Consider the following 57671-nt stretch of genomic DNA (forward strand, 5'->3'; position numbering starts at 1 on the left):
CATGCCAGCAACGGCCAGTGCTACAACCTTACGCATACTTATTCTCCTAAGCTTAGAATACTTTTGAATCGATCAGCGACATATTATCAAGCCAATCGGGTTTGGCAATACCTTAAACCTGTAATTTAGCAAGTTTTTGGAAGGTATATTCATCTTGTCTTATTCTCCTCCGTTTCACTGTGATTATAAGAATTTAACCATTGTCTTGATCTTTTCTTTGTTTATGGGGGATACAGAGGCCGTTTTTTGCTATGATTGAAAAAAATAAATAAAAATTGCGCCAATTTGGAATGAAACGAGATGTCTAAGCGTCGGCTTATAAATAATTTTATAGGGCTGGTTGCTGTCCTTTTACTCTGTTCAACGCAGGTAAAGGCAGAACAATACAGGCTTGTCACAGGCTACCTGCCGCCCTGGAGCATGTTGGGTAACCAGCAGTATCCCGGTTTTTTTGTTGAGATCGCACGCGAGATGGTCAAACGCGCAGGGGATGATATTTCAGTGGAAGTTCACCCATGGGGGCGTGCCCAGACCATTGCCCAGACCGATGCCAATATCGTGGTTTTTCCAATGGCACGCCTTGAACATCGCGAAAAACAATACCAATGGATCGCCCCGATTAAAGAAATGAAAATGTCTTTTATCACTGTGAATGGCGAGAAGTTGCAGGTTCAGGCCGCCAAAAAACTGAGCCGGGTTTTAGTACATCAGGCCGCACCGCCAGAGATGATGTTGAAAAAACACGGTTTTAAAAACCTTGTTCCCATCCATGATATCAACCCCAACGTAATTAGAATGATGCAATATGGGCGTGTGGATGCATGGTTTACGCCTTTGGATATGGCAAAATGGATGTGGAAATTAACACCAAATGCCCCAAAGGCAACCCATGGTCAACCTTTAACCCAACATATGCTTTATGTGGCCGCTTCTCTTAAAACGCCTAAGTCCGTAGTGGGGAAACTTTCAGCTATTTTGGAAGAAATGCATGGCGATGGGACGATCAAGAAGATAATCAGCCGCTATCGCCCTAATTAAGGAGCTGATCAATGACGGTGATGAGCCTGTGGGGCTCAAATGGTTTGGGAAGAAACTGATCAACCTGAAGGCTGTGTGAGAGTTCTTTTTCACTAAGGCGATCTTTCATCACACCGGAAACAGCAATCACGGGCATTCTATTGTTAATTTTGGCAATGGTCTCAATGCCGCCGCTTCTGGGCATAAACAGGTCGACAACGGCAATGTCGAAACTTTGCTTTTCCATAAGCTCTACGGCCTCAATTCCATCATGAGCGATAGTAACTTGATAATCATTGGCTTCTAAAAAGACTTTTGTGCTGTCCAAGATCATTTGGTCGTCATCTACGATAAGAACGTTAATCATCATGAACTTCTTTTAACTAAAGATTATGGAAGATAGTTTTAATGATATCTTTAGCTGAAGCCGTGGTAATCACCTATATAGGTGAATGATTTTTAATAATCAGCCGTTTCTTGCTTAATAACGCTCATTTCCTGCCAAGTTCTTCTCGTTTTAAGGAAACTTTTTAAATCTTCCCATGTTTCACGAAAAGTCTGGTTGCGTCGGGCTTCTTCTGCCAGAACCTTTTTCCACGATTCGTGTAACGGCTCAATAACGTAAAGTGGTAGCTTTTGCAGTTTAACTTCCTGTTTCACAATTTCACTGAGACCGTCAAATTGTGCTTTAGCAGCCTTTGCATGGCTAAGAGATGTATGTTGGTCACATGAGGCTTTGAGCAGGGATTTGCGTTCTTGATCAAGTTTTTTCCATGCCCGTGCATTCACCAGTAATAACAGGGGCTGGCCTTGGTTTTGCCAACCCGGATAGTAATAGTTTTTGGCAAAACGGCTAAAGCCGGATTTTGCATCCATATCAGGGGAGGAAAAGACAGCCCCGTCAATTTGGTCTTGGTCAAAGGCCGCCATGATTTCTTCAGGTGTAATGGTTGCGACATTAGCCCCAGCTTTTTCCCAGACCTTTGCCCCCAAGCCCGTGATGCGTAGGCGCAAATCGCTAAGCTGTTCTGCATTATTGATTTCATTGGTAAACCAACCGCTGGATTCAGCAGGCAGATACCCACAGACCAAAGCATGGATATTGTGGTTTGCAAACATGTCGCGCAGTTTCTTTGTGCCATTGCCTGCTTGTAGCCACGCCAAAGTATCTTGGGGCTTAGGCCCAAAAGGAATGGCGGAATAAAGCGCAAGGGCTGGTTCTTTATCAATGGCGATATCTGCTGTGGTAAAGAGGGCATCAATGCGCCCTGAAGCAATGGCACCAAATAAGCGATCAGCGGCAATAACGTCTTTGGCAGGCAGAACCGGCAAAATCATCTTTTCACCTGAAAGAATGGTCAATTGCTTGGCAAAATCGCGCGCCTGATTAGCAACGTTGGGACGATCAGATGGAAAAGGAGGGGCTGAGCGCCAATGAATGGCATCGCCTTTTTGCAAAGATGTCAGCGCAATGGGGGCTTGCGATACGTCCTTATCGAGATCACGCTCGCTTAAAACAGCTTTTGAGGCTGCATGTGTTTTGATTTTGGGTGTTAAAATCGTGACCCCTAAAACCACACCGACAACAAGCCCGATGACCAGACCGATGACAACGTTACGCATTTTTCTTATCCATTATAAATTATCCGGTTTTAAACCTGGCAAGAAGGTAACTGAAGCAAAGAAAAACGGCAAGCTCTTGTAAAACAACTTGTCAGTCCCAAGCTTCACTTATGTGGAATAGATACATATTTTGGAGTAAATTATGTCTGGTTTTGGAAAAGTTCTTATTCTAGCAGTTGCGATAAATTGCGCCCTTTGGTCTTTTGCGCAGGCTAAAGTCGTGGGTGAAGAAATTAAATATAGTGTGGATGGGCAAGAGTTTACGGGTTATTTGACCTATGATGATGCCATGGAGGGCCCACGCCCCGGGGTGTTGGTTGTCCATGAATGGTGGGGGCATAACCCTTATGCCAGAAAACGGGCTGAAATGCTGGCAACATTGGGATATACCGCACTTGCACTAGATATGTATGGAACGGGGAAACTGGCAAATCACCCTAAAGATGCCAAAGCCTTCATGATGGCGACGATTTCAAATATAGCGGTTGCCGAAAAAAGATTTGATGCCGCCCATGATTTATTAAAAAGCCAATCAATGGTAAATGAAAAACAAACCGCTGCCATTGGCTATTGCTTTGGCGGGGGCATGGTTTTACATGCTGCCAGAACAGGGCGAGATTTAAAAGGTGTGATCAGTTATCACGGCTCATTAAAAACGCAAACACCTGCCATGATGGGGGCGGTAAAGGCAAAGGTGCGTGTCTATAACGGGGCGGCTGATCCATTTATCAAGCCAGAACATATCAGTGCTTTTAAGGCAGAAATGCAGGCTGCAGGGGTTGATTATAATTTTGTGAATTATGAAGGCGCTTTACATAGTTTTACCAACCCTGATGCAGATGCCTTTGCCAAGAAGTTCAAGATGCCCGTGGGCTATGATGCGATGGCTGATGGTGATAGCTGGATGCGCACACGTGCTTTCTTAAGTGATATCTTTCAAAGGTAACTTGCTCTTATAGCCATAGCGGCCTATCTAAGAAGCCACTTTTATAAAAGGAAAATGCAAAGTGGCTTCTAATTCCCGTATGATTGATCGCCCTAAAAGTAAAAATATCCACGTGCTCGTGCGTCTTTTTGCTTTTTTAAAGCCCTATAAAATGCGTGTTGTTATCGCATTTTTTGCGCTCACAACGGTGGTGGTCGCCACCTTGGGCTTAGGTCAAGGTTTAAAGCACCTTATTGATGGCGGTTTTTCTTCCAAGAACCCTGAAGCCCTTGATACGGCATTGATGATGCTCATTGGCCTCTCTGTGGTGATGGCGGCAGGGACTTTTTTGCGTTTTTACATGGTGTCTTGGATTGGCGAGCGTGTGGTTGCAGATATTCGCCAAGCGGTATTTAGCCGTATCTTATCGCTACACAGTGCCTTTTTTGAAGTCACCAAAACCGGTGAAATCCTCTCGCGCCTGACAACCGATACGACCTTGTTACAATCGGTGATTGGCTCTAGTGCCTCTATTGCCTTGCGCAATTTAATGAATTTGGTTGGTGGCTTGGTGATGCTCTTTATCACCAATGTGAAGCTGACAGGCCTTGTCTTGCTGGTGGTTCCACTGGTGGTGGTGCCTATCATTGTTTATGGGCGACGTGTGCGCAAACTGTCAAAGGAAAGTCAGGACCGTGTGGCAGATGTGGGTGCCTTTGCAGAAGAAAGCATCAATGCCATTTCTACCGTGCAGGCCTTCACCCATGAAAAAGAAGATGCCCGTCGCTTTTTTGGCGAGGTGACTGGCGCGTTTGATGCTGCGGTTCGCCGCATTCAAGCTCGAAGTGTGCTTACCGCAACGGTAATTTTATTAGTGTTTGGTGCCATTGGCGCGGTCATGTGGGTTGGTGGACGCGATGTGATGGAAGGTGCCATTACAGGGGGCGAGTTGGCGGCCTTTTTATTTTATGCCACCATGGTTGCCTTTAGTGTGGGTGTTATCAGTGAGGTGATGGGGGAATTACAACGCGCAGCAGGCGCAACGGAGCGCTTGATTGAATTGCTTGATACGGAAAGTGAGATCAAAGCGCCAGAAAACCCAATAGCCTTGCCCGATAACCATAATGGGCGGGTAAAGTTTGATTATGTGAATTTCCGCTATCCCTCTCGCCCCGATCTTGCAGCGCTTAGCAATGTGTCTTTAGCCATTCAACCGGGGGAAACTGTTGCCCTTGTGGGGCCAAGTGGGGCGGGTAAGACGACCTTGATGCAATTGATGTTGCGTTTTTATGATGTGGAAAGCGGCGTGATTGAAATCGACGAGGTGGATATTTCACAGGCCGACCCCATTGAAGTGCGCAACCGCATGGCCCTTGTGCCGCAAGACCCGGTGATTTTTTCTGCCAATGCGTGGGAGAATATCCGTTATGGTCGTCCTGAGGCCAGTGACGAAGACGTACGCCGTGCCGCAGATGCAGCCCAAGTGACAGAGTTTATTGAAAAGCTGCCCGATGGGTTTGATACGTTTTTGGGTGAAAAAGGCACGCGCCTATCTGGTGGGCAGCGCCAGCGTCTTTCCATTGCACGTGCTTTGTTGCGCGATCCCAGTATTTTATTGCTGGATGAGGCCACAAGTGCGCTGGATGCGGAAAATGAACGTATCGTGCAAGAAGCCCTTGATCGTTTGATGGTCGGGCGCACGACCTTGATCATTGCGCACCGTCTGGCAACTGTTGTGAATGCGGATCGGATTTGTGTGATTGATCAAGGCCGCATCAAGGCTGTGGGCAGCCATCAGGAGCTTTTACAAACAAGTGATCTTTACGCAAAACTTGCAAAGTTGCAGTTTTCTACCGATGTGACACAATAGTGCATCGGTAAAAAAGATGAGAGTGCCCCATGAGACTGTTAGTATTTATATGTCTGTTCTTCAGTCTGGGGACAGCTCAGGCCCAAAGTGAGACCCTCACCCTAAAAAAGCTCATTGATCAATTTAATTCGGTTGTGTTTATCCATGAACATGGCAAGCAAGGGCGTGAACCTAAACCGATTATCAAATGGGAAAAGCCGATTGTCTATTCACCGTCGGGCACCTTAACGCGCGATCAGGTGAAAAAGTTCTTTGACTTAATGAGTCGGATCAAACGCTTGACCAAGCTTGATATGCGCATGGCGCAACGCGGTGAAAAGGCCAATTTAATCATTAATTTCTTACCCAAAAAAGCCTTGGCGAAAAAGACAAAACCGGGGATTAACTGTTTTGGCAATATCAAGGTGGATAAAAAGACATACCGGATTAATGGGGCCAAGGCCTATATCCCTTCTGATCGCCCAGATAAGACCGATCATTGCCTGATTGAAGAAACAGTTCAGCTTTTTGGGCTGACCAATGACAGTACGGTTTTGAAAAACTCCATGTTTTATGAACATTCAAAACGCACAAGCTTGTCTGTTTCAGACCAAATCCTATTAAAAGCCTTATATGACCCCCGCTTTAAATCAGGCATGAAAAAGGATGAAGCCCAAGGGGTTGTGCGAACTGTGATCAGTGAAATCGTTAAAAAAGCCAGTAAAAAGAAAAAGTAAGCTTTCATGAAAACCTTATTACAAAATGCCTTTAATGAAGCTATCCGTGTAGCTGATGCCCATGAAGTGATGAAAGACTATTTGCCTAAAGAACGTTCAGGCAAAGTCACCGTCATTGGCGCTGGCAAAGGCGCTGCAAAAATGGCCCAAGCCTTTGAACAATACTGGTTAGGTGAGATAAATGGCTTGGTGATCACCCGTTATGGTCACAGCGTTCCAACGAAGCATATTGAGGTTGTGGAAGCCGCCCATCCCGTACCTGATGAGGCAGGCCTTAACGGGGCAAAACGTATTATGGAGATGGTTAGCCCCCTTGGCGAAGATGACCTTGTTTTCGCGCTGATTTCTGGTGGTGGCTCCGCCTTGTTATCTTTGCCTATTGAAGGGGTAGAGATGGCTGAAAAGCAGGCGGTAAATAAGGCCTTGCTTCAATGTGGGGCAACGATTGATGAGATCAATTGTGTGCGCAAACATCTCTCTGCCATCAAGGGTGGGCGCTTGGCAAAGGCCTGTTATCCGGCACAGCTTATGACCTTATCCATATCAGATGTACCCGGTGATGATGCCTGCGTCATTGCCTCTGGCCCAACTGTTGGGGACCCAAGCACGACTGAGCAGGCCTTGGATATCCTTAAACGATATAAGATTAAAGGGTATGATGAGAAGTTGGTGGAAAGCATCAAGCTTGATGATGAATGTTTTAAAAATTCGGTTTATGAGCTGATTGCAACGCCGCAGAAATCTTTACAAGCCGCCAGTGATTTTCTGGCCTCTAAAGGAATTGCGAGCCTGATCTTAAGTGACCGCATCGAAGGCGAGGCCTGTGAAATGGCAAAAATGCACGCAGCCATCGTGCGCCAAATTATTGATCACGGCCAACCGATCAATGCGCCTTGCGTGTTGTTAAGTGGTGGGGAGGCAACGGTTAGTCTTAAAAACCTGAAAGGCCGTGGCGGGCCTAATGGTGAGTTTATGCTCAGTTTTCTTGATCAGATCCGCGGGCTTGATAATGTTTATGCGCTGGCGGCGGACACCGATGGCATTGACGGGTCTGAAGATAACGCCGGGGCGTGGGTTGATCCAAGCTCACAGGTGCGCATGGAAAAACTTGGGCTTAATCTGCATGAGTATCTTGAAAATAACCTGTCTTATGACTTTTTTGAAAAGATGGGGGACCTGTTTAAACCGGGCCCGACCCTGACAAATGTCAATGATTTCAGAGTGATCTATATTGCAGGCTCGAAATAGCTTGTGAACTAGGCAAATATTGCCTCTTGAGGGGGCTTGTAACTACATATAGAGTTAAAGAAAAACAAAGCTCAGAATGGGCTTTATGAAGACACTTTTGGTGGGAACCTATTCATCTTAATGTGACAGAATGTCATGGGAGTTGTTCCAATGTTGAATATTTATCAGAATAAAACAGACTCAAAACAAAACCCCGGTGTGATGATCGGGCAGAAAGAGCTTGCCAAATTTCTCAAGTTCTTTGAAGAAGTCTCTCAAGTAAAAGAAAAAGAAGACCTTAAGCTACGGGAAGTTACTTAAGTCAGAGCGATATATTCTTTAGCATATCTTGCTTAGGTGTTTTTGCATCTGTAGTTTTGCTTGCTATGGAACAGATGACACAGATATCAGATAAAGACCTTCGCTTGCTTGCGCTGACACAGGACCCGGGCATGATGATTGGGCGCGTTGAAATGGAAAAATTTCTCGCTTTTGTGGCTGATATATCTGCACGTAAAACTGTGACCAAAGGTGAAATGTAGACAGCCTGTCTCGTTTTAGCCTGCCTCTTTCAAAAATTATTGATTGTGATGCCAATCAACTCGCATCCCCTCTCTTTCCCTGCTAAAAGAAACAATGCCTCTTTTGGGTATGTGTCAGCATGTGAGATAAGAACTGCAGATGCGCGAAAAAGGCGACCTCAAACGTTAAAGAGTTATCGATGAAAGATCTTTGGAACTGGTTTTGGACTTCAAGCAATCGCCTGTTTTTTGCAGGTGTCTTATTTATTGCAGGCGTTGTGGCTTGGGGCTCTTTCAATACATTTATGGAATATACAAACCGTATGGATTTTTGTATTTCCTGCCATGAAATGGAAGAAAACGTCTATGCGGACTATAAACGCACAATCCATTTCCAAAATGGCTCTGGCGTGCGTGCAAGTTGTTCTGATTGCCACGTTCCAAAGGAATGGGGGGCTAAATTGGTGCGAAAGATCAAGGCCTCCAGAGAGTTAGTTTCTACGATGACGGGGAAAATCAGCACGCCTGAAAAATTTGAAGAGCATCGTTTTGAGATGGCGCAAAATGTCTGGAGAGAAATGCGCGCAAATGGCTCGCGTGAGTGTAAAAACTGCCACTCCTATGAGGCGATGCATGCTGATAAGCAAAGTAAACGCGCCCAAAAAGCCATGAATGAAGCGGCAACAACGGATGTGGCTTGTATTGATTGTCACAAAGGGATTGCGCACAGACTGCCAAGATTTGATAAAGTTTATGAAAAATGGGCCGTTGATGTGAAAAAAGCAGTGGCGGCCAATAGCCTGTCTGCTTCAAAAGCCTTTGTCGCAGCTTCGGTGAATATCCATCTTGAGCAAAATGAAGCATCTGCTGTGCTTGCTCAAGTCAATCCACTTTCAGAGCTTGAAGTGCTTGAAAAATCAGGTGCTTGGGCGAAAGTGAAGCTGAACGCATGGGGGCGTGACGATAGCTTTAAGTTATATGCCAAAGCAGGGCCTCAATATGATGTGGCTATGCTGGAAAGCGTTGAATTTGATGTTGTAAAACAGGCTGAACAAAGGGTTGATGAAGAAACCGGGCTTACATGGCATAAGGCAACGCTTGAAGGTTGGGTGAAATATGCTGGTAAGCTAAGCGATGATTCTGTTGTGATTAAGGATTATGCGCGCAAATTGTGGGAGGCTGATTGTGGCCTGTGTCATACAATTTACAAAACAACAGGTTACAGTGCTCGTGATTGGACAAAGCATATGAAATCTATGAGTTTCTATAGCACTCTTGATAATGATCAGCTGATATTGGTCTTAAAATTCCTGCAATCGCAATCTTCTGATGTGATGGCAAAAAAATAAACGTGAAAAACTTTGCATTGTGATAGCGGCGTTGCTTAAATGCGCTGTGATTTAAAATGAAAGAATTTTCCTAAATGAAAGCCTTGTTCGCCCTTGTTGTTGTACTGCTCACCTCTTTTGAGGTTTGGGGTGCAACTGTGCATGTGGCTGTGGCATCAAATTTTGCTGCCCCAATAAAGCAAATTGCCAAAAGCTTTCAGGAAGAAACGGGCCATCTAGCAATTATCAGTCTGGGCTCAACGGGAAAGCTTTATGCACAAATTCTGCATGGTGCGCCCTATGAGGTTTTCTTAGCCGCAGACCAAAAACGCCCCGAAATGGCGATCGAAAATAAGCTTGCGATAGCAGGTTCGCGCTTTACCTACGCCACAGGCAAACTCGCCATGATCCCTCATATTGATCTGGCAAAGGATGAGTTTTCAAAGCTTTCTATCGCTAACCCGAAAACAGCGCCTTATGGCAAAGCGGCCGTACAAACACTCACGGCCATGGGGTTTTATGACAAGGTCAAGGCGAAGTTGATTTTTGGTGAAAATATCGCCCAGACGTTCCAGTTTGCCCAAAGCAGTTCAAAGATCGTTGGGCTGGTTGCTTTATCTCAAGTGATCAATAAAAAAGATATCTGGGTGATCCCCGAGCAGCTTTATGACCCCATAGCCCAAGATGCGGTGCTGATTAAGCAAACGGCTGGCGCGCGGGCTTTCATGAGTTTCTTAAAAAGTGATCAGGCAAAATCCATACTTAAGAACTTCGGTTATGGGATGTAGATATGCTTGAAACCATTCTCCTCACGCTCAAACTGGCAAGTCTGACCACCTTGATTTTATTGATCTTGGGTACACCGCTTGCGTGGTGGTTGGCGCGCACGAATGTCTGGTTTAAAGAGGCCGTGGGCGCGGTTGTGGCCTTGCCTTTGGTTTTACCGCCCACGGTTTTGGGCTTTTACCTTTTGCTCGCCCTTGGTCCCAATAGCCCGCTTGGACAAATGGCGACCTCGATTTTTGGCCATAGTCTCCCTTTTAGCTTTGCAGGCCTTGTGGTTGGTTCGGTTATTTATTCCTTACCCTTTGTGGTCCAGCCCGTGCGCAATGCGTTTGAGGCTATTGGTGATAAACCCCTTGAGGCCGCAGCCACCTTGCGTGCCTCTCCACTTGATACGTTTTTTTCTGTGGCTTTACCGCTGGCACGACCGGGCTTGTTAACAGGCGCGGTGTTGGGGTTTGCTCATACGGTTGGGGAATTTGGCGTGGTTTTGATGATAGGGGGGAATATCCCGGGGGAAACCAAGGTGCTGTCCATTGCTATTTATGATTATGTTGAAAGTATGGAATGGAGCCAAGCGCACATTCTTTCAGCAGGCATGCTGGTCTTTAGTTTCTGCGTTATTTTATGCATGATGGTGCTTGAAAAACGCTTAAGAAGGGGCCGCACATGAATGATATTCAGGTCCGTCTTTGCGGCAAGTTAGAAGAGTTTCACTTGGATGTGGATTTCACCATTCCTTCAAAAGGGGTGACGGCCCTTTTTGGGCAATCAGGCTGTGGTAAAACAACCGTGCTGCGTTGCCTTGCCGGGCTTCATCATATGAAAGACGGTGAGCTTCAGGTCTTTGGGCAGGTCTGGCAGGATCAGACCCAATTCATTCCCGCCCATAAACGCGCCATCGGCTATGTGTTTCAAGATGCCAATCTGTTTGATCATTTATCGGTTAAGGGCAATCTTCTTTTTGGGCGCAAGCGGGTTAAGCAAAGCGATGGGCTTGATTTTGACGAAGTGGTCGAGCTTCTGGGCTTAAAAGATTTATTGAACCGTAATCCCTCCACTTTGTCAGGGGGGGAGCGCCAACGTGTTGCCATTGGGCGTGCCCTTTTAAATGCACCTAAAATGTTGTTGATGGATGAGCCTTTAAGCGCGCTTGATCGTTTCAGCAAGGATGAGATTATTCCTTATCTGGAAAAGCTTAATGACGTGTTGGATATTCCGGTGATCTTTATCTCTCATGATACCGATGAGGTGGAACGCCTTGCAGATCATCTGGTTTTGATGGAAAAAGGCTGCGTGCGTGCCAGTGGGCCTTTATTGGATATGCTGGCTGACCCAACTCTTTTCATTGCCAAATCTGCCAAAACCGCCAGTGTGATTGAAGCCACTATTGAGGGTTTTGACGAAGAAGACCAGCTTAGCCAGCTTGATTTAAACGGTGCGAGCCTTTTGGTGCCGGGCAGGGTCGGGGATGTGGGGGAGAAAAGGCGTGTGCGCATTGCGGCAACTGATGTCAGCCTTGCTCTTGAAGAACCTTCCAAGACGACAATCTTGAATGTTTTGCAGGCAAAAATTTGTGATATTCACGCCATTGATGAGGCACGGATTAATATTGTGTTGTGTTTGGGCGAGGGCTCAAAGGGGCGTTTGATTGCGCGGATTACCAAACGGTCCTTAAATAGTTTTGGCTTTGAAGTCGGGCAATCTGTTTATGCACAGGTTAAAGGCGTCTCCATGGTTGAGCGCAGGAGAGCAGGGTAATGGGCAATCAAATCGGATGTGTCTTGCTTGCAGGTGGCCTTGCCCGACGCATGGGTGGCGGTGATAAGGGGCTTAAAACCGTTCAGGGTAAACCGATTATTGAGCGTGTGCTTGAAACCATCACCCCCCAAGTCGGCCCGTTGGTGATTAATGCCAATGGGGATGGGGCGCGCTTTGCCCATCTCGGCCATGAGGTGGTCGGTGATAGTGTTGAAGGTTTCGTAGGTCCCCTTGCCGGGGTGTTAGCGGGCATGGACCATTTGGTTGGGCAATGTGAGTGGATATTAAGCGTGCCGACCGATACGCCATTTTTACCCGATGATCTGGTGACCCGTTTAAAAGAACCCCTTGATGAGGGCAACAAAATCGTTATGGCGCATTCGGGTGGGTTTGATCATCCTGTTGTGGCGCTGTGGTCGATGGATTTGCGCGAAGAGTTGCGCAAAGCCTTGATTGAGGAAGAAATGCGCAAGCTTAAGCAATGGATTAAACGCTACCCCCATGCCTCAGTTGAATGGGAAACTGATCCGCTTGACCCCTTTTTTAATGCCAATCGACCGGAAGATATCGCCGGGCTTTAAGGCAAACGTTAGATTCTGGCCTCGTGCCAGAATGACAGTAATACAAACGTCATGCTGGACTTGATCCAGCATCCAGAAATCGTAGCCCCTTATTTCTTTGCCTTATTCATATAGCGCTCAAGACGTTGTTGGGAGACTTTCTGGCGCATTTCTTCACGCTCTAAATCGCGCATGACATCTTGTACGTAACTTAAGTGCGCTTTTGCTGCCTTGCGTGCTTCATCCGGGTCCCCTGACATGACCGGATCATAAATCGCGCGGTGTTGTTTAAGCAGAAGGTCGCGCGCACCGCGGCGGGTATAAAGCTGCATACGGTTATAAAAAACACCTTCGCGCAAGACATTGACCATGGCGCGCATGATATGGAGTAACACCACATTGTGAGAGGCTTCTGCAATAGCAAGATGGAAGTCTGCATCAATATCAGCTTCTTCATGAGGGTCATCATCCTCATGGGCGCGCTCCATCGCCTCAAAACAGTTTTTCAAAATTTCACGATCGGCATCAGTTGAACGCAGTGCTGCAAAATAAGCCGCATTTCCTTCAATGATGGATCGAAACTCGACAAAGTCACTGGCCGTATCAGGGTGGGTTTGCAGCATTTCCATTAACGGGTCGGTCAAGGTCTGGGAGAGGAAATTGCGCACATAGGTGCCACCGCCTTGTTTGGTTTCAACCAATCCCTGCTTTTCCAATTGCTGAATCGCGGTGCGCAGACTCGGGCGCGAAACCGACATTTGAGTCGCCAAATCACGCTCAGCCGGTATGCGGTCACCGGGAACCCATAGACCTTGGAGAATATTGTTTTCCAATTTTTTTGCCACCACGTCGGCGACTTTTTCTTGTTTTACTTTTTCATAAGTCATTGAAAATCATCAAATAGTTTTTGGAGTTGGGCTGTAACTTAGTTCAATTCTAATGGTTATAGCAGAAAAAACAACATACCCAAAACTACTTAGCCTCCCTCTACCGATTAATTGGTAAATTAAATTTACCTATTTACAAGATTGGTAAATAAATATAACCAATTTATATGAAATAGCTCAGAGGGCAACTTCCTCAAGGGCCAATAACAAGAAAAATCATCGTTTATTTTGTTTCAACGGTCATATTATTTGACCAATTCATGTAACCTTGGGAGGTTATATTTTATGCGTAAGCTTATTCTTGCAACTGCTGCAGCCGCAGCACTCTCACTTACTGCAACAGCTCCGGCACAAGCAGGTAAAGTTCTTCTTAAAGCACCAATCGCTTTTGGTTCTCACCTACCGGGTCTGGGTACGCCGATCATTCGCGTGGCTGAAGAATTGAAAAATGCCTCTGGTGGCGACATTAAAATGAAAGTGTACGAGCCAAAGAAACTCGTTGCTCCATTTGAAATTCTTGATGCTGTATCAACTGGTAAAGTAAATGCCGGTTACGCAACAGCAGGTTACTGGGCTGGTAAAATGAAAGCCGCTCCTTTGTTCTCTGCTGTTCCTTTTGGTCCAGAAGCTGGTGAATATATGGCGTGGTTGTACTACGGCAACGGTATGAAGCTTTATCAAGGCATGTATGATGAAGCAGGCTACAATGTAAAAGTTCTGCCATGTGCGATCATTGCACCAGAAACATCAGGCTGGTTCTCCAAGCCAATTGAAAAGCCAGAAGACCTTCAAGGCCTGAAAATGCGCTTCTTCGGTCTAGGTGGTAAAGTTATGCAGAAACTCGGCGTTTCTACATCCTTGCTACCCGGTGGCGAAATTTTCCCTGCACTTGAGAAAAAAGCAATTGATGCAACTGAATTCTCTATGCCTGCAATCGATAAGAAACTCGGTTTCCACAAACTGGTTAAATACAACTACTTCCCAGGCTGGCACCAGCAAGCAACAGTTTTCGAACTGCTGATCAATGGCGACACATGGAAGAAAATGGACAAAAGCCAACAAGCAACTGTTGAAAACGTCTGTAAAGCATCTATGGCCCACTCTTTTGCTGAAGGTGAAGCTATCCAGTTTGAAGCTATGAAAGAAAACGTTGAGAAGAACGGCGTTAAAATCATGACTTGGAACGACACAATGCTCGCTACATTCAAAAGCACATGGGAAGATGTTGCTGCTGAAGAATCTAAAGATGCTAGCTTCAAGAAAGTTTATGACGATCTGACAACTTTCCGCGATGGCTATGCACTATGGAAAGCAAACGCTTTCTTGCCTCGTAAGTAAGATACACCTCCCTAGAGTATCTGCTTAATCTTGGGCGCGGTGGATCAACGACGAACACCGCGCCTCTTTTTTTAAAGGCCCCATATGTCATTCCCGCGAAAGCGGGAATCTTGCAAGGATCATATCAGGTCCCCGCTTCCGCGAGGATGACCATAGGGCACATAAAAACTGGAGGATCACCTGATGGGTACACCCACCGATCTCCCCCCACATCCACATGTGGCAGAAAAAGTCGACGAACTAAAAATTCATGAGGACGAAAAACACGTCCCGTTTCCCGACTTCCTTGACAATCTTATCCGCCATATCGGCCATGCTGTTTGCGGTGTAAATGCACTGTTAATCGCGGCCATCATTGGCAACGTGGCACTGCGTTATGGTTTTTCAAATGGTCAGGTCTGGCTGGAAGAATTGCAATGGCACTTTTATGCCATCGGCGTGATGATGGGGCTTTCTTATGCGCAAGTAAATGACAGCCACATCCGTGTTGATATCTTACATGCGCGTTTTTCTGATCGCACCAAGCGCATTGTTGAAATTATCGGCATCTTGTTATTCGTTTTGCCGTTTATCTGGGTGATTTTCTATCACAGCCTTGATTTTGTTTACGATTCATATCGCACTTCTGAGCGCTCAGACGCACCGCTTGGTCTGCCCTATCGCTGGCTCATCAAAGGCTTTATTCCCCTGTCATTTGGCTTGCTTGGGCTTGGTGTACTTTCCCGCCTCATCCGTGACGTTTACCTACTTGTGAAAGGACGTTAAGACCATGGAAAATGAAATCATCGTCGGCGCAATGTTCGCAAGTTTCATCATCTTCTTATTCTTGGGCATTCCTGTTGCTTGGGTCTTGGGTGGTGTTGGTGTTCTCTTTGCTGGTGTTGGCTATTTTGCCGATATCTATCTTGATACAATGACCGGGCTGGACTTTCTAACCCTTGGCCTTGTGGTTAACCGTGTCTTTAAAATTATGGATAACTGGGTCCTTGTGGCCTTACCCATGTTTATCTTTATGGGGCTTATGCTTGATGAGTCCGGTATTGCTGAGCGTTTAATGAAATCCATGCAGGAATTGTTCGGTAAAGTGCGCGGTGGTCTTGCCATCACGGTCACTTGTATCGGGATTATTCTGGCGGCCTCCACAGGCATTATCGGGGCCTCTGTTGTTCTGCTTGGCCTGTTGTCGTTGCAACCCATGTTGCAACAGGGCTATAATAAACAGCTTGCTGTGGGCACCGTTGCGGCATCGGGCTGTCTTGGTATCTTGATCCCGCCGTCTATTATGCTGGTGATCATGGCTGACCAGCTGGCCCTAAGTGTGGGTGACCTGTTTATGGGTGCTGTGTTCCCGGGGCTTTTGTTGGGTGCGCTTTATATCATCTATATTCTGGTCTACGGTTTGGTGAAGCCTGAAAATACCCCGCTTTCCCAAGATCGTCGCGATCTGGAACTTCATGTTCTGTGGGATGTGGCAAAAGCTGTTATGCCTGCGGTTCTTTTGATCTTTGCCGTGCTGGGTTCTATCTTTGCCGGTATGGCAACTCCAACCGAAGCCTCCGGTGTGGGTGCGCTTGGTGCAACGCTTCTTGCAGCCTTTTATCGCAACCTTAACATCAAGGTCTTCTTTGAAGTCTGTAAGGCAACCTTTAACACCACAGCTTACATCTTTGCCATCTTCCTTGGGGCGACCTGTTTTGCCCTTGTGCTTCGTGAACTCGGTGGGGATGAGATTATTGAGGGGATGCTCACAGGCCTGCCGTTTGGTCCATATGGCATTGTCATGGTGATCTTGGGCTTTGTCTTCTTGCTCGGCTTTATTCTGGACTGGATTGAAATCACCTTGATTGTCCTGCCGCTTTTGGCACCTGTGGTTTCTGCGCTGGGCTTGGATGTACCGGGCTATGGCGTGATTGATAATCCTGATCTGGTTTGGTTCGTGATGTTGGTGGCAATGACCTTGCAAACCAGTTTCCTAACCCCACCTGTAGGTTTTGCCCTTTTCTATCTTAAAGGGGTCTGTCCGCCGGAAATTAAGCTGATGGATATCTATAAAGGTGTTGTCCCATTCATCATCTTGCAGCTGATCGGCCTATCAATTGTAGCCTTCTGGCCGACGATCGTAACCTGGTTACCATCCGTGGCCTATAACTAAGGAGGGAAGCTTATGAGCCGTATTTATCCTGATAAACCTCAATCCGTGTATTTTTTCGGCACCTGTCTTGTGGATTTATTTTATCCCAAGGCAGGGGTTGCGGGGATGGAATTGATCAAGCGCGAAGGCGTTGAGGTCATCTTTCCCCAAGGACAAAGCTGTTGCGGTCAACCGGCGTTTAATTCCGGTCACCGCGATGACGCCCGCGAAGTTGCACGCGCACAGCTGGGTTTATTCCCAAAAGATATTCCCGTTGTGCTGCCTTCTGGGTCTTGTGCAGGCATGATGCATAAACATTATCCAGAATTGTTTGAAGGTGATCGTGATTATGACAAGGCTTGTGAGCTTGCTTCGCGTGTTTATGAACTGAGCGACTTCTTGCTCAATGTGTTGAAGGTCGATCTTACTGATCAGGGGGATCCGCTTAAGATTACATGGCATGGTTCCTGTCATTCCCAACGTGAAATGGGTGTGCGCGAACAGCCAAAAGAACTGATCAAGCAATTATCAAATGTGGAGCTGGTTGAGCTTGCCCGCGAAAAAGAATGTTGCGGTTTTGGCGGAACGTTTGCTGTACGCCAGCCTGAAATCTCTGCGGCTATGGTGTCTGATAAAGTTGATGATGCAGAAGCCACGGGTGCTGAGAAACTGATCTCGGGTGATTGCGGTTGCATGATGAATATCACAGGCCATATGGAACATCGCAGCAGCGAGCTCTCAGGCCAGCATTTAGCAGAGTTTTTATGGGAGCGTACCAATGGGAATCGTTAACGGTAAAAACTTTAAAGAACGTGCTTCAAAAGCGCTTCAAGACCAGCAGTTGCGCGGAAATTTCCGCAAAGCCATGGATGGCTTGATGACAAAGCGTGCCGCGCAGTTTGAAAATGGGGATGAATGGACACGTCTGCGCGCCCTTGGTGAAAGCATCAAGAAACGCGCCTTGTCCAAACTGCCAGAACTGCTTGTGCAATTGGAAGAAAACCTGATTAAAAACGGCATTAAGGTCCATTGGGCCGAGGATGTGGATCAGGCCAACGAGATTATTTTAGGGATTTTAAATTCCCATGATGTGAAAACCGTGGTGAAGGGTAAATCCATGGTGTCTGAGGAAATGGAGCTGAACCATTTTCTAGGCGATCACGGTATTAAGGCCCTAGAGGCCGATTTGGGTGAATATATCGTGCAGATGGCAGATGAAATGCCGTCTCACATTATTATGCCTGCCATTCACATGAACAAAGGGCAAATTGCCAAGCTGTTTACAGACAAGCTGCACACAGAATATTCTGAAGATGCAGCTGAGCTGACAGCCATTGCCCGCAAAGAACTCCGTCGTGAATTTGCCAACGCAGGCGCAGGCCTGTCGGGGGTGAATTTCGCGGTAGCCGAGACCGGAACGCTCTGCCTCGTTGAAAATGAGGGTAACGGGCGGATGGTGACGACAGTTCCCCCTGTCCATATCGCCGTCACCGGAATCGAAAAAGTGGTGGAAAACTTAAGTGATGTCCCCGCACTCTTAAGCCTGTTGACCCGATCAGCGACGGGTCAACCCATCACGACTTATTTCAACATGATCAACAGCCCGCGCAAAGAAGGTGAAAAAGATGGTCCCCAAGAGGTTCATCTGGTTTTGCTGGATAATGGGCGCTCTGATGTCTATCGCGATGTTGAGACCCGCGACACCTTACAGTGCATCCGTTGTGGGGCCTGTATGAACCATTGTCCTGTCTATACCCGTGTGGGCGGTCATGCTTATGGTGGGGTTTATCCCGGCCCTGTTGGGAAAATCCTCACCCCGCAACTGGAAGGTCTGGACCAATATCCAGAACATGCCAGTGCCTCAACATTGTGTAATGCCTGTGTTGAAGTGTGCCCGGTGAAAATCCCCATTGCCAAGATGCTGGTGCGTCTGCGCGATGAAAATTCCGGTAATTGTCCCCATGGAGAACATCCTGTGAAGGGCCGTGGTGCCAAATCATCCGCTGTTGAGCATGCCGGCTGGAAGGGATGGAAAGCCATGAATGCCAACCCAACCACCTACAAGGTTGCCACCAAAGCCATGAGCAAAATGGGCAATCTGATGCCGTCAAGTCTACCTATGTTGTCTGAATGGACCTCGGTACGTTCCAAGCCGAAGTTCGCCAAGCAAACACTACATGATCTTGTTAAAAAGATGGATGTGAAAAATGACTAATACAGCCCGAGAAAATATCCTAGCCAAACTGAATGCAGCCCAGCCTTCTAAAACATATGAAGCCTCAGACTTTAATGTGTTGAAAGAAAAACAGCTCAGTCCAGAAGAGCGCATCCGAAAATATAAAGAGGTCACAACAGCGGTAAATACGGTTGTGTTTGACCTTGATCGCGCCAATTGGGTGGAGCAGTTGGAAAAGCTGCTTGAAGAAAAAGGTATCCGTCATTTGATGTATGCCCCCTCTTGTGATTTGGGCCAAAACATCGAAGAAAAATGGTCGCAGAAATCCGCTGCCCTTGTCCCCTACAACAAGGCGATGGAAGAATGCAAAGACGTGCTCTTTGATATTGATGCGGCTATTACCTCAACTCTGGGCGCGGTGGCTGAAACCGGTAGTGTGATCTTATGGCCCACTAAGGAAGAGCCTAGATTGCTCTCGCTCACACCGCCTGTGCATATCGCCGTGGTGCAGGCTGATAAATTCTACAATACATTTTATGAGGCGATTGAGAGCAGCAACTGGGCGTCAAACATGCCGACAAATGCTTTGTTGATTTCCGGTCCCAGTAAAACCGCCGATATCGAACAAGAGCTTTGTTATGGCGTTCATGGCCCTAAAGAGCTGATCGTCCTCATCATTCACGACTAATTCATAAAAAGAGCTTTAAAATGATCAACCGTCCTGAAAAAATCCGTCGTCTATTAGCTGCAAACCGTGGTGAAATTGCCATTCGGATCTGCCGTGCGGCATCCGAGCTGGGGATTGAGACCGTTGCGATTTATTCCAACGAAGACCGTTTTGCCCTTCATCGTTTTAAAGCTGATGAATCATATCTGATTGGTGAAGGTAAAGGTCCGGTTGAAGCTTACCTTGATATTGAAACCATCATCCGTGTGGCAAAAGATGCCAATGTGGATGCGATCCATCCCGGCTATGGCCTGCTTTCTGAAAATCCGACTTTTGCGCGCCGTTGTGAAGAAGAAGGTCTTATCTTTGTTGGGCCAAAAGCGGAAGTCATGGAAGGGCTTGGCAATAAGGTTTCTGCGCGCAATCTTGCCGTGCGCGCTGGTGCGCCAGTGGTGCCTGCAACAAACGCGCTGCCCGATGATGAAGAGGTGATTAAGGCTGAGGCGGCAAAGGTCGGCTATCCCATGATCACCAAAGCCTCATGGGGTGGTGGTGGTCGCGGTATGCGCGAGATTGAAAGCGAGGCTGAGCTTTTACAACAGGTCGATGCGGCAAAACGCGAAGCCAAGGCCGCCTTTGGCAATGATGAGCTCTATTTGGAAAAACTTGTGCGCCGTGCCCGTCACGTTGAAGTGCAGATCATTGGCGATACCCATGGCAATGTGGTTCACCTGTTTGAGCGTGATTGTTCGGTCCAGCGTCGCAACCAAAAAGTCGTAGAGCGTGCCCCTGCACCTTATTTAAATGATGAAAAACGCACAGAGCTTTGTGAAGCCGCCTTGAAAATTGCGCGCACGGCGAATTATTCCTGTGCGGGTACCGTTGAATTCCTCATGGATGTGGATACAGAAGAATTCTACTTTATTGAGGTGAACCCACGTGTACAGGTGGAACATACTGTAACCGAAGTGGTGACAGGCATTGATATCGTTCAGGCCCAAATCCGTATTTGTGAAGGGGCGATGATCGGGCGTGATGATAGTGGGGTCCCTGCCCAAGAAGACATCAAGCTTAATGGTCATTCCATCCAGTGTCGTGTAACGACCGAAGACCCTGAAAATAACTTTATCCCAGATTACGGCAAAATCCTTGCTTATCGCGGGGCGACAGGCTTTGGTATTCGCCTTGATGGTGGGACGGCCTTTAGCGGGGCGTTGGTGACGCGTTATTACGATAGCCTTTTGGAAAAAGTCACCGCATGGGGTGCAAGCCCGAATGAGGCGGTGGCGCGTATGGATCGTGCCTTGCGTGAATTTCGTATTCGCGGGGTTGCAACCAATCTGACTTTCCTTGAAAATGTTCTGTCTCATGAAAAGTTCCTCACCGGGGCTTATACCACCAAGTTTATTGATACCGCGCCTGAGCTATTTGATATGCCAAAGCGTCAGGATCGTGCCTCTAAACTGTTGAATTTCCTTGGCGAAGTGATGGTGAATGGCAATCCAGAAGTGGCTGGTCGTATCCATCCAAACCATATTCATCACCCAAGCGCGCCTAACTACGCCGTGCCCATTGGCGATGGTTTAAAGCAGAAATTGGCAAATGAGGGGCCAAAGGCTGTGGCAGACTGGATGCTTGCCCAAGATCGTCTGCTTCTCACCGATACCACCATGCGCGATGCCCATCAGTCCTTGTTAGCCACCCGTGTGCGCACCGATGATTTGGTTAAAATTGCACCAAGTTATGCAGCGCGTTTGCCTGAGCTGTTCTCCGTTGAATGTTGGGGTGGGGCGACCTTTGATGTGGCTATGCGTTTCTTAAAAGAATGCCCATGGGAGCGTTTGGAACGTTTAAGTGCAGCAATGCCCAACCATTTGACCCAAATGTTGCTACGTGCCAGCAATGGGGTGGGCTATACCAACTATCCTGATAATGCGGTGAAATACCTTGTTGAGCGCGCTGCAAATGCGGGCATGGATGTGTTTCGTGTGTTTGATAGCCTTAACTGGGTTGAAAATATGCGCGTTGCCATGGATGCGGTGCTTGATACGGGCAAGATGTGTGAAGCCACGGTTTGTTACACAGGCGATACCTTAGATGCAAACCGTTCAAAATATGATCTAAAATATTATGTTGATATGGCAAAGGAACTGGAAGGTGCTGGTGCACATATCCTTGCCATTAAAGATATGGCGGGCTTGTTGAAACCAGCTGCTGCCACGCAGCTCTTTAGCGCGCTTAAAAATGAAATTTCCATTCCGGTTCATTTCCATACTCATGACACTTCAGGAATTGCAGCTGCCTCCATTTTGGCAGCCGCAGAGGCCGGTGTTGACGCCGTAGACGCAGCCCTTGACTCAATGAGCGGTCTAACCTCTCAAGCAAACCTCGGCTCTATCGTGGCGGCACTGAAAAACACCCCGCGCGACACCGGCCTCGACCAAACAGCTTTGCGCAAAGTTTCTGATTATTGGGAAGCGGTGCGTGCCAATTATGTTGGTTTTGAAAGCGATATCCGTTGTGGCACAAGTGATGTTTATAACCACGAAATGCCCGGTGGTCAGTATACCAACCTGCGCCAACAAGCGCGCAGCCTTGGCATTGAAGAACATTGGTCTGAAGTTTCAGACGCTTATGCTGATGTGAACCAGATGTTTGGTGACATCGTCAAAGTGACACCGTCTTCCAAGGTTGTGGGCGATATGGCCTTGATGATGGTGACGTCATCTTTAAGCCGTGATGATGTGGAAAACCCCGATAAAGAAATTGCGTTTCCAGACTCGGTTGTTTCTTTCTTCAAAGGCGAGCTAGGCCAGCCAACAGGTGGCTTCCCAAAAGCTTTACAAGATAAAGTCTTAAAAGGGGAAACGCCTATTACCGTGCGCCCGGGCTCTGTCATGGACCCGCTTGACCTAGATGCTGAGCGCAAGGCAGCAGAAGAAATCGCAGGTCGTACGATCAGTGAGAATGAACTTGCCTCTTACATCATGTATCCAGCGGTGTTTCGCGATTATGTGAGCCATCAAAATGAATTTGGGGATGTGACTGTTTTGCCCACAGGTGCGTTCTTTTACGGGATGGAAGCGGGCGAAGAAATGGCGGTGGATATTGCCAAGGGCAAGACCTTGTTTATTCGTTTTCGCGCTATGTCAGATGCGGATGAAGAAGGGCGACGCACCGTCTTTTTCGAGCTAAATGGTCAACCGCGTAACGTTAAAATTACCGATAAGGCAACAGCACCGCAAAAAGAAGCCGCCCCTAAGGCCGAAGATGGCAATGAAAACCATGTGGGTGCGCCCATGCCCGGCCTTGTGGTTTCTGTTGCAGTTAAAGAAGGTGATGAGGTTGAGCGCGGTGATGTGTTGTGTTCCATTGAAGCCATGAAGATGGAAACCTCTGTGCTGGCTGAAAAATCCGGCACCATTGAGCGTGTTGTTTCAAGTGCTGGAACCCAAGTTGATACCAAGGACCTTCTTGTGGTCCTTGGTTAATTCCACAAATAAAAAAACAGACGAAAGCGTCTCAAAAGCAATAATAATTTGTGTGTTAAGCCGTGTTTAATGAGGAGTATTGACCATGAATATATCAGGTCAAGGGGAACAGGGAACGACTGCGCAACCAGCTATTTCGCTGGATGTGAATTATGCACAGGAAGTGTGTGATCTTATTGCGGATCAAACAGAATGCATCATTTCCTTTATGGGGGATAAAGGTGTCATTTTGGCCTCTTCCATTCATGAGCGTATCGGCGATATCCATGATATTGCCGGACGTATCATGCGCCATGATATGGATGTTTATGACGTCACCAAACAAGAAGCCGCCAAATCAGCAGGCATGCGCGAAGGGCGAAATATGGCCCTTGATGTAGAAGGCGCGCGTGTTTGCAGCATTGGAGTGGGCGGACCGTTAGATAAAGCGCGGGCTTATGCTGCCATTGTTCATCTTTCCATTCGCACCATGTTAGAAGCCCAGTCTATGGAAAGCCGCCATAAGGCAGAGCTCGCCGATATGTTGGAAGCGCGCCTTAATAGCAGCCTTGAGGCTATTCGGGGATCAATTCGCACACTTGATGAGACATGCCGTGAAATGGATGAGCGTATGACCTCAACGGTTTCATCAGGCCAAAATGTGTCGGATGCCAGCTTATCAACGCAACAAAATGTGGAAATGGTGTCAGCAGCGACCACAGAGCTCAGCGCCTCGGTTGGTGAAATTACAAGGCAAGTAAGCGATGTGGCAGGTGCGGTTGATGATATGCATGAAATATCAAATGATACCAGCTCCCAGATTGCACAGCTTGAAGCCGCGGCTGATCAAATCGGTCAGTTCATTCAAGTGATTACGGGGATTTCCAGCCAGACAAACCTGCTTGCTTTAAACGCAACCATTGAAGCTGCGCGCGCGGGTGAGGCAGGAAAAGGTTTTGCGGTTGTGGCAAGTGAGGTGAAAAGCCTGGCAAAAGAAACCGATAAAGCCACCCAAGAAATCTCAGCCCAAGTAAAGCGTATTCAATCTCAAACCGGGCATTCGGTCAAAGCGATTAATAATATCGCTCATTCGGTCAATACCATTAACGAGATTGTTGGTTCTGTTTCTGAATCAACCAATCAACAGGCTCAAGCCACCCATGAAATTGCAGAAAATTCAACACAAGCAGCAGGGGCGGCTGCGCAGATATCAACCGAGATTTCTGAAGTGATTGAGCTGGCTCAATCAACCGAAAGACGGGTGCAAACCGTTGCCCAAACCATGCAAAATTTACGACAGGACACACGATCGCTTTCAGAAGACATGAAAGAAGTGATACAGTCACTGCGTGTGCATTAAAAAATAACAGGAAGTTCCACAGTCGAAAGAAGAATAAAATGCTGAAATCTCCCTACAATGACCTCCATAAAGACTTGCAAAAAAACTTTGCTGAGGAACGGCTCATCACTGACCCGTTGCGCACCCTTGCTTATGGAACAGACGCCAGCTTTTATCGCTTGATCCCGCAAATTGTGGTGATTGTGGAAACTGAAGAAGAGGTTCAGGAACTTCTTTCACAATGTCGCAGCCATAACACGCCCGTGACCTTTCGCGCAGCAGGCACCAGCCTTTCAGGCCAAGCAGTAACCGATAGTGTTTTGGGCCTTCTTGGTGATAACTGGAATGGCTTTAGTCTGGCGGAAGATCATGCAACGGTTAGCCTGCAACCCGGTGTAATTGGCGGGCAAGCCAATGCCAAGCTGGCCCCCTTTGGTAAAAAGATCGGGCCGGACCCGGCTTCAATCAATGCGGCGAAAATTGGCGGGATTGCAGCTAATAACGCCTCAGGTATGTGTTGTGGAACTGCGCAAAATAGTTATCGCACGCTTTCTGCCATGCGCCTTATTTTACAAGATGGCACGTTGCTGGATACGGGGGATCAAACCTCTATTGATCTTTTTCGCCAATCCCATTCAGAGCTGCTTAATGCACTGGCGGGTTTGCGCGATGAGATCAAGGCTGACCCGGTTTTAGCCGGGCGTATTGAAAAGAAATTCAAAATCAAAAATACTACGGGCTATAGTCTGAATGCATTGATTGATTATGAAGACCCGATTGATATTTTGCAGCATTTGATGATTGGCTCAGAAGGTACCTTGGGCTTTATTGCAGAAGTTACCTATAAGACCTGTGTGGAACATAGCCATAAGGCTTCTGCCATGGTCTATTTTGAAACCACGCAAATTGCTGCGCGTGCCGTGCAGGCCTTGAAATCCGCACCTGTTTCAGCCGTGGAACTGGTGGACCGCGCAGGCCTTCATAGTGTTGAAGATAAGCCGGGTATGCCGTCTTTCTTAAAAGACTTACCTGAAGACGCTACTGCCTTGTTAATAGAGGTGCGTGGTGAAAACTGTGGGGAGCTCACCGAGCTTATTGAAGCCGCTACACAGTCTTTTGCCCATATTGAAACGGTGCAACCTGTTGAGTTTTCAGATGACCCTGAAGTGTGCGCGCGCTACTGGGGCATTCGCAAAGGGCTCTTCCCGCTTGTGGGGGCTATGCGTGAAACAGGCACCAGTGTGATTATTGAAGATATTGCCTTTCCCATTGAACATTTGGCTGATGGTCTGGAAGACTTGCACCATATTTTCAAAGACTACCATTATGACGAGGCGATCATTTTTGGTCATGCCTTGGAAGGGAACCTGCATTTTGTTTTCACACAGGATTTCAACACCGAAAGTGAAGTTGAACGTTACGGCAAGTTTATGGATGCCGTCTGTGAAATGGTGGTTAAAAAATATGATGGCTCGCTTAAGGCTGAACATGGCACAGGGCGCAATATGGCCCCTTTTGTGGAGATGGAATGGGGCGCAGATGCCTTTGGCCTGATGAAGCGCATCAAGGCATTGTTTGACCCCCAAGAGCTGTTGAACCCAGGGGTGATTATCAATGAAGATAAAGAAATTCATGTCAAAAACCTCAAACCCCTGCCAGCTTCAGAAGCCATTGTGGATAAATGTATCGAATGTGGTTTTTGTGAACCTAAATGCCCGTCTCGTCACCTGACCTTAACACCGCGTCAACGCATCGTCGGCTGGCGTGAGATTTCACGGCGCGAGGATGCGGGTGAAAACAGTAAGGATTTGCGCGATCTTTATGCCTATCAGGGCATGGATACGTGTGCGGCTTGCGGGCTTTGTGCAACGGCTTGCCCGGTGGGGATTGAAACCGGGGCCTTGATCAAGCTTTTGCGTGGTAAAGAAGCTGGGGACAGTGCCGGCAAGATCGGTCAATGGTTTGCTGATCATTACGGCACAGCCATGAGTGCGACCTCTATGGGGCTCAAAGCGGCAAACTTGGCCCATGGTATTTTAGGCTCAAAAGTCATGCAGGGCATGAGCGATGGGATGCGCAAAATCTCAGGGGAACGCACCCCGCGCTGGACAGCTGCCATGCCCACAGGGATTTCCTTTAAGCCAGAACCTTCCCCAGCTACAGAAAAAGATGTGGTGGTTTATATCCCAAGCTGTGCGTCACGCACCATGGGGCCTGCGCGCGGGGATGATAAGAAAACCCCATTGCCCGTGGTGACTGAGCGCCTGCTTAAGCGCGCAGGCTATGCGGTGCGCTATCCTGAAGGTCTTAATAAGCTATGTTGTGGTCAGCCCTTTGATAGTAAAGGCCTAAAAGAAACCGCTGATCATAAGGCAGAAGAGTTGGAAGTTGCCCTGCTTCAGGCCTCAGAAGGGGGGAAGTATCCGGTTGTGTTTGATACCTCACCTTGCGCGTTTCGCATGAATGCCCTGAAAGGGGAAAAGCTGAAAAGTTATGACATGACAGAATTTATGCATGATCATGTGATGAGCCGACTCGAGTTAACCAAAATAGAACGCAAAGTTGCGATCCATCCCACATGCTCCACACAGAAAATGGCCCTTGATGGCAAGATGAAAGCTGTTGTGCAAGCCTGTGTTAGTGAGGTGGTCATCCCTGAAGGGGTCGGCTGTTGTGGCTGGGCAGGTGATAAAGGCTTTACAACGCCTGAGCTAAACGCCCATGCCTTGCGCAAACTCCCAGATAGCCTTGAAGGCGTGGAGGAAGGATACTCAACCAGCCGGACCTGTGAAATAGGCTTATCAGAAAAAGCAGGCTTTCCTTATCGCTCAATCGTGTATCTTTTAGATGAGTGCACAAAAGGATAATTCTAAAGAAAGTTGTTATCTTTTTGCAAGTGTATCGCAACTGGAAGTTTAAGGTTTGACAAGCTGATATAGGCGGTTCATCATACGGCAAATAAGAAATAAATTGCCTAGGGAGAGACTGCGCCATGAGGATGGATTTTTCCATTATTTTACCTCAGGTACGCGCTTGTCTGCTTGGTGGAGTTCTTGCCTCATCTCTTATGGTTCCTATGGCACATGCCAAGGATGATGCCATTGCTAAATATGAGAATGAGCCCATAACCCCTATTCCTCTCACGGTTGATCTCGATCGTGATGAGGTGGCGCTGGGGCGTGATCTTTTTCATGATGTGCGTCTTTCTAAAGACGACACAATCTCTTGTGCCTCCTGCCACCCTCTTGAAAATGGTGGTGTGGATGGCTTGCGCTTTTCTTTTGGCATAAATGGGCAGCAAGGCGCGATCAACACACCGACCGTGCTTAACAGTGGTTTGTTCTTTGCCCAGTTCTGGAATGGGCGCGCGCCCACTTTGGAAGAACAAATTGAAGGCCCGACCCATGACCCAAAAGAAATGGGCAGCAACTGGGCTGAAATCATCTCAAAGCTTACTCAAGATGGCGGCTATATTAAACGTTTTGCTAAGCTGTATCCTGAACAAGGCATTGCGCGTGAAACCATCAAGTCAGCCATTGCAACGTTTGAAAGATCGCTCCTTACACCCAATAGCCCGTTTGATCGCTTTTTAAGGGGCGAGGAAGACGCTATTTCTGCCCAAGCCAAAGAAGGCTATGTACAGTTTAAAGCCTATGGCTGTTCATCTTGCCATCAAGGGGTGGCCGTTGGGGCAAATATGTATGAAAAGCTTGGCGTTCATAAAGATTATTTTGGGACGCGCGGCAATATTACCAAGGCTGATTTTGGGCGCTTTAATGTCACAGGCATAGAAGAACATAAATTTGAATTTAAAGTGCCTAGCCTGCGCAATGTGGCGATGACGGGACCTTACTTTCATGATGGCAGCATTGAAACATTACACGAAGCTGTGACGATCATGGCCCAGTATCAATTGGGTCGCACGATTAAAGAGCAGGATGTTGAAAATATCGTGGCTTTCCTTGAGAGCTTGAGCGGGGAACTCAAGCCATGAAGTGGAATACGGTTAAACCTATTGAGTGGGCCGTGGTGGGCGTTGTTGCCATCTTAATCGGGGCTATTTACGTCCTTAGCCCTGAAATTGATGGCGAACAACATGCTGATATTTTGCAGGATATTGCCGTTTTAGAAGAAGATAACAGTATTATCACCGCAATTGTTGTGGAAACCCGTTTTGGTATGTTGCCCAACTTTGACAGTTTGGTCACTGCGGTAAATACAGCTGCGCAAGAAGGTAAAGAGCTCAAAAGCAAGCTTCCGTTTGAGGAAGAACAAAGCCTTGTGGAGGCGTGGCAGGCCTATCAAGAGACTTTTGATGGCAAGCTGGAAGTCATTGAAGATTTTAAATCCCATTCAGCCGTTTTAAAAAACTCGGTAAGCTATATCCCCATCGCCATTCGTGAATTTCTTGAAGTCGCCGCTGAGAATGACAGCGATCCCAAGCTTATTAATGCGGCGCAGACCTTGCTGATTGAAAGTTTGATCTTCTCTCAGGATTATGGATTTGAACATGTGGATAGTGTGCAGGAATCTGTACATATCTTGATGGCAAATCAGGATAAGGTTTCGGCTGATTTACTTGATAAAATTCAGGGTGTTTTATTGCATGCCCAAGCCATCATTGATTTTAAATCTGAAGTGGATGGTCTGGTTAATACGATTTTCAAAACCCAGACAGATTTGAAAATTCAACAGGTCTTGGCTGCTTATCTGGTTGCCCATAACCGCAAGCATGAACAAGTTGATCGCTATCGTGCATTTTTGGTTATTTTAGCTTCATTGCTGGCTTTGATGATCATCAGCCTTTTGTTCCGCTTAACGCGAACCACAAATCGTTTGAAAAAATCATTAGATGAAGTGAACTTTCAAAAATTTGCATTGGACCAGCACGCCATTGTCAGTATTGCCGATGTGAAAGGTAATATTGTTTATGCCAACAAAAAATTCTGTGAAATCAGTGGCTATAAATTAGATGAATTGCTCGGGCGCGATCACCGTATTGTGAAGTCTAATGAGCATGACCCCGCTTTTTTTAAAGAGATGTGGAAAACCATTGCACAAGGCAAAGTTTGGACCGGAACGATCAAGAATAAGGCCAAGGATGGAAGCATTTATTGGGTGAATTCCACCATTGTTCCTTTCCTTGATGAAAATAATAAGCCTTTTCGTTATGTCTCTATCAGGACAGATATTACCAACCGCGTTGAAATGGAAGCGGCCCTTGAGCAGGCCCGTGATGAAGCCGAACAGGGCAATCGTTCAAAAAGTGAATTCCTTGCCAATATGAGCCATGAGATCAGAACGCCGATGAATGCGGTGATCGGTCTTAGCCATCTCTTGCTCCATACAAAGCTTGATGAAACCCAGCATGATTATGTCAGCAAGGTCCTGTCTTCGGGCAACCTATTGCTTGATATTATCAATGATATTCTGGACTTTTCAAAGATTGAGGCGGGTAAACTAGATTTTGAGAATATCGAGTTCAATCTGGATGATGTGTTTGAAGAAGTCTTCACACTGATCAACATCAATGCCTTGAAAAAAGGCTTAAAGCTCTCTCTTGATCGCAAAAGTGATGTGAGGCACCATCTTATTGGTGATCCGTTACGTCTAAAACAGATACTGATTAATATCGCGAGTAACGCAGTTAAATTCACCCATAAAGGCGAGATTACTTTTGTATTGGATGAAGTGAAGCGCGACAGTGACAAGATCAAGCTGCAATTTAGTATCACCGATACAGGGGTTGGGCTTTCTGAAGAACAGGCTGAGAAGTTATTTAGCTCCTTCTCTCAGGCCGATACATCAACAACACGCCAATATGGTGGCACGGGGCTTGGTCTTTCAATCTGCAAAAAACTTGTGGAGTTGATGAAGGGAGAGATCAAGGTTGAAAGCACTATAGGTGAAGGCAGTACCTTTACATTTAGCGCAGAATTTGGCCTTGGTGAGGAAAAGACACAAAGTGCCAAAGAAATCACTTTTCAGGTTCAAGGGGCAAAAGTGATTGTTGTCGATGATGAGCAGACCTCGCTAGATATTTTCGAAGATATGCTTCAAGGCTTTGGCTTTGAGGTGACGACGTCTTTATCAGCAGCACAGGCAATTGGGGAGATTTCAAAAGCAAAAGAGGCTGGCGAGCCCTTTGAATATGCGGTTGTTGACTGGAAGATGCCAAAGCAGGATGGCATTAGTCTGTGTGAAGAGATCAAAGATGATTTTCATAAGGGTGGAAAATCTCGCATCATTTTGGTGACGGCCTTTGATGCCGATATCGCAAGACGTTTGATTAAACGAGACCTTTATAATGAGCTTCTCTTAAAACCTGTTATGCCCTCATCGCTGTTAAATGCCATTCAGTCGTGCCAAGAAGAAGAGATTGTTAAGCAGGCTGAACATTTAGAATGTGTTGATGAAGGTAATGGCGTTAGTGGGGCAAAAGTGTTGGTGGTGGAAGATAACATCATTAACCAGAAAGTTGCTATTGGCTTGCTTAAAAGTTTTGGGGTGAGCTGTGATGTGGCAAATAACGGCCTTGAAGGGGTGCAGGCGGTTAAAGATAACCTGTATGATGCGGTCTTGATGGATATCCAGATGCCTTTGATGGATGGTGTTGAGGCCACAACTGAAATTCGAAAAGACAGTGCGGACCTGCCTATCATCGCCATGACGGCTCATGCCATGAAGGAAGAACAGGATAAATGCAAAAAGGCGGGCATGAATGATTATGTCACCAAGCCTGTCAATCCAAGCAACCTGTTAGAGGCCTTGCAACGCTGGGTCCGACAAGACTGAGTGTTGTCTTATTCAGCCGCTTTTGAAGATGGTTTTTCAAGGTCAAACATAATGCGCCCCTGATGGCACAAGGCGATAAAGCGTTTGGGCCGTGCCCGTGAAATAAGTGTCAGGCCGGTTTTTTCTGCCAGCTCCACCGCCCATTGGGTGGCGCCAGAGCGTGAGATTAAAATCTCAATCCCCATGATCACCGCCTTCATCACCATTTCACTGGTCATGCGCCCTGTGGTGTACAGGATATAATCCTCTTTGGGCAGATCGTTCAGATAAAGATAGCCTGCAATTTTATCAAGCGCATTATGACGCCCGACATCTTCCATATAAATTAGCGGCTTGTCTTTATGACACAGTACGCAGCCATGAATGGAACCTGCTTTGCGATAAAGAGACGGTGTTGCCTTTATCTTGTTTAATAAAAGTTCAAGCCATGAGGCTTTAAACTGGAAGGTTTGTGCAAGTGTGGTGTCTTCCAGCTTATCCATTATATCGGCAAAAATAGTCCCCTGCCCACAGCCGGAGGTGAGGATTTTGCGTTTGAGCTTTTCTTCAAAATCCGTGACAACTTTTGTGCGGATTACCACGGTATCAATCACGTCATCATAGTCAATAGACTCAATCTGGTCTTGGGGGCTGAGCATATTTTGATTGACCAGATAGCCAACTCCAAGAAGTTTGGGATGATCGCCAATGCTCATCAGTGTGACAATTTCACGATTATTGAGAAAAACCGTTAAAGGGCGCTCATGAACGATATCAAGCTCAACCGGATTGCCATGGGCATCAACAGCCTTCATGGGCGAGGTGGAGGTGCCTGTCTCGGGTTGGGGCTTGATGATATAGTCATCGCTCATGGGTAAAAGCCTGTGAAATCTTTAGATATTATGAGTTTACGCCTTCGTATCAATAAAGTACAAAAACTTTTATGCAATGTCGTGTCTTACATTTAGGCGATCGTGGGGTCACTTTTGAGTTTGGAAATGAAATTTCCAAGGCGGTGAACCATCATGTTCTTGCGATCCATAGCCTGATGAAAGAGGCCCTTGCCCAAGGACAGCTTAACGGCATTATAGAAACCGTTCCAAGCTTTCGCTCCCTCACCATACATTATGACCCGCTTGTACTTTATCCCGATGAGGTTGAAGGGCTTGTCGCGCCCTTTCTGGATCAAGATTTTAGCGCGCGTGAAAGCGGGAAGCTTTGGGAGTTCCCTTGTTGTTATGAAGGTGAGTTTGCCCCTGACCTTGAAGAAGTCGCTAAAAGCTGTGGCTTAAGTGTGAGTGAGGTGATTAATATCCATTCTGCGCAATGCTATGATGTGTTCATGCTGGGCTTTTTGCCGGGCTTTGGCTTTTTAGGGCAATTAGATCCGCGTTTGGTTCTGCCCAGAAGGAGTGAACCACGCACAGCTGTCCCTAAAGGCTCAGTTGCCATTGCTGATCAATTAACTGCAGTTTATCCCTCCCAAAGCCCGGGGGGCTGGCATTTGATCGGGCGCACGCACATTGAGTTTTTTGACCTTTCAAAAGAAAATCCGGCCCTTTTACAAGCAGGTGATCAGGTACGGTTTAAGCCCGTTTCCCAAAGTGAATTTCTGCGCTTAACGGGTGAGGCATCATGAAGGCGCTGGAAATCATCAATGCGGGCCTGCAAGCCAGTGTGCAAGACCATGGGCGTTGGGGCTTTCAGGAATATGGCGTGCCCGTATGTGGCAGTGTGGCCCCGTATTGGCGTATCTTGGCAAACCATCTGGTGGGCAATGAGGCAGAGGCCGCAGGCATTGAATTTCGCCTGATGGGACCAACCCTTAAGGCCGTGGGGGAGCCGTTAAAAATCGCTGTTTGTGGGCAGGTAACTTCAGAGCTGGTGATGAAAAATGCATCTGGCTTAACCACACATAAAATACAGCCCTGGCGCAGCTTTACCTTAAAGCCGGATCAAGAACTTAAAATCGGCAGCCTTGAAGGAAGTGCCACAGGGTTTATTGCGGTTTTAGGTGGGGTTGAAACGCCGACAATAATGAAAAGCCGCTCCACTTATGCGCGCTCTCAAATCGGCAATTGGTTAGAAGGCGGTGATCTCTTGCCTGTTGGGGCAGGGGAAATGGCAGAGCAGGCTGATTGTGTTTTACCAAGCCCACCTATTATGCCTGCTTCACCACGCGTGCGTATTGTCTGGGGGCCACAGGATGATTATTTTGACCCAAGTGAAAAAGAAAAGTTCCTGAACGCGCCTTATGTCATTTCCAAAGCCTCAGACCGTATGGGCGCGCGCCTTGACGGGGCAGGCTTAAAACATAAGGCGGATAAAGGGGCCGAGATTGCCTCAGACGGTGTGGTCTTAGGTGCCATTCAAGTGCCGGGGAATGGACAGCCGATTGTGTTGCTTAATGATGGGCAGACGGTGGGGGGGTACCCAAAAATTGCCACGGTGATTTCGTCTGATCTTCACCTCATAGCCAATGGCTTGGCGGGGATGGAGATTTCCTTTGAGCTGGTTACTGTGCGTGAGGCTTGTGATATTGCACGTGCTGAAAGCCAAAAGATTGAGCAGATGAAACGCTCAATCGTGAAAGCATCGGCAAATGGCTTTGTGGATTTATCCGCATTATATGAAAGCAACCTGATCGGCGGTGTGGTAGATATGAAGGACCCCCGCGTTTAAGAGGATTAAGCTATGAAACAGATCAACATTAATGCCGATATGGGCGAAAGTTTTGGTGCTTATACCATCGGTGATGATGAAGCCCTGATGGCCTCAATCTCATCGGCAAATATCGCATGTGGTTTTCATGGCGGTGATCCACTGGTCATGCAAAAAACCTTGGCTTTGGCACAGGCTAATGATGTTTCTATCGGCGCACATCCATCATTTCCTGATCTTCAAGGTTTTGGTCGTCGTGCCATGCAGATGAACCTTGATGAAGTCTATGCCATGACGCTTTATCAAATCGGGGCGCTACAAGCTGTTGCTAAAGCCCAAGGCGTGCGCGTTAGTCATGTGAAACCCCACGGCGCACTTAACAATATGGCTTGTGAAGATGGAGAACTGGCTGGCGCTTTGGTGCGTGCGGTGAAAGATGTAGATGACAGTTTGGTCTTTATGGCACCTGTCTTATCGCAATTATCGATTGAGGCGGCAAAGGCTGGTTTAAAAGTCGCCCAAGAAATTTTTGCAGATCGAGCCTATAGCGATACGGGCAGTCTTGTCAGCCGCAAAGAAAAAGGCGCGGTGATCCATGATGCACAAGCCTGTCTGGAGCGGGTTATTGATATGATGGATAAGGGCGGGCTTGTGACGGCCTCAGGTAAGTTATTGCCTTGTGATATCCATAGTATCTGCGTGCATGGCGATACGCCTTCAGCCTGTGAAAGTGCAGCCTTTATTGCTGAGGGGCTAAGAGATAAAGGCTATGAACTTGTCGGTTTGGACCAGATGAGCTTTAGTGGATAAGACCTGCGATAAAGATGAAATTGACCAGTAAGGATACAAGGGCGATCACCTGCCAGAAAAGCTTCGGATTGCTCGCCATCATTGGCTGATTGTCTTCTTTGGTAAAGGACGGGTTTGGCTTTTCCAAATCTTTTAAAAACTCGCTAAAAACTGGATAGCGCTTGTTTCTTTCTTTATGAACAGCGCGCTCTAAGGCCTTGTCAAACCAGACAGGGATAGCCTCATTATGTTCACTCGCAGGTGTGTAAACCAGCTTATGGACCGCGCTTTTTGAGCTAAAGCCTTTGTCATAAGGCAGTTTGCCTGTGAGCATTTCATAAGCAATGACGCCAAGGGAATAAAGATCAACTTGCGATGTCCCTTTCGTGCCTAAGTGATATTCAGGGGCGGTGTAATCAACCGTGCCTAAGAGATCAAGCTGTTCAATTGGTGTGGAAACTTCTTCTAGCCCATAGATACGGGTAGAGCCAAAATCAATAATCTTAACCGTGCCGGAACGATCAATCACGATATTGTCTGGCTTTAAATCCTGATGGACCATTTCTTTTCGATGAAAAGCGCGCAAACCCAAGGCGATTTGTTTGATGATTTTTCTGACTTCATCAAGGCTCGGGTTGGGGTTATCGCGCATCCATTGCCCAAGGGTCGGGCCTTCAATAAATTCACTGATATAATAGAGAAAGTTCTTACCCCTTGATGGTTCAAGCACCTTCATCACATGGGGGCTGCTCAGGCGCTTGCCGATCCATTCTTCGCGCAAGAACAGGTTAATAAAGGTCGGATCATCCTCATAATTAACCGATAAAGTCTTTAGGGCGACGAGCAAACCTGTGTCTTGGTCTTTTGCCAGATAGACCTGTGATCTTTTTGAGGCATGAAGCTCGCGCTGAATTTCATAGCCATCTAGAATCATGCCCGGTTCCAACTCCGGCGGGAAGGGGAGTTCTTGCAGGCGGCGAATATGGGTGGCCTCATCATCAGGCGCTAAATTGGTAATCTCGACGATTTGACAAGTGAGATTATCATCACTGTCATTTTCATAAGCCTGAGAGACAATTTCCTGCGCAGCATGATCGAGATTATCTTGATGCTGTTTAATAAGCTCGATCATATGGCGCTCAGGGATGAAATCATGCACCCCATCTGTTGTGAAAATGAAGATATCGCCTTTTTCAAGGGTGAGGGATTTATAATCAATATCTACATTAAGCTCGATCCCCATAGCACGGCTTAAATATTCTTTTTCAGCAGAGACACGCAGGCGGTGATCGCGGGTGATTTGTTCAATTACACCATCGCGCAGCAGATAGATACGTGAATCGCCCACATGAAACACATGGCCCGTATTTGATTTGAAAATAAGGGCAGATAAGGTGCTGACCATGCCTTTTTCAGAACCAAAACGGCTTTGGCCTTGCCCATGGAGCCAACGGTTTAAGGCACTGAGAACCTTTGAAACCGATGTTGTGACACTCCAGCTTTCAGGGGTGGCAAAATAATCAGTGAAAAGTGTTTTAACACAGCTTTCAGAGGCTTCCTTACTGGCATCAGAGCCCGACATACCATCAGCAATGGCGGCTGCACAGCCTTTTGTCGTCAACAGGTTTCCTTCAGGTAACAAGACACCATAGGAGTCTTGGTTTTCCTCTTTGCGCCCGCTTTGTGAGTGCTGACCGATCTTGAGTTCTATATCTGTGTTCACAATTTTATCCTTAAAAAGAGGTCTTCCCTTTCAATATTCATGAAAGGGAAGACTTTTTCTTTAGCCTATGGGCTGGATTAGGAAACGTCAATCAGTTGAACGGTGCCATCAGGCATCACTTCAGCGATTTTACCTTCTGGTTCATCGAGCCAGAAATAAGTGGCAACCACGGTCACGATGGCGGCACCAGCAATCACCATGAAGAAGATATGAGCATCAACAAAGGATAAAACGGTGAGGAAGAGAACCGCGCCAACGTTACCATAGGCACCAACCATACCAGCGATTTGGCCTGTCATGCGGCGTTTAATCAGCGGTACCATGGCAAAGACAGCGCCTTCACCAGCTTGGACGAAGAAAGAACAACACATTGTTGCAATAACAGCCATAGGCAGGAACCAGTCACTATCAATCTGTGACAGGGTCATATAGCCGATAGACAGACCGATGAGCAAAATCAACAATGTTTTGCGACGACCAAATTTATCAGAAAGCAGACCACCACCCGGGCGTGCCACAAGGTTCATAAAGGCAAAACCAGAAGCCAGTAGACCAGCCATAACGATGGAAAGGTCAAACGTGTCTTGGAAGAACATAGGCAGCATGGAAACAACGGCAAGCTCTGAGCCAAAAGTTACAAGATAAGCCAAGTCCAACACAGCAACTTGCTTGAAGTTATATTTGTGAATTTCAGGAACTTCTTCGCTTAAGACGTCTTTATTGACTTTGAAGATATGGATCAGTTGATAGACATAAAGCGCTGCAAGGATGGCATAAATACCATAAGAAATATCAGTGCTTAAAATCTTGAGGTTATCTGGACCCAGTTTCCAGTTTAAAAGCGCAAGGGCAAGAAACAAAGGCAGCTTCATGATGCAATAAAGGATCATGTCACTTTTTGAGGTCACTTCCATCGCACCGGCTTTATTGGGCTTAAAGTATGTTGAGCCTTTTGGTGTGTCAGTTACGCTAAAGAAATAGATGACAGAATAAACAACGGCAACAGCACCTGTAAGTGCCATTGCAAGGCGCCAGCCTTCATCACCACCAAAGAATAGGGCGAGTGTTGGTAGCGACATGGCAGCAGCCGCAGAACCAAAGTTACCCCAGCCGCCGTAGATACCTTCGGCAACACCAACTTGTTTGGCGGGGAACCATTCCCCAACCATGCGAATGCCAATCACAAAACCGGCACCTACAAAGCCAAGCATAAAGCGCAAGATCGCCATCTCTTCAAAGGTGGAGGCTTGGGCAACAAAGGCACACAAGATACCGGCAAGGAATAAGAGGGAGGAATAGGTGATGCGCGGGCCTAACTTATCAACAAGAATGCCGATAATGATCCGTGCGGGAATGGTCAAGGCCACGTTTAAGATTAAAAGCGTTTTCACTTCTTGTGGGGTTAAACCCAGTGTGTCGCGAATGGAGGCCATTAAAGGGGCATGGTTAAACCAGACGAAAAAACTGATGAAAAAAGCAATCCACGTTAAGTGCAAAATACGCATATTGCCACTAAACGAGAATATATTTAAACGTGATGCTGAAGAGTTAGACATCTTTTTCTTTCTCCTACTTCTAGCGAGCCGTTTTCAGGCTAAAGAATCAATTGGTACTAAAGTTACTGCAGTGCACAACGCAAAGGCTGTGCCAGTTTTAAAAAAGGCGGAAAACTAACGAACTTTAGGCTGAATTCTCATTTGAAAGCACTAATTATGCCTATTATTTAATCATACTTTTTTAATAGATTAAATAATAGGCATCAAGGCGTTAAAAATTAGTCTTATACGCGCGTTCTTTATAATAAAGAAAAGAGGGTTTTTATATAAATTACTGATTTTAATGAATTTATAATATTTTTCGCAGCTGCAGTATGAGTTGGCACGCTTGTTGCGAAATGAACGGCAACTTGGGTGTTTTCGCCTCCCCTACAAAAGGAAAACAGGAAAATACCCGCCTTTATAGTCTTTTAAGAATGAGGTTCTGCCATGAAGTCTAAACTTGTTGTTATCGGTAATGGAATGGCCGGTATGCGCGCTGTTGAAGAGATATTAAAGCGTGATGCTGATCAATTTGAAATCACTGTTTTTGGTGCAGAGCCATACGGCAACTATAACCGTATTATGCTTTCCCCTGTTCTTTCAGGCGAGAAGACATTTGATGAGATTATGATCAATTCACCTAAATGGTATGAAGAAAATAACATCAAGCTTCACACCAATGCAGAAGTGACCGAAATTGATCGCGACAATAAAATCGTTAAATCGGCAAATGGCATTGAAGAGTCTTATGACAAGCTGCTGGTCGCAACGGGCTCAGAACCTTTTATCATTCCGGTACCGGGTAAAGACCTTGAAGGCGTAATCACCTTTCGCGACATGAACGATGTTGAGATTATGGATGAAGCAATTGGCAAATATAAAAATGCTGTTGTGATTGGTGGGGGCCTGTTGGGGCTTGAAGCGGCTTACGGTCTGCAACGCCGCGGCATGAAAGCCACTGTCATCCATTTGATGGATACATTGATGGAACGCCAGCTTGACCAAGCCGCAGGTTTCCTTCTTAAAACGGAACTTGAAGGGCGCGGTATTGATGTTCTGACCGAAGCCAATACCAAAGAGATCGTTGAAAAAGACGGTCGCGTTTCAGAAGTTCACCTTGCTGATGGTAGTGTAATCCCCGCCGACCTTGTCGTGATGGCTGTGGGTATTCGTCCTAATACGGCTCTTGCTGCATCATCTGGTCTTGAGGTTGAGCGCGGCATTATGGTTAATGACCAGCTTGTGACATCTGATGAAAATATCTACAGTGTTGGCGAATGTGTACAACACCGTGGTGATTGTTACGGTCTGGTGGCCCCGCTTTATGAAATGGGCAAGGTGTTGGCTGATCATATCACAGGCACCGATAATGCGTATCAAGGCTCTGTCACCTCAACCAAACTGAAAGTTTCGGGCGTAGATGTATTCTCAGCGGGGGATTTCTCCGGTGGGGATGATTGTGAAGATGTGGTTCTTCGCGATGCTGCGCGCGGTATTTATAAACGTGTTGTGCTTAAGGATGATAAAATCCAAGGTGCGGTTCTTTATGGGGATACGGCTGATGGTGCATGGTATTTCCAGATGCTTAAGGATGAGCAGGATATCAGCGATATCCGTGATTTGTTGATCTTTGGTCAAGCTTTTGCCTCAGGAGGGGGCGCATCTGCGGACCCCATTGAGGCCGTTGCAGCCCTTCCCATGGATGCGGAAATCTGTGGCTGTAACGGCGTATGTAAAGGCGATATCGTAACAGCGATTAACGACAAAGGCTTAACAAGTCTTGATGAGGTAAAAGCCCACACCAAGGCCTCTGCTTCTTGCGGAACATGTGCCAATTTGGTGGAAAATGTCTTGCAAGCCACATTGGGTGATGAGTTTGAAGCCGTAACTGTAAAGCCCATGTGTGGCTGTACAGAACATACCCATGATGAAGTTCGTGCCGCTATTGTCGAGCAAGAATTAAAATCTATCCCCGCGGCCTATCAGGCTTTGGAATGGAAAACGCCAAATGGCTGTTCTTCATGTCGCCCGGCGATGAACTATTACATGCTCTGTGCATGGCCCGGTGAATATGTGGATGATGAGCAATCGCGTTTCATTAACGAGCGTGCCCATGCCAATATTCAAAAAGATGGCACATATTCAGTTGTACCGCGCATGTGGGGTGGTCTGACCAACCCGAAAGAATTGCGCGCCATTGCTGATGCAGCAGAAAAATTTGATGTGAAAACGGTGAAGGTGACAGGTGGTCAGCGCATCGACCTATTTGGCATTAAAAAAGAAGATCTCCCTGAAATTTGGAAAGACCTAAATGAGGCAGGCATGGTGTCTGGTCATGCGTATGGTAAATCCTTGCGCACGGTAAAGACCTGTGTGGGCCAAGAATGGTGCCGCTTTGGTACGCAACTGTCCATGGACTTGGGCGTGAAGCTTGAGAAAATGGCTTGGGGTTCCTACATGCCGCATAAATTTAAAATGGCGGTTTCCGGTTGCCCACGCAACTGCGCAGAAGCCACCATTAAAGATTTTGGTGTGATCTGTGTGGATAGTGGCTATCAGCTTTCTGTTGCGGGTAATGGTGGTATCCATGTGCGCGCCAATGATGACCTTTGTTTGGTAAAAACCGAAGAAGAGGTTCTGGAATATTGTGGTGCTTACATCCAGCTTTATCGCGAAGAAGCACGTTATTTGGAACGCACAGCACCGTGGATTGAACGCGTCGGCCTTGAATATGTGAAGTCGATCGTTGTGGATGATGAAAAACGCCGCAAAGAACTTAACGCGCGCTTCTTACACTCACAAACCTTCTGGCAGGATGACCCATGGGCAACCGCTGTTAATGAAGAGGCCGCAGGCCAGCAATTTAAACCATTGGCTGTTGTCACAGCACAAGCTGCAGAATAGGGAGAAAGAAAATGAGTAACTGGATTGAAGTCGGTCACGTAAATGATATCCCTAAGCTTGGGGCACGTGTTGTTAAAAGTGCACGCGGTGATATTGCGGTTTTTCGCACCGCGGATGATGAGATTTTTGCCATTGTGGATGAGTGTCCCCATTCAGGTGGCCCGCTTTCTCAAGGTATTGTCCATGGTAAGGCGGTGGCCTGCCCTTTACATAACTGGAATATCGATCTGGAAACAGGCGATGTGTTAGACCCGGACCACGGCTGTACACGTGTCATTCAGGTGGCCGTTACAGACGGGCTTATCCGTATTTTTGTTGAAGCGGAGGCAACAGGGACAAATGGCTGACCAAAAGCGTACAACGTGCCCATATTGCGGCGTTGGTTGCGGCGTCTTGGTCACAAAACAGGAAGACGGGTCTGTCCAAATTAAGGGCGACCCGGACCATCCCGCCAATTTTGGCAAGCTCTGCTCGAAAGGCTCTGCCCTTGGGGAGACGCTGGGGCTGGAAAATCGCCTGCTTGAACCTAAAATTGAAGGGCAGACGGTTAAGATGGACGAGGCGCTTAATGTTGTGGCGCAACGTTTTAAGGAAACGGCTGAAAAATATGGCCCAGACAGTGTGGCTTTTTACGTGTCCGGTCAACTTCTTAGCGAAGATTATTATGTGGCAAACAAGCTGATTAAGGGCTTTATCGGCACGGCAAATATCGATACCAATTCGCGCCTGTGTATGAGCTCCTCTGTTGTGGGGCATAAACGGGCTTTTGGTTCTGATACCGTGCCACAAACCTATGAAGACCTTGAAAAGGCTGATCTGGTTGTGCTGGTGGGCTCCAACCTTGCATGGTGTCACCCTGTATTATTTCAGCGCTTAAAAGCAGCACAAAAAGAACGCGGCACCAAGGTTGTTGTCATTGATCCACGCAGAACGGCGACTTGTGAAATTGCCGACCTTCATCTGGCGGTTAAGCCGGGATATGATGTGTTGCTTTTCAATGGCTTGTTGAATTATCTGGCGCAAAATGGTGCTCAAGATAGCGTATATGTTGATAATCATATTGAAGGTTGCGAGCAGGCCGTTGCTATGGCTGCTGAGCAGGCTTCGGACTATCAGGTGCTTGCGCGTCAATGTGATATCGCGTTGGCAGATTTGATGACATTTTATGACTGGTTCTTAAAGACTGAAAAGACTTTGAGTATGTATAGCCAAGGCGTCAATCAGTCTTCTCAAGGCAGTGATAAAGTTAATTCCATTCTCAATTGTCACCTCTATACGGGGCGTATCGGTAAAGAGGGTTGTGGCCCGCTTTCTGTTACAGGCCAACCCAATGCCATGGGCGGGCGCGAGGTCGGTGGCCTTGCCAATATGCTGGCGGCTCATATGGATTTTACACCAGAGGCCATAAGCCGTGTAAAAACATTCTGGGATAGCCCAACCATTGCAGGCAAACCCGGTCATAAGGCTGTGGATATGTTTGAAGCAGTCCATAAGGGTGAGATTAAAGCCATTTGGATTATGGCGACAAACCCTGCGGTTTCCTTACCAGATGCCAACCGTGTGCGAAAAGCACTGGAAACATGTGAATTTGTTGTGGTGTCTGATTGTGTACAAAACACAGATACCATGGCTTATGCCAATGTGGTTTTACCTGCGGCAACATGGGGGGAGCGCAACGGCACCGTGACCAATACGGAGCGTTGTATTTCTCGCCAGCATAGCTTTAAGGAACTGCCCGGTGAGGCACTGCCGGATTGGAAAATTATAACGCGTGTTGCCCAAAAGATGGGGTTTGAAAAGGCATTTTCTTATGAAACATCTTATGATGTTTTTGCTGAACATGTGGCCTTGTCAGCTTATGAAAATGAGGGTACGCGCGATTTTGACCTCTCGTCTTGGCAAGGGTTAAGCCGTGAAGAGTTTGATGCGATTGAGCCCATTAAATGGCCTATTAATAACAATCCTAAGGATCGTTTCTTTGCAGATGGGAAGTTTTATACCGCCTCTGGCAAAGCCAATATGCTGGCCGTTGACCTAAAGGCGCCAAAACATACGCCAACTGCCAAGTATCCGTATGTGCTTAATACAGGGCGTATTCGTGATCAGTGGCACACCATGACGCGCAGTGGCCTCTCGCCACGCTTGTCATCTCATTTACATGAACCTTATCTTGATATTCATCCTGATACAGCCCTTAAAGAAGGTCTGAAGAAACAGGATTTGGTTAAAGTTGAATCTAAATGGGGAGAAGCGATTTTACGGGTGAAAACCTGTGATACGGTTAAGCCAGGTGAGTTGTTTATGCCCATGCACTGGAATGATGAAAATTCTGCCCATGCGGTTGTTGGGCGCCTTGTTAATCCGGTAACTGATCCTTTTTCAGGCCAACCTGAAAGTAAACATACACCGGTGAATGTGTCGAAATTTCAACCTGACTGGCATGGGCTTTTATTCAGTCGTGAGAAGATTGAGACAAGTGGGTTCGTATATTGGACGCGCAGTCGCTCTAATGGGTGTTATGTGTATGATCTGGCAGGATTAGGTGAACCTTCAAACTGGGATGAATATGCTTCATTCTTGTTAGGTGAAGGGGAGCTCTTGTCCATGGAAGATAAAAAACGCAAACACCATCGATATGCTGTCATAAAGGACAATGTACCATCTGGTGTTTTGATCACGTCTGAAAACCAAGGCAATATCCCAACGCGCAACTGGATTGCGGGTCTGTTTGATCAAAGCGAAGTGAGCATGGAAGAACGCATCTCGCTTTTAAGTGCCAAGCCTGTTGGTGATGTGGCAGAAAAAGGCGCGATTGTTTGTTCTTGCTTTAACATCGGCTTGTTTCAAATTCAGCGCGCGATTGCTGATGAAGGCAAGGTGAGTGTTGAAGCCATTGGGCAACATCTTAAGGCGGGCACAAACTGCGGGTCGTGCCAATCTGAAATTAAGGATATTATTGCACAGGCAACCACCACTTCAGGTGATAAGAAACAAGTGGCTTAAAGGTGATTATATAAAGGTGCGTGCAACCACATGGTTGCCGTTCCCTTTATATTCCACTTCATTAAAGGCCATGGACATGGTGAGCATAATGCCACGACCATGGGTATGGGCCATTCTTTCTGGAGAGAAATCAGTGAATTTTTGCCAGTTAAACCCGTCGCCTTTATCAATGATTTCCACTTCAAGACGATCCTCAAAACGGGTGAAACGACAGGTGGCATAGCGTTCTTTATATGTGTCCAAAGTCAGGCGGCGATTGATTTCACTCATCCATGTGCCATTGGCAAGAAGTTCGCCTTTTTCTTCATAGGTGATGCCAAGATTGCCATGTTCAATGGCGTTGACCAAAAGTTCGTTTAACCCAAGAAGTGCACTTTCTGCCTCGGGGAAAAAATGCGACATGGTCATGGCAAGATTTTCAGCATCCTGAATGGTCTGAATTTCATATTCAGCAGAACGTAGCCTTTTGATCGCAGCTGTTGGACGAGAAGATTTAGCCAATAGGTCTTTATAATATTCAACAATAGAATGCAGACGTTTTTGTTCCTTAGGATCATCTTCTAAAGAAGGGCCGCCTTCAATCTTGGAAAGGAAGTCATCCAAGGACAGGCTCAGGCTTTGCATAGAGCGTTCTGTCGCTCTGAGGTGTGCTCGAATTGTGGCAAGGAGGATTTCAAAATCTACAGGCTTTGATAGAAAGTCATTCGCCCCAAGTTCTTTTGAGCGAATTTCATTTTCACGCGAGTTGGAGGCCGTTAGGAAAATAAACGGAATACCTGCAACCTCAGGGTGATCAGATTTTAACGTTTCAAAAAACTCATGCCCATCCATATTGGGCATGGACAGGTCAGAAATGATCAAGTCGGGACAATGTTCAACGGTTTTGGAAATACCGTCGCGTCCATCAACAGCTTCAACAGTTTCAAAATCGTTTAACTCGAGAAGGTCAACAATGTCTTCACGTACGTCTGCCTCATCTTCAACGATTAGAATTAAAGTCATGATCTTTTCCGCCTTAAGCATTCTATCAGTGCTTGTGCATTTACAGCGCAAGCATTATCCTTGGGCTAAGAATATAGTGATTAATTAAAAAAAACAATGTTAGACCTTATCTAAAAAAAGAGGTCTTCTCAGGGATAATTGGAAGTTGGGTTATGGTATCTTCGGTAGAGCTGTTTGGCGATGATGATGATGGTTTCTTTGATGATACCGAAGGAACCGAAAATGCTGAGAAACTAGAACAGCTTCTGGCTGATACCAAAGTGCGCATGGGCATGATGTTTGAGCTGATGCCTATTGGTATGGCCTTGCACCAAGAACAGAGCATTATCTATGCCAATAAGGAAATGGCCCGTTTACTTGAAACCCAACCTGAAAGCTTGATCGGGCGCCATTGTCTTGATTTTATTGAAGGCGATATTTTGGCAGACCTTGTTGAAAAATTCATGATCCTGTTTAAAGAGGGCACAAGCTTTGAAATTCCGGTGGTGGAAATCCGGGATATGAAAGGTAACTTGCGCAAAATTCAGTTGATTGTGGGGATGATGCGCTGGGAAGACAACCATGTGGCCCAAGTCTTGATGCAGGATATTTCCAAGATTAAAGAACTCGAAAAAGACTTGGAAATTCAAAAAGAGAAAAAACGCCTGTTGGAAGAACAAAAATCCGCGATTGAAAAATCCGAAGTTCACTTTAGAACATTGTTTGAATCTTCTCGCGATGCCATCATTCTAACCACAAAAGATAGAATCGTTGATTGTAATACGGCAGCCGTGAAGCTTTTCAAGGCCAAGGACAGGCAAGAGCTTTTATCCAAGCCAAAAATATTTTATAGCCCAGAGTTTCAAGAAGACGGCAGTCGCTCCTTAGAAATAGGGACGCTAAAAATACGTGAAGTCCTTGATAAGGGCTATAGCTTTTTTGATTGGACCCATAAACGTATAAATGGCTCAGAATTTGCCGCCGAAGTCTTTATGAGTTCCATTGAACTGGATGGCGAAACAGTCATTATGGCTTCAGTTCGTGATGTCTCTAAACGTAAGAAACAAGAAAAAGAACTGCTGCGCCACCAAAACCACTTGCAGGAAATGGTGGAAGAGGCAACTTATAGCCTGAAAGAGAAAAACGAAGAGATTGCGGAAAACCTGCTTATTGAGATTGAGAACCAAAAAGCACAACGTGAGTTTATCTCGGTTGTCTCACATGAATTTCGCACGCCATTAACCGTGATTGATGGCGGGGCGCAGAATATCAAACTGTTTTTAGAGCGTGGCAATATTGAAAAGGCCACAAGCCGAGTGGAAAAAATCCGCTCAGGTGTATCGCGCCTTAATGGAATGATTGATGATATTTTATTGTCGTCAAAGCTGGAAAGCGGCACGTTTGAAATGATCCCGTCCTATGTGGATTTTGCCAAATTCATTGAAGAAAAATGCGAGATGATGCGTGAAGCCCATCGCAATCATAAGATTGAATGTGATGTCACTGAGCTGCCTCATAGTATTTGGGCCCATCCAGATTCCATTGAACGCATTCTTGAGAATATTTTATCAAACGCCTTGAAATATTCACCCAAAGCCGACCGTATTGAAGTGACGGGTCTGAGCGAAGAAAATTATGCTGTTTTAAGAGTGCGTGATTTTGGGGTTGGTATTCCTGAAGGTGATCTGGACAATCTTTTTAAACGGTATTTCAGGGCCAAAACTTCACAAGGAATTAAAGGCACAGGCATTGGCTTGAACCTTGTGAAAACACTTGTGGATTGGCACAAAGGCCATATTGAGGTGGAAAGTACGGTTGGAGAAGGCACCTGTTTTACGATTTATTTGCCGATCTATTCAAAAGATATCAACCCCGTTGAGCATTGATGAAATGAAAAAAGGGCCGCTTAAGGCCCTTTTGACGTTATGATGATTGGTGAGCAGGCTTAGTTCTGTTGCGGGGAAACCGTGACAATCAGATCTTTTTCGTTAGCATTGCCTTTTTCATCTTTGATGCGCATGCGAATGCGGTGACGCCCCACTGGAAAAGCGGCATCTTTCACATTAAGATGTGTGCCTTCAAGATATTCGCGGACCCGATCGGTAATATCAAAATCAAAGAAACCCACAACAACGACTTTCAGGCTTTCCATATCCGGATTATGACCGCTTTGACCAGGCGTAAAAGCAACCGATATATCCACAGGCGGTGTCACGCTTGATAGAAATTTTGGATTGCTAACAAGGATTTTGGGACCAATACCTGTTTGGGCCGCCATGGGTTCCTGCATCGCAGGTGATTTACCAATATATTCAGCTTCTTGCGCACTGAGCAGCCATTTAGCATGGGCGGATGGGCTTGTAAGGACAAGCGCCAGCCCGACAAAAAATGAAGAAATTAGTGGATATTTCATCTCATATCTCCCCTGCTTAATTGATTTGTTTGCGTGCTTCTTGAATTTCACGCTCTAGGTCCTGAAAAGCTTTGGCAGAACGGATTTTTGCTTCAAGACGTGCGTTTTTCTTGATTTTATCCACCATGACACGATTGGCTTTGCCCAATGGGAAGCGGATCATGGCATAAACACGATATTGTGTACCCAGTGGTTTAACCTCAACTTTTTCACGCATAAAGCCTGAGAGATCGACTTCGGTAATAAGGTTTGAAGTGACACGTTCCACATCGCTGATTACTTGTGTGTCTTCATCGGTGCCACTTTCAGTGACAAACTCTTTCATTTTAGAGCTGATCTTGCCTTTCATGGCATCGGCAAGGGAACGTTTGGCATTGAGCATGGCTTTATCAACAGCGAGCTGAATGTCTGAAGAGGTCGAGGTGCCAACACCATAAGCGCTAATATCGTCTTTTGGTGGGTTGAGGTACCATGAGGGTAGCTCGTCAATTGTATCTTCAACATTTTCAGCTTTGGCTTCCATTTTTTGTTCATGGGCCCAAAGGGCGGCCTCAGGTGTGCCGGGCTCGGGCGTTGAACAAGCGCTTAGACCAAGGCTAATGGCAGTAAGAGCAAGTGAAGTCTGTTTGAATTTTAACATGTTAGGTTTCCTTTTTTCCTAATTCGGCAATGGCCTCATTGAGCGTTTTAATTTCTCCTGATACGTCTACTCCTTGTGAAGAAAGATCGTTCAGGTCTGTCAGTGTTTTCTGGGCCTGTCCAAATCGCCCATTTTTGATATAGGCGAGCCCCGCGCCATAATAGGCATCTGCTGCATTTTCCAACTCGCCGGCATTTTGTAAGGTGACACCCATATTGTAATAGGCATATCCATTGGCAGGGTCCTGTTTGAGGGCCATTTCATAGGCCGCATAGGCTTTTTCAGGACGCCCTAATATGGAATTTACATATCCAATGCCATTGAGATATTCAGCATTCTTATTATTTATCGCACTTGCCTTAAGGTAAGCTGACAAGGCATCGTCATAATGTGATGTCTTGCTTAACAATCGGCCTTGCAGGAAGTGGATGCTATCATCTTTTGGGTTTAGGCTGAGGGAGGCTTGAGTGGCTGAAATCGCCTCTGAATAATCCCCCGCATGGGCAAGATATTGGGCAAAATCATTGTGACGTGCCGGATTTTTCTCATCGAGAGAAATAAGCTGTTCATAAAGGGTGAACCTTTCCCCAAAAGGAAAACGCTTTGTTGCCAAGGCTTCTTCCAAGGCGGCAATTTGGTCTGGCTTTTCTTTGGCTTGTAAGGTTTTAAGAAAGTCAGAAAGTGTTTCTTCCTTATAGCGGGTGAGAATGATCTTTTCTTCGACAATAGGCTCATCCAAAACCGCAATATTATCATCAGGAATGGTACTGACCAGCCTGCGCGAGAGATCATCAATCAGGCGTAAGGTCTGTTCTTCTTCCATATTTGTGGCAGCATCTAAAATCCCCATGGCTAAACCAACGGGGGAAAGCGACAGCCCACCGCCATGGCTTTGGGCAACATGGTTGGCCTTCCACAGGATTTCCCCATCAGAAAGGCGCACCATTTCCATTTCAGCACCAACCGCCACACGGGAATAAAGACCAAAGAACTGGCTATCAAATTCAAGGATTTTACCACGGATGATGGCATCACAATTGAGCACATTTTTCATGGCATCGAGCTTGTCCGCCTCTTTTTTATCAAGTTTATCAAGCAGGAAATCGACCCGGGGAAGCTCTATATCACGCTTTCCTTGGGGCGCAAGATGGGCATAAAAAGCCTGACGCACAGCCTTGCTTTCATCAAAAGAGAGTGCCTCGTCGTCTTGAAGGTCGCGCTCATCGCTAAAAGGTAAAACCGCCACACAATTTGGTGGGGATTTTTTATAGCTGTCAAATACCTTAAAACGTACTTGGTTAAGCGGATTAAGGCTCATCTCATCTTTGCCCTCATCCACATAAGATGGTGTTGTGCAGGCATTTAAAGTGATCAGGCAAACTGCTAAGGTGAGTATATGTTTCATAGGGAGCCTCCAAGAATGGTGTAGCCTTTTTTGATCAAACGACTGTCTTTGCGCGGCAGTTCAAGCAGTTTTGAGCGAAGTTCGGGAAGGGAATAATGATCACGAAGGCGAATTGGTGAACGTGTTGCAACAACCATGAGATATTCATCCCAATGACGTTGCTTACCCGTGATCTTTGGCGGGGGGGCAAGCGACATGGCATAAGAATTCAGATGCATATGGCGCGGGATCGTATCTTTGTTTTTGAAATGGCTATCTGTATCAAAATCATTGGGGAAAATGCGCACAACGGGCTGGTCTGTTTCATAAGGTAGCCATTGAAAGACCTGAACATACATGGGCTGGCTGGGGGCCATTTTTAAAACAAGGTCTTCACCCGTTCGAAACATGGTTTGATTAAGCTCTACACCAAGGTCAAAATCCGGATCATTAAAACCTAAATTCGTGGCAATATCGGCTTGTAGTGTGACGGTGCATTTCTGCACGTCATTGCCCATATCCTGCACGCTTGTCTGACGGTTTTTCAGGGAACGGATTTCACCATCCACAAGGGACCATGTCAGGCGGTTAAGTTTACAATCTGATTTTTGGGCCACTTCGCTACAGACCATGAGGTCATCTGCCACAAGGCGCTCACCTGTTAATTTTTGCAAAGCGCGGCGTTTGGCTTTGGTTTCAGCATTTTTACAGGCTGTTTGCTGGGCTGTATCGGGGCCAAAAAAGCTGCTGGCACTTACATTGACCCATTCGCTTAAGGCCGGGCTTGGTGCGCTTAGAAGGAAAAGGCACAAGGAAATGGCGAGCTTTTTCATGACGCACTCCTTGAAGCGACAAGAACAACACTGGGCAGCATGGTTTGGTACAGCTCCTCTAATGAGTTGATAACTTCCCTTGCTGGGGGCTGTGAAGAAGGCGGGCCCACCAGCTCTTGCACAGAGTTGGCTTTAATGGCTAAATTCATATCTTCAGCGAGATGACCGCGTTCTTCATAGACGCCCATTACATCAAGCTTTGCCACCGCAATCCCGATGAGTTCCCCGCGTTTATTGAAGATCGGTCCCCCACTGTTGCCTTTATTCATTTTTGAAGAAATCAGAAATGTGCGTTGATCATCGCCAAGGCCAGTGGCTTTACTGATAATGCCATCGGTTAAGGAAGGGGTGTTTTGCCCCAAAAGGTCCATTAAGGGAAAGCCCATAACAATCGCACCTGAGCCCGGTGTGGTGTTGGGGAGCTGGTGAAAGGGGATGGCATATTCTGCGCGAAAGGGCTGATCGGTCTTTAAGATCGCCAAATCATCTTTTTGAGAGACTTTATGAATGTGGGCCATCTTTAATTCGCCCAACCCATTGCGCACGGCAATCTTTTCATTGGGGGAGTTTAAGTGGTCGACCACATGTCTGTTTGTCACAATATATTGGCCTTGGCCGATGATAAAACCACTTCCGGTTTTAAGGGCGGTTTGGCGTGAAAAGGGCAAAGGCGTTGGTTTGGGTAAGCTTTTATAACGGGCTTGTTTAACCTGTGGCAGTGGGCTTATGGCAACCGGTTTTACCTTTTGTGCTATGGGGGCAGGGGCATCATCTTTATGGGCTACCTGCGGTGTTGAAGGGTTTTGGTCGCCGTTTTCGTTATAAAGCCTGTGGGCAATTTTAAAGTAAGTCGCAGCTTTATCACCATGGCCCCATTGTTGATATATGTTACCCAACATCTGTGCGGTTTTTGCACTATCAGCATTAGAAAGTAAAAAACGCTCCAATATGCGCGCGGCTTCATTTAAGGCCTGTTGTTTGACGTTAAAAGACGCAAAGGTCAACACGACGCTTTCATGGTTTGGCGCAAGCTTGTAAAGCTTTTCAAGGCGCTGGCGGGCTTGGCCCACATGGCCTGAAATTTCATCAATGGAGGCAAGAATGAGCTCGGCCTCAATTTTATAGCCCCCTGAAAGATGAGCCATTTTTAAATGACGGCGGGCCTGATCCAGTTGACCAAGGGCTGTCTTGGCTTTAGCAAGCCCAAGTGAGATGCTCTCATCATTATCCAATATGTGAAACTGGGCATTCTCATAAATTTCCAAGGCGAGATCGGCTTGCCCGGTTTGCAGGTAGGCTTGTGCCAGCAAGAGGCTTTCTTGAATGTTTTTTGAGTTTGCAGTTTCTATAACGCGCTGGGGCTGGCCCGTTTTTAAAAAATGCTTAAACCGCACCAGATGGTCAGCTTCTTGGGCCTGTATCGGGCTGGCTGAAAATAAAGCCAACCCCGTGACACAAGCCACAATCTGTATGTTTGTTTTTAGTTTTTTGAACATAACCTCATCCAATGCGTTTTTAGCTTGGATGTAGGATGCCAGAGGAAGCTGACACTAAGCTGACAGGTGAGGGCTTATTTTATGTTTTTAGCAAATTTTACAGTAAAAATGGCCCCGCCTTCAGGGTGGTTATCCACATCAATGGAGGCACCATGAAGTTTGACGGTTTTAGCGACGATCGATAGGCCAAGGCCGGAGCCTTTTTGTGTGTCAGAACGATCTGCGCGCCAGAAGCGTTTAAACAGATTTTCTTTATCCCCACTGGCAATGCCCGGGCCATGATCGCGAATACTTAGGGATGGTCCCTTATCAAGGCTGAGCGTTACGGTGGAACCTTTGGGGGTGTAGGTCAGAGCATTTTCCAACAGATTGCGGATCATGTGATAGATCGCATCATAATTGCCGGAAATAGGTTCAGGCGTGGCGTTTTCATCAATCTCCAACATCTTGCCCTGTTTTACAGCCAAGGGGGTGAGGAGGCTGATGACATCCTTGCTGGCCTCCATGAGGTCAACCTGATCATCAGCTGAAATGGTCAGGCTATCAAGCTGGGCTGCCTTGAGAAGCTGGGCGACCAAGCGGGTCATGACTTTTGTGTCTTTTTGCAGCAGTTTTGCAAGTTTTTGGTCTTCAACACTTTCAATGCGGGCATTGAGTACCGCCAGTGGCGTGCGCAATTCATGGGCGGCATCCGCGGTAAAACGACGTTGCAGCTCAAAGCCACGCTCTAACCTTTCTAAGGCGTTGTTTACGGCTTGGACAAGGGGGAGAACCTCTGAGGGGACGTTTTTTTCAGGCAGGCGAATTTCAGTGTTTGAAGGGCCGATTTCCTGTGCTTTTTTTGAAACGTTATTGAGTGAGCGCATGCTTAAGCGCAAAATCAATGTGCTGCTGACCAGAAGCCCGATGAAAAAGAAAGGCAAGATCCAGCCGATATTTTCGAAAAACTCATCAGCCAGCGTATCTGCCAAAATATCATAATGGCTTTCATCCTGCGCAACCTGAAGCCAGATGGAACGCGTGCCGATATCAAACTGATAACTAGCACCAAAATAGGTCAGTTCCTTTTGGATATCTTCAAACTGAAAATATTGTGACTTTTTATGGTTGGGATCAAACGGATATAAAGGGAAATCACGTTTGTTAGAGGAGAATAACAACGTGCCGTTTGGATCAGAAACCGTAAATAAATATATACCGTTTGCTTCACGGTAAGCCTGGGAAAGGCCATAGGGCAGGTCAAGCGTGAGCAGGTTGTTCTGGTCAGTTTTGAGGTGGCGGAAAATTTCATCAGCTTGAGTGCGCAATGTACCTTCGCGCAAATTATCACCAACGGATTTATATTCGTTGTAAAGCGCCCCAACAGCCATGGCAAAAAACAGGATGACCAGTGCTGCTTGTGAAAGCAAAACATTACGTACCAAGGAAGGAGATTTAGTCGTCATCTGAATTATCCGCCAAAATATATCCCACACCACGAATGGTATGTACGCTAACGTCTGCTTGAGTTTTATTCAATTTCTTTCTCAAGCGAGAGATATGGGCCTCAACTGAGTTTGACCCCACATCCTCATTAAAGCCATAAAGGCTTTCTTCAAGGGCTTGCTTTGAAACCACACGACCATAACGGCGCATGAGTTCTTCTAACACATCAAGTTCCCGCCTTGCCAAAGCAACCACGTCACCTGCGATTTGAACTTCGCGCGAAACCGTATCAAACGTCAGATTACCGGCACAAAGTTCCACCCCCAATGCGCCACCGGGACGGCGCAAAAGGGCGCGAATGCGTGCGATTAGTTCATCCATCTCAAAAGGTTTGAGGCAATAGTCATCAGCGCCAAGGTTTAACCCCTTAACCCGGTCTTCAAGACCGTCGCGTGCGGTCAAAATAAGCACAGGTGTCATGTTTTTCTTCGCCCTAAGCTGAGTGAGGATATCTAGACCATCCCCATCAGGCAGGCCAAGGTCAAGCACGACACAGTCATAGCGTGTTGTTTCCAAAGCGCTGTGTGCGTCTTCAGCTTCATGAAAGGCGTCAATGGCAAAACCTTCTTTTTTGAGCCTTTCTTGCAAAAGGCTGCAAAGTTCGGGATTATCTTCCACGACCAACAATTTCATCTGTTTAGACCTTCCTGTCCCAATTAAGTGACTTAACCATAGGGACGAAACCTTGCGTCAAGCTGACAATTATCCATTTTGCAATGCTTTGAGGAAATCATCCACACCTTTTGTCAGCTCGAGGGAAAGCTGGTTAATCTCTTCAGAGGCATTTAACGTGTTGTTTGCCATGTCACCCACATGGTCTGAGGCCTTAATTACATCTTCAACCGCATTAAGGGTGGTAACGGTTTGTGAGGAAGCCTCAGTCATATTAGCGGTGATATTATCGGTCTCTTTTGATTGTTCATTAACGGCTAATGCAATTTCAGAGGCAATCTGGTTGGCCTCATCAATAGCGCCCCCCGCAGCTTGAACCGAGACAACCGCTGTTTGGGTTGCCGATTGAATATTGTTAATTTGCACAGAAATATCTTTGGTGGCCTGTGCGGTTTGGTTGGCAAGGTTTTTGACTTCTGAAGCAACAACCGCAAAACCTTTTCCTGCTTCTCCTGCACGTGCGGCCTCAATGGTGGCGTTTAAGGCAAGTAGGTTTGTCTGTTCTGCAATATCGGCAATCATAGAGGCTACTTCACCAATTTTCGTTGCAGCACTGGCAAGACCTTGAATTTCCTGATCTGCAATTTGGGCACGCTCGGTTGCCTGTTTTGAAAATTGTGCTGAGCGATCTGTATTGCCGCGAATTTCATTAATGGAATGACTTAGAGAAGAGGCACTGGTGCTGGCCTGATCTACACGCTCATTAGCCATTTGAGAACTTTCTACAACATTATTGGCTTGTGCAAGGCTCTGGTGAGAAGCTGAAGAAAGCGTTTGGGCGGTATCTTGTAGGTTCTCGGCAGCCAGAGACATACTATCCATGGCCCCTGTGACCGTGTTTCTAAAACGTTCAGCCATTTGGGCCATCATCTGTTTGTTTTCTTCTTCGGCCTGTCGTTTCACTTCTTCTTGTTGATGGCGCATATCTTCCATCTGTTGTGCATTATTCTGGAAAATAGAAAGGGCGCGCGACATTTCACCAATTTCGTTTTTAAGCTCTTGATCATCAATTTGAACATTACGTTCGCCTGATGAAATGCGCATGGTCGTTTGCACAAGCTGATTTAACGGTTTGGAGATAGTGCGCCCCGCAACTAGGCTGAGGATCACACAAAGACTGCCGCCAATACCGATGATGGCAAGGAAGATAGTACGCCCTTGTTGAGTACCGTCTTCAAAAGCATGGTCTGCCAATGTGCTTTTATGGGCAATGACCTTTTCCAGCCCATCAAGGGATTTGCGCGCAGGTTTGTAAAAGGTCTTAAACAGGCCAGCCTGTTCATGGCGTTTAATGTAGAGAGAGGCCATCTTGGTGAATTGCTCAAGATAATCATCCAAGGTTCTATTGAGTGTTTGTTTATCACTTTCTTCCAGGAAGTTTTCTTTGAGCAATATCTTGAGTTTAGCCACATGTGTGGACACTTCAGTGATATATTTACTGTCTTGGCGCGCAAGAAGTTCCATCTCCCCACGGCGGATTTTGGCAATCACAGCAAATAAGGGGTCATCGGACTGACCAAGGCTTTCCATATGGTCTTCATTGCGCTCAAGGATTTCATTGCTCACCTTGGCTAAATGTTTGGAAGCCGTGCGCGCAGCACCATAAAAACCGCTTTTTTTATCATAGCCGAGCGTTTTGTTGAGCCCGACAAAGCTATCCCAATGGCTGAAATATCCCGCCATTTTTTCTTCAATCACGTCAAGGGAGGCTTTTTCTTCCAGGCTATTGAGCTTTTGCGCTAAGGCAGTGATGAGCTTATTGACGTTGCGTTCCGTTTCGCGCTGTCTTTTTTCATATTTTTCTTTTGATTTAATGACATATTCTTTTTCCGTATAACGCGCGGTGAGCATATACCCACCTAAGGCTCTAATATCTTTTAAAGCCTCGTTATAAAGTGACTTTTCTTCATAGGTTTCTCTTTGATAGGCACTAAGTTGAAAATATGCCGTTCCTAAAGCAATAAAAGAAATCAGGAAGAAAACGGAAACCAGAACCAGTCGTTTCATCACGCTCATATGCATAAAAAGAGAAAGCATTTTTATCACCTAATAGAATAATCAATGTTAAGTGAAAATATAAGGGATGAAACTTACAAGTATCTGACAAGAAGAGTTTTTCTCTATCCTAAATGTGTTTTCACACGGGTGTAGCGCCAGATGCCATCCGTATGGCGGCAAACATTTCCAAAGAAATTGCGTTGGAATTCCCCATAGGCAATAGATTGCTCGAAGGTTCGGCAAAAGAGGGCTCTATCGGTTCTAAAAGATTTGAGGGGTTTGATGGTGCTTTGGGCGCGTTTACCTTTGCCAAACCAGTTGACCCCCACGTTGCTGAGATTATGTTCCATTGCAAGTTGGAAGCTTTCCTGAAGAGATTTCTGATCTGTTGCAGAGAGAAAAGTTAGTGAGGGAATATAACTTGCCAGCTCAATCTTGTGGCTGGGGCGCGATTTGAACTGATCTTCGCGAAGTACATAGTGATTAATGGATGGGGCATAATAGAAAATACGTGTTTGGCGCAACCATGTACGATAAAAGCGATAACAGGAAATCTTCATGGTATCAAAAGTCCCTGCCGCAACCGTGATTTCATAGCTGCCATCAACTGTACAGTCCCAAGCTTGAACATATTCTTTTTCTTGCCCATCAAGTTTGTCAATAACGGTCCTTGTCATGGTGAAACGTTCATCATTGCCATGGTTTAAGGGGAACATCATATCGGGCTGTTCATGAATGAGGCCATGGGATTCTTTTTCATGGGTTTGCCAGTGCAGTGAGGGCAAAAGGAAATTGCGATAGGCCACAACTTCAGTTGCACTGCCAGCCTGCCATGTGATTTTTTCTCCATTGATCTGTTTAACTGTTTCAGAATAGCCGTTTGTGTAAATAAACGTATCACCCACATGATAGGTGGGTAAGGGTAAGGCGCTTAAAGAAGCCGTTTGCTTATAAGGCCCGTGGGAAGCACAAGCCGATAAGAAGAGGCTGAGGCCACATGAAAGCAGGAATGATGAGATAAGTTTTTTCATGATTTTGCCTCGATAATCTGTACATGTTGTTCACGCCCAAAATAGCGCCGTGCCCAATAGGTTGTGGTTTCATCCAGATAGGTCTTAAGCTCCCCCAGAGAAACATTTTTATCTTGATTGCCATAAGGTGCACGATCCGCCTCCCCACTAACGCCAAGGAGGAAAAATTTGCTAAAGAGGCTATGGGTGCCATCGGGTTCCCATGAGGCAATTTGTTGAGGTCCGCCTGCGGTAATCACGGTCAGGTTTTCAGGAACGCTAACATGGCGTGACTTGATAAAGACGGGAGAGGCCTTTTCAACGACTTGCCCGGTTTGACTGTTACCTGAAAAACAGGCTTCAAGAATGACAGTACGTTTGCGCGCAGGAATGAGTGACAGGTTGCGATAAAGGGTTTCAATAGAAAAACCGTTTAGGGAAATGCGTGCCGCATCGGCATCACTGGGGACAAGGTAACTCATGCCTGCCTTGGTATCTGGTGCCCCATGACCTGCATAAAAAACATAAACATTGGACCTGTTTGGTTTTACCCAATCAAAAAGCTGGGCCTGATGATTGTCTTTGGTGCCAAAAACACGGATCATTTGTGCTTGTGTCGCATCTTTTAAATGAATGATGTTTTTAGGGGCGACACCTAGAGTCTGTTCTGCATAAAGACGAAACCCTTTTGCATCGGCATAAGCTGGGCGCACATCGGGAATGTCTGTTGCATTTTTTGAATAATCCGCATTTGAAATGATGACGGCAATATCATCAGGCTGGGCTTTACCTTTGGGGAAATCAGCAATGACGGGGATATCAGGGAAGTTTGATAGGGTTGGGCCTGCCGCAACTTGGTGGCTGCTTATTTGTGGCGTGCTTGTCGCACTATAGCTGGGGGCCGGAATATTTAGCCCGGCATATGTTGTATTTTGCCACCTGTTGGCGAGGAATGTTTTTTCTTCTGCATTTGAGAAAGAAGCACCTACTTGACGAGCTTCAATGAAGCCACGGGCTTCAAGATATTC

Annotated in this window: 48 protein-coding genes (2 of these 48 only partly in view); 30 read left to right on the forward strand and 18 right to left on the reverse strand. The window is 46.5% G+C overall.

What is annotated here, in order from left to right; translation table 11 throughout:
- Window positions 1-36, reverse strand: the 5' end (the start) of a protein-coding gene (locus MTBPR1_RS10115) for a c-type cytochrome (RefSeq protein ID WP_069188889.1). 363 nt of this gene lie to the left of the window's left edge; only the first 36 of its 399 coding nucleotides appear in the window; its start codon is at window positions 34-36; the stop codon falls past the left edge of the window.
- A gap of 264 nt (window positions 37-300) precedes the next feature.
- On the opposite strand from MTBPR1_RS10115, the gene MTBPR1_RS10120 reads away from it, so the two are divergent.
- Entirely contained in the window at window positions 301-1038 is a 738-nt protein-coding gene (locus MTBPR1_RS10120) for a substrate-binding periplasmic protein (protein ID WP_083223022.1), read from the forward strand.
- Here MTBPR1_RS10120 and MTBPR1_RS10125 read toward each other — a convergent pair.
- Entirely contained in the window at window positions 1031-1387 is a 357-nt protein-coding gene (locus tag MTBPR1_RS10125; RefSeq protein WP_083223023.1) for a response regulator, read from the reverse strand. The genes MTBPR1_RS10120 and MTBPR1_RS10125 overlap by 8 nt on opposite strands.
- Before the next feature lie 89 nt (window positions 1388-1476).
- Entirely contained in the window at window positions 1477-2640 is a 1164-nt protein-coding gene (locus MTBPR1_RS10130) for a type 2 periplasmic-binding domain-containing protein (protein ID WP_069188892.1), read from the reverse strand.
- A gap of 142 nt (window positions 2641-2782) precedes the next feature.
- Between MTBPR1_RS10130 and MTBPR1_RS10135 the strand changes: the two genes are divergently transcribed.
- The 11 genes from MTBPR1_RS10135 to mobA all read left to right on the forward strand — a co-directional run bounded on the left by MTBPR1_RS10135 (window position 2783) and on the right by mobA (window position 12352).
- Entirely contained in the window at window positions 2783-3586 is an 804-nt protein-coding gene (locus MTBPR1_RS10135) for a dienelactone hydrolase family protein (RefSeq protein ID WP_069188893.1), read from the forward strand.
- Window positions 3587-3647: 61 nt separating this feature from the next.
- Window positions 3648-5435: an ABC transporter transmembrane domain-containing protein gene (locus MTBPR1_RS10140; protein WP_338031281.1), complete on the forward strand. Its 1788-nt coding sequence runs from the start codon at window positions 3648-3650 to the stop codon at window positions 5433-5435.
- A 29-nt stretch (window positions 5436-5464) separates the two neighbouring features.
- Entirely contained in the window at window positions 5465-6151 is a 687-nt protein-coding gene (locus MTBPR1_RS10145; RefSeq protein ID WP_069188895.1) for a DUF2927 domain-containing protein, read from the forward strand.
- Window positions 6152-6157: 6 nt separating this feature from the next.
- On the forward strand, window positions 6158-7399 hold the full coding sequence (locus MTBPR1_RS10150) for a glycerate kinase type-2 family protein (RefSeq protein ID WP_069188896.1): 1242 nt from the start codon (window positions 6158-6160) through the stop codon (window positions 7397-7399).
- A gap of 150 nt (window positions 7400-7549) precedes the next feature.
- On the forward strand, window positions 7550-7699 hold the full coding sequence (locus tag MTBPR1_RS18135) for a hypothetical protein (RefSeq protein WP_165602654.1): 150 nt from the start codon (window positions 7550-7552) through the stop codon (window positions 7697-7699).
- 74 nt (window positions 7700-7773) lie between these two features.
- Entirely contained in the window at window positions 7774-7920 is a 147-nt protein-coding gene (locus MTBPR1_RS18140; protein WP_165602655.1) for a hypothetical protein, read from the forward strand.
- A 179-nt stretch (window positions 7921-8099) separates the two neighbouring features.
- A complete protein-coding gene (locus MTBPR1_RS10155; protein WP_069188897.1) occupies window positions 8100-9248 on the forward strand; it encodes a NapC/NirT family cytochrome c in 1149 nt (382 codons plus the stop codon).
- A 74-nt stretch (window positions 9249-9322) separates the two neighbouring features.
- Window positions 9323-10015, forward strand: a complete 693-nt coding sequence (modA, locus tag MTBPR1_RS10160) for a molybdate ABC transporter substrate-binding protein (protein ID WP_069188898.1) — start codon at window positions 9323-9325, stop codon at window positions 10013-10015.
- 2 nt (window positions 10016-10017) lie between these two features.
- Entirely contained in the window at window positions 10018-10683 is a 666-nt protein-coding gene (modB, locus tag MTBPR1_RS10165; protein WP_069188899.1) for a molybdate ABC transporter permease subunit, read from the forward strand.
- Complete coding sequence (gene modC / locus MTBPR1_RS10170) at window positions 10680-11771, forward strand: molybdenum ABC transporter ATP-binding protein (protein WP_069188900.1); 1092 nt, start codon at window positions 10680-10682, stop codon at window positions 11769-11771. Before modB ends, modC begins: the two co-directional genes overlap by 4 nt.
- Entirely contained in the window at window positions 11771-12352 is a 582-nt protein-coding gene (gene mobA, locus MTBPR1_RS10175; protein ID WP_069188901.1) for a molybdenum cofactor guanylyltransferase MobA, read from the forward strand. Before modC ends, mobA begins: the two co-directional genes overlap by 1 nt.
- An 89-nt stretch (window positions 12353-12441) precedes the next feature.
- Here mobA and MTBPR1_RS10180 read toward each other — a convergent pair whose 3' ends face one another.
- Complete coding sequence (locus MTBPR1_RS10180; RefSeq protein WP_069188902.1) at window positions 12442-13218, reverse strand: FCD domain-containing protein; 777 nt, start codon at window positions 13216-13218, stop codon at window positions 12442-12444.
- Between the two features lie 285 nt (window positions 13219-13503).
- Here MTBPR1_RS10180 and MTBPR1_RS10185 point away from each other — a divergent pair, with 285 nt between their 5' ends.
- The 11 genes from MTBPR1_RS10185 (at window position 13504) to MTBPR1_RS10235 (ending at window position 31134) form a co-directional block, all read left to right on the forward strand.
- Complete coding sequence (locus MTBPR1_RS10185) at window positions 13504-14556, forward strand: TRAP transporter substrate-binding protein (protein ID WP_069188903.1); 1053 nt, start codon at window positions 13504-13506, stop codon at window positions 14554-14556.
- Window positions 14557-14739: 183 nt separating this feature from the next.
- A complete protein-coding gene (locus tag MTBPR1_RS10190; RefSeq protein WP_083223024.1) occupies window positions 14740-15321 on the forward strand; it encodes a TRAP transporter small permease subunit in 582 nt (193 codons plus the stop codon).
- 4 nt (window positions 15322-15325) lie between these two features.
- Window positions 15326-16708, forward strand: coding sequence for a TRAP transporter large permease (locus MTBPR1_RS10195; RefSeq protein WP_069188904.1), 1383 nt, complete (start codon window positions 15326-15328; stop codon window positions 16706-16708).
- A gap of 12 nt (window positions 16709-16720) precedes the next feature.
- Window positions 16721-17479, forward strand: coding sequence for a (Fe-S)-binding protein (locus MTBPR1_RS10200; RefSeq protein ID WP_069188905.1), 759 nt, complete (start codon window positions 16721-16723; stop codon window positions 17477-17479).
- Window positions 17466-18902 (forward strand): LutB/LldF family L-lactate oxidation iron-sulfur protein, encoded by a 1437-nt coding sequence (locus MTBPR1_RS10205; protein WP_069188906.1) that lies wholly within the window; start codon window positions 17466-17468, stop codon window positions 18900-18902. Before MTBPR1_RS10200 ends, MTBPR1_RS10205 begins: the two co-directional genes overlap by 14 nt.
- Entirely contained in the window at window positions 18895-19551 is a 657-nt protein-coding gene (locus tag MTBPR1_RS10210; RefSeq protein ID WP_069188907.1) for a LutC/YkgG family protein, read from the forward strand. The genes MTBPR1_RS10205 and MTBPR1_RS10210 overlap by 8 nt, the downstream gene beginning before the upstream one ends.
- A 20-nt stretch (window positions 19552-19571) precedes the next feature.
- Entirely contained in the window at window positions 19572-23021 is a 3450-nt protein-coding gene (locus MTBPR1_RS10215) for a pyruvate carboxylase (protein ID WP_069188908.1), read from the forward strand.
- 85 nt (window positions 23022-23106) lie between these two features.
- Window positions 23107-24360, forward strand: coding sequence for a methyl-accepting chemotaxis protein (locus MTBPR1_RS10220; RefSeq protein ID WP_069188909.1), 1254 nt, complete (start codon window positions 23107-23109; stop codon window positions 24358-24360).
- A gap of 38 nt (window positions 24361-24398) precedes the next feature.
- On the forward strand, window positions 24399-27206 hold the full coding sequence (locus MTBPR1_RS10225; protein ID WP_069188910.1) for an FAD-binding and (Fe-S)-binding domain-containing protein: 2808 nt from the start codon (window positions 24399-24401) through the stop codon (window positions 27204-27206).
- Between the two features lie 125 nt (window positions 27207-27331).
- The gene (locus MTBPR1_RS10230) at window positions 27332-28333 is read left to right on the forward strand and encodes a cytochrome-c peroxidase (protein WP_083223025.1); all 1002 of its coding nucleotides are present in this window, start codon (window positions 27332-27334) and stop codon (window positions 28331-28333) included.
- Entirely contained in the window at window positions 28330-31134 is a 2805-nt protein-coding gene (locus MTBPR1_RS10235; protein ID WP_069188911.1) for a response regulator, read from the forward strand. Before MTBPR1_RS10230 ends, MTBPR1_RS10235 begins: the two co-directional genes overlap by 4 nt.
- 8 nt (window positions 31135-31142) lie before the next feature.
- Here the strand turns inward: MTBPR1_RS10235 and fdhD are convergent, their stop codons facing one another.
- Window positions 31143-31985, reverse strand: coding sequence for a formate dehydrogenase accessory sulfurtransferase FdhD (fdhD, locus tag MTBPR1_RS10240; RefSeq protein ID WP_069188912.1), 843 nt, complete (start codon window positions 31983-31985; stop codon window positions 31143-31145).
- A gap of 71 nt (window positions 31986-32056) precedes the next feature.
- Here fdhD and pxpB point away from each other — a divergent pair, with 71 nt between their 5' ends.
- From pxpB to MTBPR1_RS10255, 3 genes are read left to right on the forward strand one after another with little or no spacing between them, the layout of a single operon-like run.
- Window positions 32057-32752 carry a 5-oxoprolinase subunit PxpB gene (pxpB, locus tag MTBPR1_RS10245; RefSeq protein WP_069188913.1) on the forward strand — a complete coding sequence of 232 codons (696 nt, stop codon included), beginning with the start codon at window positions 32057-32059 and terminating at the stop codon, window positions 32750-32752.
- Complete coding sequence (locus tag MTBPR1_RS10250; protein ID WP_069188914.1) at window positions 32749-33795, forward strand: 5-oxoprolinase subunit C family protein; 1047 nt, start codon at window positions 32749-32751, stop codon at window positions 33793-33795. Before pxpB ends, MTBPR1_RS10250 begins: the two co-directional genes overlap by 4 nt.
- A 12-nt stretch (window positions 33796-33807) precedes the next feature.
- Window positions 33808-34584, forward strand: a complete 777-nt coding sequence (locus MTBPR1_RS10255; protein WP_069188915.1) for a LamB/YcsF family protein — start codon at window positions 33808-33810, stop codon at window positions 34582-34584.
- Here MTBPR1_RS10255 and MTBPR1_RS10260 read toward each other — a convergent pair.
- Together MTBPR1_RS10260 and MTBPR1_RS10265 are read right to left on the reverse strand one after the other, a co-directional pair.
- Window positions 34574-36286: a bifunctional protein-serine/threonine kinase/phosphatase gene (locus tag MTBPR1_RS10260; RefSeq protein WP_069188916.1), complete on the reverse strand. Its 1713-nt coding sequence runs from the start codon at window positions 36284-36286 to the stop codon at window positions 34574-34576. The two genes, MTBPR1_RS10255 and MTBPR1_RS10260, sit on opposite strands and share 11 nt — an antisense overlap.
- A gap of 77 nt (window positions 36287-36363) precedes the next feature.
- Window positions 36364-37842 (reverse strand): NarK family nitrate/nitrite MFS transporter, encoded by a 1479-nt coding sequence (locus MTBPR1_RS10265; RefSeq protein ID WP_069188917.1) that lies wholly within the window; start codon window positions 37840-37842, stop codon window positions 36364-36366.
- A 429-nt stretch (window positions 37843-38271) separates the two neighbouring features.
- Between MTBPR1_RS10265 and nirB the strand changes: the two genes are divergently transcribed.
- From nirB to MTBPR1_RS10280, 3 genes are read left to right on the forward strand one after another with little or no spacing between them, the layout of a single operon-like run.
- Window positions 38272-40728 carry a nitrite reductase large subunit NirB gene (gene nirB, locus MTBPR1_RS10270; RefSeq protein WP_069188918.1) on the forward strand — a complete coding sequence of 819 codons (2457 nt, stop codon included), beginning with the start codon at window positions 38272-38274 and terminating at the stop codon, window positions 40726-40728.
- Between the two features lie 11 nt (window positions 40729-40739).
- Window positions 40740-41075 carry a nitrite reductase small subunit NirD gene (nirD, locus tag MTBPR1_RS10275; RefSeq protein ID WP_069188919.1) on the forward strand — a complete coding sequence of 112 codons (336 nt, stop codon included), beginning with the start codon at window positions 40740-40742 and terminating at the stop codon, window positions 41073-41075.
- Window positions 41068-43731, forward strand: a complete 2664-nt coding sequence (locus MTBPR1_RS10280) for a nitrate reductase (RefSeq protein WP_069188920.1) — start codon at window positions 41068-41070, stop codon at window positions 43729-43731. Before nirD ends, MTBPR1_RS10280 begins: the two co-directional genes overlap by 8 nt.
- Before the next feature lie 6 nt (window positions 43732-43737).
- Here MTBPR1_RS10280 and MTBPR1_RS10285 read toward each other — a convergent pair whose 3' ends face one another.
- Window positions 43738-44733 carry a response regulator gene (locus MTBPR1_RS10285; protein WP_165602656.1) on the reverse strand — a complete coding sequence of 332 codons (996 nt, stop codon included), beginning with the start codon at window positions 44731-44733 and terminating at the stop codon, window positions 43738-43740.
- Between the two features lie 152 nt (window positions 44734-44885).
- Here MTBPR1_RS10285 and MTBPR1_RS10290 point away from each other — a divergent pair, with 152 nt between their 5' ends.
- Window positions 44886-46598: a sensor histidine kinase gene (locus MTBPR1_RS10290; protein ID WP_069188922.1), complete on the forward strand. Its 1713-nt coding sequence runs from the start codon at window positions 44886-44888 to the stop codon at window positions 46596-46598.
- 59 nt (window positions 46599-46657) lie between these two features.
- Here the strand turns inward: MTBPR1_RS10290 and MTBPR1_RS10295 are convergent, their stop codons facing one another.
- From MTBPR1_RS10295 to MTBPR1_RS10340, 10 genes are all read right to left on the reverse strand, one after another.
- Window positions 46658-47125, reverse strand: coding sequence for a hypothetical protein (locus tag MTBPR1_RS10295; RefSeq protein ID WP_069188923.1), 468 nt, complete (start codon window positions 47123-47125; stop codon window positions 46658-46660).
- 16 nt (window positions 47126-47141) lie between these two features.
- Complete coding sequence (locus MTBPR1_RS10300; protein WP_069188924.1) at window positions 47142-47765, reverse strand: LPP20 family lipoprotein; 624 nt, start codon at window positions 47763-47765, stop codon at window positions 47142-47144.
- A gap of 1 nt (window position 47766) precedes the next feature.
- The gene (locus tag MTBPR1_RS10305) at window positions 47767-49170 is read right to left on the reverse strand and encodes a tetratricopeptide repeat protein (protein ID WP_069188925.1); all 1404 of its coding nucleotides are present in this window, start codon (window positions 49168-49170) and stop codon (window positions 47767-47769) included.
- A complete protein-coding gene (locus MTBPR1_RS10310) occupies window positions 49167-49982 on the reverse strand; it encodes a DUF4384 domain-containing protein (protein WP_069188926.1) in 816 nt (271 codons plus the stop codon). The genes MTBPR1_RS10305 and MTBPR1_RS10310 overlap by 4 nt, the downstream gene beginning before the upstream one ends.
- Window positions 49979-51478 (reverse strand): S1 family peptidase, encoded by a 1500-nt coding sequence (locus MTBPR1_RS10315; protein WP_069188927.1) that lies wholly within the window; start codon window positions 51476-51478, stop codon window positions 49979-49981. The genes MTBPR1_RS10310 and MTBPR1_RS10315 overlap by 4 nt, the downstream gene beginning before the upstream one ends.
- A 74-nt stretch (window positions 51479-51552) precedes the next feature.
- A complete protein-coding gene (locus tag MTBPR1_RS10320; RefSeq protein WP_069188928.1) occupies window positions 51553-52923 on the reverse strand; it encodes a sensor histidine kinase in 1371 nt (456 codons plus the stop codon).
- Window positions 52913-53596: a response regulator gene (locus MTBPR1_RS10325; RefSeq protein ID WP_069188929.1), complete on the reverse strand. Its 684-nt coding sequence runs from the start codon at window positions 53594-53596 to the stop codon at window positions 52913-52915. Before MTBPR1_RS10325 ends, MTBPR1_RS10320 begins: the two co-directional genes overlap by 11 nt.
- A gap of 69 nt (window positions 53597-53665) precedes the next feature.
- Entirely contained in the window at window positions 53666-55672 is a 2007-nt protein-coding gene (locus MTBPR1_RS10330) for a methyl-accepting chemotaxis protein (RefSeq protein ID WP_069188930.1), read from the reverse strand.
- Between the two features lie 83 nt (window positions 55673-55755).
- Complete coding sequence (locus MTBPR1_RS10335; protein ID WP_069188931.1) at window positions 55756-56664, reverse strand: hypothetical protein; 909 nt, start codon at window positions 56662-56664, stop codon at window positions 55756-55758.
- Window positions 56661-57671: the 3' portion of a caspase family protein gene (locus MTBPR1_RS10340; RefSeq protein WP_069188932.1), read on the reverse strand. It continues 297 nt past the right edge of the window; the window shows 1011 of its 1308 coding nt (coding positions 298-1308); its start codon lies off the right edge, out of view; its stop codon occupies window positions 56661-56663. Before MTBPR1_RS10340 ends, MTBPR1_RS10335 begins: the two co-directional genes overlap by 4 nt.

It is taken from the genome of Candidatus Terasakiella magnetica (assembly GCF_900093605.1).
GTDB classification, from domain to species: domain Bacteria; phylum Pseudomonadota; class Alphaproteobacteria; order Rhodospirillales; family Terasakiellaceae; genus Terasakiella; species Terasakiella magnetica.

Excerpts from the sequence above, each read along its gene's own strand:
- MTBPR1_RS10280 (WP_069188920.1), top strand. The coding sequence starts at position 41,068 with ATGGCTGACCAAAAGCGTACAACGTGCCCATATTGCGGCGTTGGTTGC.
- MTBPR1_RS10285 (WP_165602656.1), bottom strand. The coding sequence starts at position 44,733 with ATGACTTTAATTCTAATCGTTGAAGATGAGGCAGACGTACGTGAAGAC.
- MTBPR1_RS10200 (WP_069188905.1), top strand. The coding sequence starts at position 16,721 with ATGAGCCGTATTTATCCTGATAAACCTCAATCCGTGTATTTTTTCGGC.
- MTBPR1_RS10190 (WP_083223024.1), top strand. The coding sequence starts at position 14,740 with ATGGGTACACCCACCGATCTCCCCCCACATCCACATGTGGCAGAAAAA.
- MTBPR1_RS18135 (WP_165602654.1), top strand. The coding sequence starts at position 7,550 with ATGTTGAATATTTATCAGAATAAAACAGACTCAAAACAAAACCCCGGT.
- nirB (WP_069188918.1), top strand. The coding sequence starts at position 38,272 with ATGAAGTCTAAACTTGTTGTTATCGGTAATGGAATGGCCGGTATGCGC.
- MTBPR1_RS10210 (WP_069188907.1), top strand. The coding sequence starts at position 18,895 with ATGACTAATACAGCCCGAGAAAATATCCTAGCCAAACTGAATGCAGCC.
- modB (WP_069188899.1), top strand. The coding sequence starts at position 10,018 with ATGCTTGAAACCATTCTCCTCACGCTCAAACTGGCAAGTCTGACCACC.
- MTBPR1_RS10195 (WP_069188904.1), top strand. The coding sequence starts at position 15,326 with ATGGAAAATGAAATCATCGTCGGCGCAATGTTCGCAAGTTTCATCATC.
- MTBPR1_RS18140 (WP_165602655.1), top strand. The coding sequence starts at position 7,774 with ATGACACAGATATCAGATAAAGACCTTCGCTTGCTTGCGCTGACACAG.
- MTBPR1_RS10295 (WP_069188923.1), bottom strand. The coding sequence starts at position 47,125 with ATGAAATATCCACTAATTTCTTCATTTTTTGTCGGGCTGGCGCTTGTC.
- MTBPR1_RS10225 (WP_069188910.1), top strand. The coding sequence starts at position 24,399 with ATGCTGAAATCTCCCTACAATGACCTCCATAAAGACTTGCAAAAAAAC.
- MTBPR1_RS10215 (WP_069188908.1), top strand. The coding sequence starts at position 19,572 with ATGATCAACCGTCCTGAAAAAATCCGTCGTCTATTAGCTGCAAACCGT.
- MTBPR1_RS10185 (WP_069188903.1), top strand. The coding sequence starts at position 13,504 with ATGCGTAAGCTTATTCTTGCAACTGCTGCAGCCGCAGCACTCTCACTT.
- nirD (WP_069188919.1), top strand. The coding sequence starts at position 40,740 with ATGAGTAACTGGATTGAAGTCGGTCACGTAAATGATATCCCTAAGCTT.
- MTBPR1_RS10205 (WP_069188906.1), top strand. The coding sequence starts at position 17,466 with ATGGGAATCGTTAACGGTAAAAACTTTAAAGAACGTGCTTCAAAAGCG.
- MTBPR1_RS10145 (WP_069188895.1), top strand. The coding sequence starts at position 5,465 with ATGAGACTGTTAGTATTTATATGTCTGTTCTTCAGTCTGGGGACAGCT.
- fdhD (WP_069188912.1), bottom strand. The coding sequence starts at position 31,985 with ATGAGCGATGACTATATCATCAAGCCCCAACCCGAGACAGGCACCTCC.
- MTBPR1_RS10305 (WP_069188925.1), bottom strand. The coding sequence starts at position 49,170 with ATGAAACATATACTCACCTTAGCAGTTTGCCTGATCACTTTAAATGCC.
- MTBPR1_RS10310 (WP_069188926.1), bottom strand. The coding sequence starts at position 49,982 with ATGAAAAAGCTCGCCATTTCCTTGTGCCTTTTCCTTCTAAGCGCACCA.
- modA (WP_069188898.1), top strand. The coding sequence starts at position 9,323 with ATGAAAGCCTTGTTCGCCCTTGTTGTTGTACTGCTCACCTCTTTTGAG.
- MTBPR1_RS10150 (WP_069188896.1), top strand. The coding sequence starts at position 6,158 with ATGAAAACCTTATTACAAAATGCCTTTAATGAAGCTATCCGTGTAGCT.
- MTBPR1_RS10180 (WP_069188902.1), bottom strand. The coding sequence starts at position 13,218 with ATGACTTATGAAAAAGTAAAACAAGAAAAAGTCGCCGACGTGGTGGCA.
- MTBPR1_RS10250 (WP_069188914.1), top strand. The coding sequence starts at position 32,749 with ATGAAGGCGCTGGAAATCATCAATGCGGGCCTGCAAGCCAGTGTGCAA.
- MTBPR1_RS10220 (WP_069188909.1), top strand. The coding sequence starts at position 23,107 with ATGAATATATCAGGTCAAGGGGAACAGGGAACGACTGCGCAACCAGCT.
- MTBPR1_RS10325 (WP_069188929.1), bottom strand. The coding sequence starts at position 53,596 with ATGAAATTGTTGGTCGTGGAAGATAATCCCGAACTTTGCAGCCTTTTG.
- MTBPR1_RS10315 (WP_069188927.1), bottom strand. The coding sequence starts at position 51,478 with ATGTTCAAAAAACTAAAAACAAACATACAGATTGTGGCTTGTGTCACG.
- MTBPR1_RS10130 (WP_069188892.1), bottom strand. The coding sequence starts at position 2,640 with ATGCGTAACGTTGTCATCGGTCTGGTCATCGGGCTTGTTGTCGGTGTG.
- MTBPR1_RS10300 (WP_069188924.1), bottom strand. The coding sequence starts at position 47,765 with ATGTTAAAATTCAAACAGACTTCACTTGCTCTTACTGCCATTAGCCTT.
- MTBPR1_RS10330 (WP_069188930.1), bottom strand. The coding sequence starts at position 55,672 with ATGCTTTCTCTTTTTATGCATATGAGCGTGATGAAACGACTGGTTCTG.
- MTBPR1_RS10290 (WP_069188922.1), top strand. The coding sequence starts at position 44,886 with ATGGTATCTTCGGTAGAGCTGTTTGGCGATGATGATGATGGTTTCTTT.
- MTBPR1_RS10255 (WP_069188915.1), top strand. The coding sequence starts at position 33,808 with ATGAAACAGATCAACATTAATGCCGATATGGGCGAAAGTTTTGGTGCT.
- pxpB (WP_069188913.1), top strand. The coding sequence starts at position 32,057 with ATGCAATGTCGTGTCTTACATTTAGGCGATCGTGGGGTCACTTTTGAG.
- MTBPR1_RS10335 (WP_069188931.1), bottom strand. The coding sequence starts at position 56,664 with ATGAAAAAACTTATCTCATCATTCCTGCTTTCATGTGGCCTCAGCCTC.
- MTBPR1_RS10120 (WP_083223022.1), top strand. The coding sequence starts at position 301 with ATGTCTAAGCGTCGGCTTATAAATAATTTTATAGGGCTGGTTGCTGTC.
- MTBPR1_RS10230 (WP_083223025.1), top strand. The coding sequence starts at position 27,332 with ATGAGGATGGATTTTTCCATTATTTTACCTCAGGTACGCGCTTGTCTG.
- mobA (WP_069188901.1), top strand. The coding sequence starts at position 11,771 with ATGGGCAATCAAATCGGATGTGTCTTGCTTGCAGGTGGCCTTGCCCGA.
- MTBPR1_RS10320 (WP_069188928.1), bottom strand. The coding sequence starts at position 52,923 with ATGACGACTAAATCTCCTTCCTTGGTACGTAATGTTTTGCTTTCACAA.
- modC (WP_069188900.1), top strand. The coding sequence starts at position 10,680 with ATGAATGATATTCAGGTCCGTCTTTGCGGCAAGTTAGAAGAGTTTCAC.
- MTBPR1_RS10265 (WP_069188917.1), bottom strand. The coding sequence starts at position 37,842 with ATGTCTAACTCTTCAGCATCACGTTTAAATATATTCTCGTTTAGTGGC.
- MTBPR1_RS10135 (WP_069188893.1), top strand. The coding sequence starts at position 2,783 with ATGTCTGGTTTTGGAAAAGTTCTTATTCTAGCAGTTGCGATAAATTGC.
- MTBPR1_RS10155 (WP_069188897.1), top strand. The coding sequence starts at position 8,100 with ATGAAAGATCTTTGGAACTGGTTTTGGACTTCAAGCAATCGCCTGTTT.
- MTBPR1_RS10235 (WP_069188911.1), top strand. The coding sequence starts at position 28,330 with ATGAAGTGGAATACGGTTAAACCTATTGAGTGGGCCGTGGTGGGCGTT.
- MTBPR1_RS10125 (WP_083223023.1), bottom strand. The coding sequence starts at position 1,387 with ATGATGATTAACGTTCTTATCGTAGATGACGACCAAATGATCTTGGAC.